The sequence below is a fragment of the Pantoea sp. Mb-10 genome, from assembly GCF_021272205.1.
Classification (GTDB): Bacteria; Pseudomonadota; Gammaproteobacteria; order Enterobacterales; family Enterobacteriaceae; genus Pantoea.
The window spans coordinates 1-54,992 of the sequence record NZ_JAJSDX010000005.1 but is presented as its reverse complement, the minus strand read 5'-3'; the positions used below and the strand labels follow the sequence as shown (position 1 = coordinate 54,992).

Below are 54,992 nucleotides of genomic sequence, written 5' to 3'. Positions count from 1 at the left end.
CGTCATATCAAACGGCGTGGTGGTGGTGCCCTCTTCGTTGAAACCGTGCACGTGAAAATTGCGATGATTGGTACGCGCATAGGTCAGACGATGAATCAGGCTGGGGTAGCCGTGGAAGGCAAAAATCACCGGTTTGTCCGGCGTGAACAGCGCATCAAACGCGTCATCAGATTTGCCATGTGGATGCATCGCCTGGGGCTGCAGGGCCATGAGATCGACCACGTTTACGACGCGCACGCGCACCCCAGGCACAGCGTCACGCAGCAGGTCCACCGCTGCCAGCGTTTCAATGGTTGGCACATCGCCTGCGCAAGCCATCACCACGTCCGGCTCCCCTTCGTCACTGGCCCAGCGCCACTCCCCCATGCCCGCTTCACAGTGGGCGATAGCGCTTTCCATGTCCAGCCACTGCGGCGACGGCTGCTTACCTGCCACAATCACATTGATGCGATCCCACGTGCGTAGACAGTGGTCGCCTACCCACAGCAAGGTATTCGCATCGGGCGGCAAATAGATGCGCACGATATCGGCTTTTTTGTTCGCCACGTGATCCATAAAGCCGGGATCCTGATGGCTGTAGCCATTATGATCCTGTCGCCAGACGTGCGAGGAGAGCAGGTAATTGAGCGAGGAGATAGGCTGGCGCCAGGGCAGCTTACGCGCCACCTTGAGCCATTTCGCATGCTGGTTAAACATCGAGTCGATGATGTGGATAAAGGCTTCGTAGCAGTTGAACAGGCCGTGACGGCCGGTTAACAGATACCCTTCCAGCCACCCCTGACACTGATGCTCGCTCAGGATTTCCATCACCCTTCCTTCACGGCTCAGCTGTTCGTCATACGGTTCACGCGGCGCCATCCAGCGCCGCTCTGTCACGTCAAATACGGCTGACAGCCGGTTCGATGCGGTTTCATCCGGGCCAAATAGCCGAAAATTGTCCTGATTCAGGCGAAAAATTTCGCTGAGGTAGTGGCCAAATTGTGCGGTGGCCTGCCCTTCGGTACTGCCGGGTTGGTCAATTTGCAGGGCAAAGCGCCGGATGTCCGGCACCTTGAGGTCGCGTCGCAGACGACCGCCGTTGGCATAGGGTGACGCGCTCATGCGTTTGTCGCCCTCGGGTGCCTGCGCACGAATGTCGGCGCGCAGACGTCCGTGTTGATCAAACAGTTCTTGCGGTTGATAGCTGCGTAACCACGCTTCCAGAATCTCTCGGTGTGCCGCATTTTCCCGACAGGCGGAAACCGGCACCTGATGGGCGCGCCAAAAGTCCTCCACTTTTTTGCCATCAACCTGCTGCGGTCCGGTCCAGCCTTTGGGGCTGCGCAGAATGATCATCGGCCAGCGTGGAACCTCGCTCTCAGCCTGCCCCGTGCGCGCCTGCCGCTGGTAAAACGCAATACGGTCAAATGCGCGGTCCAGCGCTTGGGCCATCTGCTGGTGCATGTCGCTGGGCTCATGGCCGCTAACAAACAGCGGTTCGTAGCCATAGCCGCTGAACAGCTGCATTAAATCCTCGTCGCGTGTGCGCCCTAGCAGTGTGGGATTGGCAATTTTATAGCCGTTCAAATGCAGAATCGGCAGCACCGCGCCGTCGTGCGCGGCATTAAGAAATTTGCTGCCGTGCCAGCTGGCCGCAAGCGGGCCGGTTTCCGCTTCGCCGTCGCCAATCACGCAGGGTACAATCAAATCAGGATTATCAAAGACGGCACCAAACGCGTGCGCCAGTGAATAGCCCAGCTCGCCTCCTTCGTTGATTGACCCTGGCGTCTCCGGTGCGGCGTGGCTGGGTATACCGCCGGGAAAAGAGAACTGTTTAAACAGTCGCTGCATGCCCGCTTCGTCCTCGCTGACGTGCGGATAAATCTCGCTGTAGCTGCCCTCCAGCCACGCATTCGCCACCATGCCCGGCCCGCCGTGGCCGGGTCCGCACACGTAGAGAAGATCGACCTTCCGCTGTCGAATAATGCGATTCAGGTGCGCGTAAATAAAATTCAGTCCTGGTGTCGTGCCCCAGTGTCCCAGCAAGCGCGGCTTGATGTGCTCCGCTTTGAGCGGCTCGCGCAGCAGTGGATTTTCCATTAAATAAATCTGCCCTACCGACAGATAATTCGCGGCGCGCCAGTAGCGATCCAGTAAGGTGAACTCTTCAATTGCCATCGCATTCGCCATGCCTTCCCCCTTTACATATTTATCGTCTATTAAAGCTAATAGAGATCGGGTGAAGCTGCGAACCTGTGGGGAGTGACGAGCGCGCGTTTACCGTTATAAACGTAACGCGAATGCGACTCGACCGTTCAAATAGGTAATCGATCGAAAACCTTACAAAAATATTGCCCACTCACATGGCATTTCTCTGATCTTCAGCTATTTTACTTTCAGCCTTCGGGCGACGATGTTATGAGAATGTATAAGGATAATAACGTGGAATTTACAAAATTTGAGGCCAGACTCAATCTTTGGCAACACTTGAAATTTAGCGCCATTGAGATTCATCCGCGCAGCGATAAATTTGAATTATATGCCACTGCCAATAATCATCAGACGCTCAGTCAGCTGTTTATTTGTTGTGTTAATAGTGCAGAAGATGCAGGAGTTTTACGTAAACAGTTTCAAAGCTGGCTGCTTAAATGCAATATCTCCCGCCATCGCCGTACGGCTGCAAAAATTACCCGGAACGTTTCGGTTAATGTTCCTGGCCAGCCGACCATTACGCTGAGATAACGCTACAGGGTGTATAAAAAAGGGATAAAAGGCGTTTAGCGGATACTTTGCTCGGATTAGCCGTCGCAGGCGAGACAGAGAAGGGGAACTTGCGACGTGCCGAGACAAAGCAGTTAGCGCCCACAGCCACGAAAAAAGCGGGCCGGAATAATAAACGCGGGCAGCGTCGCGTGCGGTGCAAATACCTAAAGGAGTAAAGCGGTGGGAGTGCGATCAGGCGTCGTCTGGCGTGTATCCCACCACGATCTCCAGCGTACGTCTTAGCGTCGCCGCCTGCGCTTCATCCTCTGTGGCTTCCAACGCCATAATCAGACGTAAAATCACCGACTTGTTACTGACCTTGCCTTCCGTTGCCAGCAAATTACGAATAATAGTGCCCAATACCGTGGCCTCATTGCCCAGTGATTCGCCCGCTTCCCGAAAGTGTTTTGCGAGCGCCGTGTCAGGCAGCGCATCATAAATATTGTAATTATTCGCCATAATTCCCGTACCGTCATGTTAGCGATAAAACGCTTATTATACCCAGAAGAATCAGTGTTTTCTTCCGTCAGTTTGCGGCGAGTGAGTGAATAGCTGGTGAACGTTATCACTGCTCCCCTGCTTCTCTCGCGTTTTTTGACCTGACGACAGACTGTGATGCACTTCTTTTATTGCAGCGCTTATTGCCTCACGCTGCGTTTCATCCGACGCTTGGGTGTGCATCGCATTTAATTGTTCAATTAATGCGCTGGTATTGACTGGCCCCGCGCGCTCTAAGAGCGCGAGCGTCGCCTCACCAATTATTTCGTCGATTAATTTCTGTTTTTCATCTTGATTCATGGCATATCTCTGATTGCCGCTTACCTGAATGACATTACGGCAGAGAAACGGCGTTGCATAATAAGCGTAGCGCGGCGAGCGCGTCACAAGTTATACATAAAAAGCACGTTATCAGAGTAAAGACTTATAGTTGTACAACCTGGACAATGAACAATGTATCAGTTTCTGCGAAAATCTGTATCAGTTTTCGCGCTCAAACAGTAAGCCAATGAGCTGCTGATAATGGTGCTCTTCTTCGGTGTTCTGTGCGCACTCCAGCTTGCGTAATAGCTTTGTGCACAGGGACTTACGATTCAAACTACGGCCTTCACGCAGAATTTCTACCACGATTTTACCCAGCGTTTCCTGCTGTGACGGCAGCGTCGCTTTACTAAAATAGTTCGCAATGGCTTCGACCGAACCTGGTACATATCCGTTCTGACGCATAAGTCACCCCAACAAGTGATCAAAAAAACGGGCGCTACACCCGAATAAAATTGTACAAAACACCTTAAATCTATACAGAAATTCTATAGAAATTCGTAGCAGGCAATTTTTGCAAAAAATGCTATTGGGAAAGATTAGGAAGACAGGATTTTTGCCGTATCGCGTCCGGGCCTGATGCCCGGCACGCTACTTTTTATTTTTTTCGTCGGAAGGCATGCGCACACTGCCGGATTGCGCGCTCAAACCGCGTAATGGGGAAACGGTTCGGTTGTCGGGTTCTGAATGCCCGCGATGCGCCAACAGCCACTGCTGGGCGCCAATAATTTCCTGATGTCGCTCAGGCGAAACGTTATTCTCAGCCATGCGGCCGAGTTCTTTAACAAGGCTGCTGACCGTCACCGCCTCACGTCGCATCAGCAAGGCGTAGGCAGCTTCACCGATGACATTTTGCTCTGCGTTTTCCATTATTACCTCCTGAGAAAGTGGGCTTTCGCTTTGTTCTCACCTGCCAGTATAGCGCAAAAAGGCACCTACCTGTACAGGTTTACAGTAATAACGTACAACTTAGCCAACCTGACTCATTTTGCGATCGGCAGATCGCGGTAGCGCGTCGTATAAGCGGGCGATAGCATCTCGCGCTTCATCGCCCAAGGTTTTTGAATACCCTGCCCGGCAAACCAGAGCGTGCCGTTACCGCGTTGGTTAACGCTGTCCATAACGCGCATCAGCGCCTCGCTATTGGGCCGCGGGGGATGTTCATCGAAAAGGTTCAGCTGAGCCACGCCCTGGCTGTAAAAATCACTCAGTATCACGCCCGCTTTCATATAGCGGCCGCCCTCCTGCCAGATAGTGTCGAGCGCTTGCGTGGCCACCTCGATAATGTCGCGGGTGTCGTTGGTTGGGATGTGCAGCATACCCATGGCCTGATTGCCGTAAAACGCTTCGCCCACGGCGTGCGGACTGGTACGAATAAACACCGCAATTTGTCGGCAGTATTGCCGCTGCACGCGCAGTTTTTCCGCTGCGCGAACGGCGTAGTTACATACCGCCTCGCGCACCTCGCTGTACGCCGTAGTGCGCTCAGCAAATGAGCGAGAACACATAATCTGCTGCTTTATCGGCATAAACTCTTCCATCGCCAGGCAAGGTTCACCGCGCAGTTCCCGCACCGTACGCTCCAGTACCACGTTGAAGTGCTTACGGATCAGTGATGTGCTCTGATTGGCTAAATCGCTGGCGGTCATGATGCCCATGGCATTCAGCCTTTTGCTAATACGCCGCCCCACGCCCCAAACATCTTCCACCGCGATTAGCGGCAGCAGCTTTTTCTGGCGATCAACGTTGGACAGATCCAGCACGCCACGCGTTTGCGGCCATTTTTTTGCCGCAAAATTCGCCAGCTTGGCCAGCGTTTTGGTTTGGGCAATGCCGACCCCCACGGTAAGGTGCGTTTCCCGCTTGAGCCGCGTGCGTATTTCATGTCCAAACGTATCAAGTACACAGCAGTTGCGCACGCCGCTAAGATCGAGAAAGGCTTCGTCAATGGAGTAGATTTCAACACTCGGCGCCATCTCTTCAAGGAGCGTCATCACGCGCTCGCTCATGTCGGCGTACAGCGCGTAGTTCGAGCTGAAAACGGCAACCTGATGATGATGCAGCGCCTCTTTAATCTTGAAGTAGGGGCTGCCCATTGGGATGTCCAGCCTTTTCGCCTCTGCGGAACGGGCAATCACGCAGCCGTCGTTGTTACTGAGAACCACAACCGGCTTTCCTTTGAGGTCCGGGCGGAACACCGTCTCGCAGGAAGCATAAAAACTGTTTACATCCACCAGGGCAAACATCATTTCCCCAGCGTTTTAATCACGTGTTTCACCACGCCAAAAATTTCAAACTGATCGGGATCGGGAACCGGAATGATGCCGTAAGCCGCGTTCATCGGCCGCAGATGAAGCACCGGTTTCACCATCAGCTGCTTCACCGTAAACTCTCCCCCCAGTGCGGCCACCACCACATCTCCGTGCTCGGCGCCGATCGCGCTGTCCACCACCAGCATATCGCCATCGCTGATGCCGCCTTCAATCATGGAGTCGCCACTCACCTTAATGAAGTAGGTCGAGCTCGGATGGCTCACCAGCAAGTGGTTGAGGTCGATGCGCTGCTCAACGTAGTCCTGTGCGGGCGAGGGAAAACCGCAGGGCACCCGACTAATAAAAAGCGGCAAGCTAAGCAGGACGCGCAGTTCCGCTGGCTGATAAAACTCCATGTTCATGGCCTTATAATAATAACTGTATATAAAAACAGTATTACCATTTTTTTCACGCGATCAAGCCAGATTTTTTACCGCTTCGACAAAGTGATTGGTGAGAAAGACATTTTTATTTTTTATACGCTTATGTCGTCGGCGGGCGCCTTTGCCTTAGGGTGCGCTGCCCGTCGCGCACGCAATGAACACTGCGTCCGGTTGAATTCAGTGCCGCACGCCCCTATGTTGAGGGTTTAGTCCTGAAAGGAGCAAAATACATGGCAACCGAATATGCGGTGATCGCGGGCGGCTGTTTCTGGTGCACTGAAGCCGTTTTTAAAGATGTCATTGGCGTAGAGTCCGTTGAAAGTGGCTATACCGGCGGTGAGCGCCCCAACCCCACCTATGAGCAGGTGTGCAGCGGCGCAACCGGGCATGCAGAAGCGATCCGTATCGGTTTCGATCCCGAGAAAGTGCGCTATGGCGATCTGTTGGATATCAGCTTCGCCACACACGATCCCACGCAGTTGAACCGTCAGGGCAACGATGTGGGTACCCAGTACCGCTCGGCCATTTTCCCGGCCACGCCCGAGCAGGAAGCGGAAGCGGTCGCGGCCATCGCCCGCGCGCAAGCGGACCACAGCGATCCCGTGGTCACCACCATTGAGCCGCTAAAAGCCTGGTATCCGGCGGAAGCGTATCATCAGGATTACTGGGACGGCGCGGGCCAGCGCAACGGCTACTGCCTGGCCGTCATTCCGCCTAAGCTACAAAAATTGCGCAAAAGTTTTGCCAACCGGGTGAAATCTGCCTGATGGCGCGCGGTGCATCGCCTGATGCACCGCCGCCGTTCCCTGCCGTGAAATCGCCGTATGCCCTCGCCTGATTCTCCGTCATAATAGCCCCTCTTCTTTTCAGGGAGCGATGATGACTGCGCCACATCCGATTACCGCCGTGCGCAAACGGCCAATGAAACTGAATACGCTGGTCACGCTGATGCTCAGCGCCGTCATCGTGCTCGTGCTGTTCAGCGTGCATATGTTCTATTTTTTCCAGATTGGGGCCGCCACCCGCACCCAGCTGGAGGATAAAGCCATGGCGGTGGCGCGTACGCTGGCACGATCGCCGGAAATTCAGCACGCCCTGACCTTACCGCCCGATCGCGCCGCCATTCAGCCCATCGCCAAAGCCGTTGAAGAGAGCAATAACCTGCTGTTTATCAGCATCACCAACATGGCGGGCATTCGCTATTCGCACCGCAATCCTCAGCTGGTCGGCAAACATTTTATTGGCGAAGATCTGCAGCCCGCGCTGCGCGGACATGAAAATGTCTCGGTTAATCAGGGATCGCTGGCGAAAGCGCTGCGGGTCTTCACGCCGGTGTATGACGCGCAGGATCGGCAGATTGGCGTGGTGGCGATTGGCATTTCGCTGGATGCCGTCGCCGATCAGATCAACGAAAGCCGCTGGAGTATTCTCTGGACAATATTGATCGGCACCGTCGCGGGCGCCATTGGCACCTTTATACTGGTCCGCGTCCTGAAACGCATTCTGTTTGGCCTTGAACCGTATGAAATCTCCACGCTGTTTGAACAGCGTCAGGCCATTCTCAATTCGGTCAAAGAGGGGGTTGTTGCCATGGACGATGGCGGCGACGTGACGCTGATTAATCAGGCTGCCCGCACGCTATTGAACGATGCCGTGCCGCACAGCAGCACACCCACGACGTCTTTGGATGACGCGCCGGTGTTTCACCACCATTTGCAGGATGCCCTGCATCACGGCCGCGCACGGCGCGATGAAGAACTGCACGTAAACGGCCGCGTGCTGGTCAGCAATACGGTGCCGGTACGCAGCCAAGGGCGCATTATCGGCGCGGTGTGCACGTTCAGGGATAAAACCGAGATCAGCCAACTGCTGCAGCGTCTGTCGGGCATGGTAAACTACGTGGATGCGCTGCGTGAGCGCTCGCATGAATTTATGAATAAGCTGCACGTCATCCTCGGCTTACTGCATATGAAAAACTATGCGCAGGTAGAGGCCTATATTTTAAAGACGGCCAATAATTATCAAACAGAGATTGGCTATCTGCTCGACAAGATAAAATCGCCGGTGATTGCCGGTTTCCTGCTGAGTAAAATCAACCGCGCTTCCGACTGCGGCCATCGCCTCACCATTAGCGATGCCAGCTTTCTCCCCGACACGGGCAATGAAGCGCAACTCGCCGCACTGATTACCGTGATCGGTAATCTGATTGAAAACGCGATTGATGCGCTTAGCGGGCAAACCGAGGGTGAAATTCACCTGATGCTGCATTACCAGAACGGCTGGCTGGCGTGCGAAGTCAGCGATGACGGGCCGGGCATTGCGCCTGATATTCTCGCCTCAATTTTTGACAAAGGGTTTTCCACCAAAGGTGAGAACCGCGGCGTAGGGCTGTCGCTGCTCAAGCAGCAAACGGAGAGCTTGGGCGGCGGGGTGAGCGTCGAGTCAGAGCCCGGTGTGTTTACGCAATTTTTAGTTCAATTACCCTGGGATGGAGGAAACCAATCCGCATGATCAACGTGTTAGTGGTCGATGATGACGCCATGGTCGCCGAGCTGAACCGCTCCTTTATCGGACAGGTCGCAGGATTCACCTGCTGCGGCACCGCGTCGACGCTGCAGCAGGCCAAAGAGATCCTCTTTAACAGCGAAACGCCGGTGGATCTGGTGCTGCTCGACATCTACATGCAGCAGGAAAATGGCCTCGATCTGCTGCCCGAACTGCGCAAAGCGCAGAGCCCGGTAGAGGTCATCATTATCTCCTCCGCCGCCGATGCGGAAAACATTAAAACCTCGCTGCACTACGGCGTGGTGGATTACCTGATCAAGCCGTTCCAGTTCCCGCGCTTTGAAGAGGCGCTGACCAGCTGGCGGCAGAAGAAATCGCTGATGGACAATCACCCCTACTACCAGCAATCAGATGTGGATTTACTGATTCACGGCAGCCCGGCCACCCAGCATGATAACAAGCGCCTGCCCAAAGGATTGACGCCGCAAACTCTGCGCACGCTGTGTCAGTGGATTGACGCCCATCCGGGCCAGGAGTTCTCTACCGACGAGCTGGCCACGGAGGTCAACATTTCGCGCGTCTCCTGCCGCAAATACCTGATTTGGCTAGCGCAAATTAATATTCTGTTCACCAGCATTCACTATGGCGCCACCGGCCGGCCGGTGTACCGCTATCGGCTACAGCCCGAATACCACTCGCTGCTGCAGCAGTACTGTCAATAACGCAGCTGCCAGCTGAAATCCTGCTGCTGAAAGCGAAAGTGGCGCGGCGCAGAGCAGACAATCTGCCGATCGCGCGTCACAAATATCACGTCAAGATCGGGGCGGCTGGCCACATATGCCAGTCCGCGTTCCACGCCCATTCCGTACAGAAGCGTGGTATAGATATCGCCGTCCAGCGATCGATCGGCGATCACCGTGACGCTCAGCAGTTCGTTATCCAGCGGATAGCCGGTACGCGGATCGAAAATGTGATGCCAGCAGCGGTCATCCTGCAGAAAGTAACGTTCATAAATTCCCGACGTGACCACGGATTTCTCTTTGACCTGCAGCACGCCCAGCAGCGCATCATCGGTGGCAAACGGGGTTTTCAGCCCGATTTGCCAGCCTGCGGGCTCGTGCGGTGGCGCACCCAGCGTCTGCACGTTACCGCCGAGATTGATCAGCGCCTGCGTGACGCCCTGCTGGCGCAAAAAAGCCTGCACCACGTCGGCGATGTAGCCTTTGGCAATCGCGCCTAAATCGATCTCCATGCCTGGCTGACACAACATCACCGAGCGCGCACGGGCATCCAGTATCACCTGATGCGGATCGGTAAGGCGTAACAGCGCATGAATGTCATCGGCGGGCGGCACCGCGCGTCCCTGAAAGCCAATTTTCCAGCGCTTCACCACCGGGCCGATAGTGAGATTAAAGGCGCTGTCCGGCAGCAGACTGACCGCGTGCGCCACGCGAATCAACTCAAATACCGGCTCGCTCACCACCACCGCATGCTGACCCGCCGCCTGATTGATCGCCATTACGGCAGAATCTGCGCGATTCACGGTGAACAGGTTCTCCTGCTGCTTGATCAGCTGAAACACCTGACGCGCCAAAGTCGGGTTGCTGTCAAACAGCTTCAGCAGGATGGGCGATCCCATTAAAACCGCGGAATAGGCATAAACGCCCGGCTGCGTTGTCATGCGTGCCCTCCTAAAAAAAGCCCGCGCGTGGCGGGCTGTCAGACCGTTTAGCGTTGGGCGGCCAGTTTCGCCGCGTTGTGTCCGGCTTTGATACCAAAAATGATAATATCCGCGATGGCATTGCCGCCGATGCGGTTGGCACCATGGATGCCGCCGACCACCTCGCCTGCGGCCCACGCGCCGGGGATCACCTGTTGCGCCGCATTCAGCACTGCCGTCTCGGTATTGATGGTCACGCCGCCCATGGTGTGGTGCACGCCGGGCGCGATGCGAATCGCATAGTAGGGCCCCTGATTCAGTGGATGGCGCAGCGCAGTGGTGCGGCCAAACTCCTCATCTTTTTGGTTGATCACACATTCGTTGTAACGTCCCAGCGTGGTTTGCAGCTGCTCCTGATCCATGTTGAGCTTGACCGCCAGCTCATGCGGCGTTGGCGCGCTGATCACAAAGCCTTTGGCGATATACTCATCGGCCGCTTTGTTGTTGGCTCGCACCTGATCGTCAAACACAATCCACGCGCTTTTCTCCGGCAGCGCGATAATCTGCGCCGACACTTTGTCGCGGGTTTCCATTTCATTGCAGAAGCGCTGGCCCGCCTGGCTGACCAAAATGGCGCCGCCGCCGCGTATCGCTTCAGAGATCAGATAAGAGGTGGTCTGCTCCACCGTGGGGTGAATTTGTATTTCGCCCATGTCTACGGTCGCCGCGCCGATATGCTGCAGCATCGCGATACCGCTCCCCGTGGCGCCTTTGTGGTTGGTGGTGACGAAGCCGTCCAGCTCAGGACGGTATTTCACCACCATTTCCCGGTTAGCGCTGAAGCCGCCGGTGGCCACAATCACGCTTTTGGCGTTGAGGATGCGGCTCTCGTTGTACTCATCCACCACTTTCACGCCCGCGACCGCGCCGTTCTCCAGCAGAATTTCCTCGACAGAGGTCTCCAGCAGCACCTCAATGTTGCGCTGGTTGATGTTTTTCACCAGGCCGCTGATCAGGAAGCCGCCGACCGCCGAGCGATCTTCCGGGCGGTGGGTACGATCGATGCTCATGCCGCCGGTGATGGTGATATCGCACAGTTCGATACCTTTCGCCGCCAGCCACTCAATGGCTTGCGGGCCTTGCTCAACGAATTCGCGCAGCAGCGTCGGGTTATTTTTGAACTTACCCCCTTTGAGCGTCTCGTCGTAGAACAGATCTTTGCTATCCGCGATGCCTTTCAGCTTCTGATAGCGGGTTTCAGCCGCGTTCATACCCACCGATGCTTTAATGGTGTTACCGCCGATAGTGGGCATTTTTTCAATGATGGCGACGCGTGCGCCGTCATCGTGCGCCTGAATTGCCGCGGCCAGGCCCGCACCGCCGCTGCCGATCACCACCACATCGTAGCTGACCGGCGCATTCGGATTGCCCCCCTCTTCCAGCACGTACTCTTTACTGGAAGTGGTCAACGCGCGTGACACCGCTTTTTTCAGCGCCTCACTCTGCGTGGTCGCGCCGGTAATGGCGTCTACGTGCGGGCTGTTCGCCACCAGGATACGCTCGCGCAAGCTTTCAAACGTGCTGGTGAAATCGACGTCCAGATTGGGGTCCGGCACCAGCGCAATGTCAGTGATACGATCGGTATCAAGCGTTACATTGATTTTCAGCTTCAGCGCTTCTGCTTCCACTTTCGCCTGATACACCCCCGCTTTGTATTTGCGATGACCGTCGCTCACGTCGCGGATCATCGCGTCCACCAGCGAGAAGCGCCACAGCGGTTCAGGAATGGTCAGGGCTTCGCGCCTGGTGCTGTCAATCCACAGCTCCATATGCTGATGATGAATAGCGCGATCGGCCCAGTCGGGATAGGCGATACAGGCTTTGCCGATGGCCACCAAATCAAAGCCGCTCTCCAGCGCCAGCTCGGCATCCTCGCGGTTGACCACACCGCCGACGCCAATGACCGGCACTTTCGCCAAGGTTGGCGAACGCTGCGCGAGGTATTTGGTAATCAGCGGCGTCGGATCCTGGGTATCCACGATAGAAGGACGCAGCAGCTGGCCGACCGAAAAGTGCACGTAGTCCAGACCGCGCGCCGCGAGTTTTTCCAGCAGATACAGCGTGTCATCCCAGCGAATGCCAGGCACTTCCAACTCTTCCGGCGAGAAGCGATAGCCAATAATAAAGTCCGCGGCCGCAAAGCGGTCTGCCATCTGGTGGGTGATATCCAGCACCGCCAGCGGGAAGCGGGCGCGATTTTCACGGCTGCCGCCCCATTTGTCGTCACGCTGATTGGAGTTCGGGGAGTAGAACTGTTGGATCAAATAGGTGTTCGCGCCGTGGATCTCAACGCCGTCAAATCCCGCTTTGATCGCGCGGTTAACCGCATCACCGAACTTGGTGATCATGGTCTCCACGTCTTCACCGCTCATGGCCTGCGGCGTAGTGGCACCTTCACGCGGCGCGGCAATGGCGCTCGGCGCAATCGGGGTTTTTCCGCCAATCAGCGATGGTTCGACCATACGGCCGCCGTGATAGATCTGCAGAATGGCTTTTGAACCCTGGGTTTTAATGGCGTGGGCGATTTTTGCCAGGCCGGCAATCTTGTTGTCGCTGTCGATACCTAACGCACCGGGGAAGGCCGCACCGCGATTATCCACAAAACAGCACTCGACGATGACGGTGCCGATGCTGCCAGCGCGCACGCGATAATACTCGACGAGGTCACTGGTGACACCGCCGTCATAGTAGCCGGTGCAGGTGGTCATGGGCGCCATGACCAGACGGTTTTTCAGTACGGCGCCTTTGGGCAAGGTCAGTGGGTTAAGAATGGGGGTGAGCGTATTCATATGTTCAACTCCAGAATGTTAAATCGCCTATTAATTCTTTTGGCAGCTCGGCGCTAAATTGAATTATTTAAGTGGTCCGACTTCATGCGATTAATATACCACTTTCTTTAGTTAAATAATGCTTTGTTTTAGCTTTATAAGTTTTAGCTGGAAATAAACAAATAATAATGAAAACATAAAAAAACGCACCAGGTTAAATTTTAACCTACTATTAACAAAAATCAAAATCTGCTCACCTCCCAAATAAAATATTTATAAATCAATATAATAAAAAAATCTCCTATCATAAGAAAACGGCTTTATCCCCATTGTAATGGCCCTTACCCCTGTCACGAAAATGAAATCAGCTTTACGCTCACCGAACAAAACTCCGCGTGAGAAAATAAATGTGCTTTTTATTGATCTGGATCAATTCCGGGTTTTTAATTAATCGCATCACGGCAGCAAATAATAGATAATTCGCGTAGAAAATTTAAAAGCCAGTGTGTATTTAAGCGTTTATTCGTCTTGCTACGGTAGCGCGTGAGTTAACGCAAAAGCGAGCCGGGGCAATCCATCGCATTCTTTCTAACTTGCAGATCAAAACTATGAACACACCACTACATCGTGAACCGCCTAAAGCGCCTCCGGTGACGCCGGAGAAAAAACACCGCCTGCTGATGCTCAGCCTGCCCGCTATCGTCGCGGTGCTGCTGCTGCTGGTCCCTACCCCGGCCGGGCTGGAGCCCTACGCCTGGCACTTCTTCGCCATCTTTGTCGGCGTGATCGTCGGACTGATTTTTGAACCGCTGCCGGGTGCAGTGATTGGCCTGACCGGGGTCGTTGTTATCGCCCTGTTCAGTCCGTGGCTGCTGTTTAGCCCGGCGGAGTTGGCTGACCCTGCTTTTAAAACGGCGGCGCAGTCATTCAAATGGGCAGTGAGCGGCTTCGGCAACTCCACCGTATGGCTGATTTTCGGAGCCTTTATGTTTGCCGCCGGTTACGACAAAACCCAGTTTGGTCGCCGTCTGGCGCTGATTCTGGTGAAATATTTGGGGCGGCGCAGCCTGACGCTGGGTTACGCGATTACGTTTGCGGACCTGCTGCTGGCGCCGTTTACGCCTTCGAACACCGCTCGCAGCGGCGGTACCATCTACCCGATTATCGCCAACCTGCCGCCGCTGTATGGCTCAAAACCCAACGACCCGAGCGCGCGCAAGATTGGGTCTTATCTGATGTGGGTAGCCATTACCGCGGCCTGTATCACCAGCTCGATGTTCCTGTCGGCACTGGCGCCGAACCTGCTGGCACTGGCGCTGGTGAAAAGCGTGGTAGGGTTTGATATCAGCTGGGGAATGTGGTTCCTGGCCTTCCTGCCGCTGGGCCTGCTGCTGATCCTGACCATGCCGTTGCTGGCGTACTGGCTCTATCCGCCCGAAGTCAAAATCAATGATGAAGTGCCGCGCTGGGCGAGCGCGGAGCTGGCGAAGCTGGGCCGCTTGTCGCGTAACGAAATCCTGCTGCTGGTGTTTGTGGTGGCGGCGCTGATGATGTGGATCTTCGCCACCGCCTGGATTGAGCCCGCCATGGCTGCGCTGTTGGTGATTGTGCTGATGCTGTGGACCGGCGTGCTGAACTGGAGCGACATCACCAGCAACAAGGCGGCGTGGAATACCTTTGCCTGGTTTGCCACCCTGGTGGCACTGGCCGATGGCTTGGCCCGCGTAGGCTTTATCGCCTGGCTGGGTAAAGAGGGCGCAACGTTACTGCACGGCTACGATCCGCAGATTTCCGCCGTGGTCTTGCTGGTGGCGTTCTACCTGCTGCACTATCTGTTTGCCAGCACCACCGCGCACACCACGGCGCTACTGCCCGCCATGTTGACCATTGCGGCTTCGATTCCTGGCATTAATATGCCGGTGTTCTGCCTGATGATGTGCACCTCGCTGGGTGTCATGGGCATCATTACCCCTTACGGCACCGGCCCAAGCCCCATCTATTACGGTAGCGGCTATTTGCCCACCAAAGATTATTGGCGGCTGGGCACGATTTTTGGCGCGCTGTTCCTGGTGGCGCTGATGGCCATCGCCTATCCGTGGATGGTAATGATGTTCTGATGATGTTGCTTCCATGTTAAAAACGGCGCCGCGCTGCGCTGTGAAAGTGTTATGATGCTCGCCAGTCAGCCCTTGCGGAGGGCTGGCGAGAGAAAACTCGAATACCTGATCGCCTAATTTGACGCCCGCCGATCCGGCGTGCGACACGAAAGCTAAGTGAGCCAACATGTCGAACAAACCCTTCTACTACCAGAATCCCTTTCCTCTCGCCGACGATGACACCGACTACTATCTGCTGAGCCAAGACTATGTCTCTGTGGCCAACTTCGATGGCGAAGAGGTGCTGAAAGTCGATCCCAAAGCCCTGACGCTGCTGGCGAAACAGGCGTTCCATGACGCCTCTTTTATGCTGCGTCCCGCGCACCAGGCGCAGGTCGCGGCCATTCTCGCCGACGACGAAGCCAGTCAAAACGATAAATACGTGGCCCTGCAGTTCCTGCGCAACTCGGAAATCGCCGCTAAAGGCGTACTGCCGACCTGCCAGGACACCGGCACCGCCATCATCATGGGTAAAAAAGGCCAGCGCGTCTGGACCGGCGGCGGCGACGAAGCCGCGCTGTCTGAGGGCGTTTATCAAACCTTTATCGAAGATAACCTGCGCTATTCGCAAAACGCCGCGCTGGATATGTACAAAGAGGTCAACACCGGCACTAACCTGCCCGCGCAAATCGATCTCTACAGCGTGGACGGCGACGAGTACAAATTCCTGTGTATCGCGAAAGGCGGCGGTTCAGCCAACAAAACCTATCTCTATCAGGAAACCAAAGCGCTGATCACCCCGGCCAAGCTCAAGAACTACCTGATCGACAAAATGATGTCGCTGGGTACCGCCGCCTGCCCGCCGTACCACATTGCCTTTGTGATTGGCGGCACCTCCGCTGAAAGCACCCTCAAAACCGTGAAGCTGGCGTCCACGCACTATTACGATTCGCTGCCGACCGAAGGCAACGAGCACGGCCAGGCGTTCCGCGATACCCAGCTGGAGCAAGAGCTGCTGAAAGCCTCGCAAGAGCTGGGCCTGGGCGCGCAGTTTGGCGGCAAATATTTTGCGCACGACATTCGCGTCATCCGCCTGCCGCGTCACGGGGCTTCTTGCCCGGTCGGCATGGGCGTTTCCTGTTCCGCCGACCGCAACATCAAAGCCAAGATTAACCGCGAAGGGATCTGGATCGAGAAGCTGGAAGACAATCCCGGCCGCTACATTCCCGAGGCGCTACGCCAGCAGGGCGAAGGTGAAGTGGTTCACGTTGATCTTAACCGTCCCATGTCGGAGATTCTGGCGCAGCTCTCTTCTTACCCGGTGGCCACGCGTCTGTCGCTGAACGGGACCATTATCGTGGCGCGTGATATTGCACACGCCAAGCTGAAAGAGCGCATCGATAACGGCGAAGGGCTGCCGCAGTACATCAAGGATCATCCGGTCTACTACGCCGGTCCGGCCAAAACCCCGGAAGGTTACGCGTCCGGCTCGTTGGGCCCCACTACCGCAGGCCGCATGGATTCGTATGTTGATCTGCTCCAGGCCAACGGTGGCAGCATGGTGATGCTGGCCAAAGGCAACCGTAGCAAACAGGTGACGGATGCCTGTCAGAAACACGGTGGCTTCTATCTGGGCAGCATTGGCGGCCCTGCAGCGGTGCTGGCGCAGCAGAGCATCAAAAGCCTGGAGTGCGTGGAGTATGCCGAACTGGGCATGGAAGCGATCTGGAAAATTGAAGTAGAGAACTTCCCGGCGTTTATTCTGGTGGACAACAAAGGTAACGACTTCTTCCAGCAGATCCACAATCAGTGTGCTGCTTGCGTAAAATAACCCGTTAGCCTTCTGGCAAAAAAAATCCGCGGCGTCACGGCTGCGGATTTTTTTATGGGAGCGCTAAGCGGCGGACATTACATCCCGTGTCGCGACGCATCAAACCTTGCCTCTGCCGCGTCGTGGTGGTGGCCAACCCGCGAGGCAGGCTGGCGGTCGGGCAGATTCACGGTAATAAGATTCTCTTCAATGGCGTCCAGCACGTCATCCTGCTCTACGCTGTCATATAGCGTGTTCATGTTTTCTCCTTAACAAGGGCACGATATTACCGATTGCTTACGCTTACTATCGACAAGACAAGACTTAAATGTAGCGGAATATTCCGCTTTCGTACCTGCGACACGCTGTCACAAAGGGGTGACAGGATGATGACACCGGGCTGCCGCCTGCGCGACAGCCCGCATTATCAGAAGAAGCCCAGCGGCTGCGTGCTGTAGCTCACCAGCAGGTTCTTGGTTTGCTGATAGTGGTCCAGCATCATTTTGTGAGTTTCACGTCCAATGCCCGACTTCTTGTACCCACCAAACGCAGCGTGCGCTGGATAGAGGTGATAGCAGTTGGTCCAGACGCGGCCCGCCTTAATCGCCCGGCCCACGCGGTAGGCCCGGTTGATGTCACGCGTCCAGACGCCCGCCCCCAGCCCGTAGATCGAGTCATTGGCGATGGCGATGGCTTCCGCTTCGTCTTTAAACGTCAGCACCCCCACCACCGGCCCAAAGATCTCTTCCTGGAACACGCGCATGCTGTTATCCCCTTTTAGCAGCGTAGGCTGAATGTAGTACCCGCTGCTAAAGGCTTCACCGACGTGTTCCACGCTGCCGCCGTGCAGCACTTGCGCGCCCTCCTGCTGGGCAATCTCCAGATAGGAAAGAATTTTATCGAACTGCTGCTGCGACGCTTGGGCACCAATCATGGTGTCGGTATCCAGCGGATCGCCGCGCTTGATGGTTTGAATGCGCTTCATTACCGCTGCCATAAACGGCTCAAAGATCGACTCCTGCACCAGCGCGCGTGAGGGGCACGTGCAGACTTCGCCTTGATTCAAAAAGCCCAGTACCACGCCCTCGGCCGCTTTTTCAATAAAGCTCGCTTCCGCCTGCATAATGTCTTCGAAGAAAATGTTGGGGGATTTGCCGCCCAGCTCCACCGTGGAAGGAATCAGGCTTTTCGCCGCCAGCTCCAAAATATGTCCGCCGGTGGCGGTGGAGCCAGTAAAGGCGATTTTGGCGATGCCGGGGTGCGAGGCCAGCGCCTCACCCGCTTCCTTCCCGTAACCGTGCACTACGTTGATCACGCCCGGCGGCACCAGATCGCCAATCAGTTCCATAAAGAGCGTGATAGAAAGCGGCGTTTGCTCAGCCGGTTTTAACACCACGCAGTTGCCCGCGCCCAACGCCGGGGCCAATTTCCACGCCGCCATCAGCAGCGGAAAGTTCCAGGGAATGATCTGCCCCACTACGCCAAGCGGTTCGTGAAAATGGTAGGCGGCGGTGAACTCATCGATTTCCGCCGCACTGCCTTCCTGCGCACGCACGCAGCCAGCAAAATAGCGGAAGTGGTCCACCGCCAGCGGCAAATCGGCGGCCAGCGTTTCGCGCACCGGCTTACCGTTATCCCAGGTTTCATTCACCGCCATGTATTCGAGATTGGCCTCCAGCCGATCGGCAATTTTTAACAGCACCAGCGAGCGTGCCTGCGGCGATGTTTTTCCCCACGCTTCCGCTGCGGCGTGGGCGGCGGCCACCGCCTTGTCGATATCGCTGCGGTCCGAACGCGGAAATTCGCCGATGGGCGTGCCGTTGACCGGGCTGGTGTTGGTGAAATAATGGCCCTGCGTCGGGGCGACAAATTCGCCGTTGATGTAGTTTCCATAACGTGATTTCAGCGTAATAAGAGAATCCTGTTCTCCGGGGGCAGCGTAACGCATGATCTATCTCCTTGCGGCAGTGGTGTGCGATTAACAAAGTTCAAACGTGTTATTAACACTGAGAGATCATTGCCAGCCTGTCAGATCGCCATGCGGGAAACTGTGACCGCGCCGGAAGAAATCTGGCGCGGGACAGCGCGGCAACGCGGGGAGCGCACCATGGCCCTCGCGGACGAGCTTTTAGCACCTCGCTCCAGAAAATTCCTAATTCTTCCCATAATCCCGAGAAAAAGCGGAACCTGAGCGTGATATGCGGTCAATATCAAGCAGAACCCTAATCAGGAGAGAAAGATGTTGGCTTCAGCTCTGACGTTAATGCGCGAGAAGGCGACTTTTGTGCAGCAGTTCATCCGCAATCCGCGCAAAATGGGCAGCATCACGCCCTCCTCCGCCGCGCTCTGCCGCACCATGTGCCGCGCCGTCGACTGGGATCAGAGTCTGCGCATCGCCGAATTGGGTGCCGGCGACGGTGTGCTCACGCGTCACCTGCTGGCAAATATGGCCCCGCAGGCGCAGTTAGAGGTGTTTGAGATTTGTCCCGAGCTGGTAACGAACCTGCAGGCGCTGCACGATCCGCGCATGCAGATCCGCGCCTGTTCAGCGGAATACCTGTCAGGGCACTACGATGCCGTGTTCTCAGGCTTGCCGCTGCTGTCACTGCCGCCGGAGACGCGCGAGGCGATTCTGCACGCCGTGCATGATGCATTGAGTCCGCAGGGTGTGTTTGTGCAGTTTCAATACACGTCGCTGACGCAGCCGTTGCTGTCGCGCTACTTTACCTGGCAGCGTCAGCGGGTACTAAAAAATGTACCGCCAGCGTGGGTGTACCGCTGCACCCGCCACTATTTGCCCTGATCGCAGCGCGCCCGCGTTTGCTGCCAAAAGCGCTCGAGCAGTTCACGCGGCCAATCTTTACCGGGCATATCGACGGGTTTCTCCTGCTCGTCAGACTGGCAGGCACAGACGATGGCGTGGGTAAATTCCGGATGGAACTGCAGGGATATCGCCTGCGGCGCGTAGCGAATAATCTGGCAGCTTTCCTGCGCTGAGTGCGCCAGTACCTTTGCGTGCGGCGGCGGGATAAGCACCGACTGGCGATGCGACAGCCACGCCGGGAACGTCGCAGGGAGCTGCGTCAGCCAAGGGTCGTCATGCACGTTTTGCGTCACTGTTTTCAATCCCCCTTCCCAACCGTGCGGGTTATCGCCCACTTCACCGCCTAGCGCATGCGCCATCAACTGATGTCCGTAGCAGACGCCCAACAGCGGCAATGACGCACCGACGGCATCGCGTATCCATGCTGCCGTGCGTTCACTCCATTCAGGCCGATCGGTGACCATCGCCCACGAGCCGCTCAGGATCGCGCCGCTGATCTGCTCGAAATCGGGCAGCGGCTCGCCAAGATGGGGCCGGACAATGACATAGTCCGCGGGCTGCAGTTTGAGCGCCGCAATAAACCACGCGGGCTGCTCGCCCACCTGCTTCACCACCTCCGGCGGCGGCACGTCCAGTTGAATCAGCGCAAGGGGTAATGCGTGGGAATGGGTCATGCGAAATCGGTCCTTTTAGCCTCGGTTGGATTTTATTACTCTGGCACCGATTGCGCGCACTGTCGCGAAATTTTGCGTACTAAGTCTCTGCGCATGCTAAAAAAAGGCTGGCATCCATCACAGAAACGTGGCGCTTCGTGCCATCATTAGAGCGTGACATTTCTTTGGCAAGGCAGGGTGATATTGTGGCGTTGCGGCATTTTTTTTTAATTTTGATGGTGGTGTCGATCTGGGCGTTCAATAACGTGGCGGTGAAGTGGGGCTTGCTGGAGCTGCTGACGCTGGCTTTTACCTTTGGCTTTATGCACTTCTCCCTGCTGTTTGTGGGCATGCGCTATACCGACGCGGGTACGGGTGCGATCGTGGTCCAGCTCGGCACCCCAATTGCCATGCTGCTGGCGATGGTGGTACTCAAAGAGAAGCTGCGCCTGATTCAGCTGGTAGGCATTGCGATTTCCCTCAGCGGCGTGGCGGTGCTCTCTGGCAGCCCCACTATTCCCGCGTGGTGGGTGCTGTGCATACTGCTGTGCAGCGCATTCGGCTGGGCGATAAGCAATATGATTGTGAAAAAGTCGCCGCCGATCAAACCGCTGACGCTGACCGGTTGGATCTCCTTCCTTGCGGTGCCCATCGTGGGTACCGCCTCCTGGCTCACCGAGTCACAGCAGTTCTTCGCGTTAAGCCACGCAGGCTGGCGTGGCTGGTTCGGTATTCTCTACAGCGCCATCGCCTCGTCGATTGTGGCTTATACGCTGTGGTACTGGCTGTTGAAGAAGTACAACGTCAATTTGATCATGCCCTATTCGCTGTTGACGCCGGTGCTGGCGGTGCTGATGGGGGTGCTGGTGCTGGGTGACAGCATGAACAGTTTTAAATTGCTGGGCGCGTCGCTGGTGGTCATCGGCACCGCGATCGCGGTGATCAACGTGCGCAGTTTACGCATGCATGCGCGTTTCCCCCGGTTACGGCGGCGCTGACGCGCTCTGCTATGCTTGAGTCTCGCGCTTATTTCGGAGACGCATTATGGATACGCACTGCGCTGCCGCCCTGTGGCAGCAACTTTGGCAAGGATTGCGCGGCGCCGATCCCCTGCCTCACCTTCAGTTTGAACACACGGACACCCTCTCTTCTGCCTTTGCCGTCAGCGAACTGGCGGCCACCAGCATCGGTCTCGCCGCCCAGGCGCTCAGTGATTTATTGGGCAACGCTGCGCCGGTCAGCGTCGATGTGCGTCTGGCCTCGCGCTGGTTTCAGCAGAGCGTAAAACCGGTCAACCGACCCGCAGCAGCAAGCTGGGATGCGCTGGCAGGCGATTACGCCACGCGGGATGGCTGGATTCGTCTGCACACCAATGCACCGCATCACCGCGCCGCACTGCTGCGTACGGTGGGCCACGCGGGCGATCGCCTTGCACTGGCCGATGCGGTAGCCGCGTGGCGCGGCGACGCGCTGGAACAGGCGGTGATCGATGCCGGAGGCTGCGCGGCGGTGATGCGCAGTGAGCAAGAATGGCTGGCGCATCCGCAAGGGATGGCGGTTGAGCGGGAAGCGCTGATTGCCCAGCAGGCCGTGGGCGAAGCGCCCACGCCGGGCTGGCCGCTGCATCCGGCGCGGCCTCTGCGCGGCGTGCGTGTGCTGGATCTGACGCGTATTATCGCCGGGCCCGTGGCCACGCGCTTTTTGGCCAGCCTCGGCGCACAGGTGCTGCGCATCGACCCGCCTGACTGGCAGGAGCCGACGCTGGAAGAAGAGATGACCTGCGGCAAACGCTGCGCCCGACTGGATCTGCACACCCACGATGGACGCCAGCAGCTGCGCACGCTGATCGCCCATAGTGACGTACTGGTGCACGGCTATCGCGCGGATGCGCTGGAGAACCTGGGCTTCGATGCCGAAACGCGCCGTCAGCTGGCGCCAGGATTGGTGGACGTGAGTTTGAATGCCTGGGGATGGCGTGGCCCGTGGCGCAATCGACGCGGTTTTGATAGCCTGGTGCAGATGGGCTGCGGCATTGCTGAGCGCGGGATGGCTTGGCGCGACAGCGCGGTCCCGACACCGCTGCCGGTGCAGGGGCTGGATCACGCCACCGGCTACATGATGGCCGCCGCCGTGCTGGAAGGATTGCGCCAGCGGCGCACCCACCACGTCGGCTGGCAGGCGCACCTTTCGCTCGCGCGCACGGCACGGCTGCTGCAAACCGCCGGGGCCGCACCGCAAGGGGTGCAAAACGGCATTATGCCCCGGCCGCAGGATACGTTGAGTGCGCTGGAGGTCAATCGCTGGGGCATTGCGGAACGGCTGCGCGCCGCCGCTTATCTGCCCGGCACGCCGATGGTGTGCGCGACGCCAGCCGCTGGACTCGGCAGCAGCATCGCGTGCTGGTAATCAGTCCGCCTGATCTTCGTTAAGCTCGTCATACATCGCCTGAATGGCTTCACGGCTCAGCTCGGCCAGGGTGCGATAAAAGGCGGTGGTGGCGTGCGCCTCCACTTTGCCCAGAAACGCACCGCACCACGGCAGCAGGTAGTCATTGAAGAGCGCCAGTTGCGCAGCCGACTCATCGGCGCTGGACTGGTCTTCCAGCCACGACGCCGCCAGTAGCAGCACGCCAAAGTGATCGGCAGGCGCATCGCTCAGCGGCATACCGCGTGAGGTGAGAAAGGCGCGCACCTCAGCTTCCTGCGGGCCGTTGGGCCACTGCGAGGCATACGGCGGCACGCTGCAATCGCTGCCAACAAACAGGGCGTTGTAGTCCGCCGCCAGCGTTTGAGGATCGCTGTGCTGTTGCAGACGCTGCAGCAACGCCTCCTGCTCCAGCGGCCACTGCTCTTTAAGTTTGCCTTCGCGCAGCAGCGTAAACAGCGGCACCAGCAGCGGATCCTGCGGCTGGCGGTTGAACAGCGAGCCAATGACCCGACAGAGAATGGAAAACTCATTCATGCAACAGAAATCCTTGAGGTAAAAGTGGGCAATGTCTGCACTATCTGACCGGCAAGGGCCGAAACGATAGCGCAAGCGGCGTGACATTTAACACGCGATCGGCGGGAAAAGCTACCTTGCGGGTGATGGGGGTGTGTTGGGCCTAAGGCGAGATGGCATGTAGCCACAAAGCGCGAACGGCGATAAGAGAAATGAGCTTGAATAAGCCATTGCGACAGTTGTGTTCACTGCTATTAAGCGTGAGAGCGTAATACACCACACATCATAAAAGCCCCCTTTTCAATTAGTAAAACACTTGCAATGATTAGATAAAATATAGATTATCTAATCCCCCTTGCGGGGTATGTTCTTTGATATTTGGGGGCATAATGGTTGAAGTAGTTTGGTCTAAGCGTGCATTGAAGCATCTTGCGAAGATCGATAGCCGCTACCGGAAAGCCATTAACGAGAAGACGAAGCAGTTAGTCACCTTCCCACTTGTGATGTTAGACATAAAGAAGTTACAAGATAGCGATAACCAGTACCGGTTACGTGTTGGTGATTACAGGATAATCTTTGAATTGATAGAGGGCGAGCCAGTAGTGCTAAGGATCGAAGAAGTGACGCGCAGAACATCGAAGACTTACTGATACAAGGCGGGGCAACCCGCCGATTATGCGCCATGACATGAACCGCGACGCGAAAACACCCGGATAAACTATGTCAAAACAGTACATTTATGACGAAGCAGGCAAGCCACAATTTGTGGTATTGCCTGTTGCGGAGTATGAAAAGCTTCTTTCAGACGCTGAGGGCGAATGGGAGAGTATACCGATTGATGGTGGCCCAGATGATGACGAAACCGTACCTGGAGCCGTAGTAAACATCATGATTGAGCAGGATGTAAGCCTACAAGCTGCCTGGCGTATCCATCGTGGCTTAAGCCAGTATGACGTCGCCGAGAAGTTAGGGATGACGCAGAGCGCCATCTCTCAATTGGAGCGTGTCGAAAGTAAGCCACAGAAGAAAACGCGTGAGCGGCTGGCGAAACTCTATCAGTGCCGTCCAGAACAGCTGGTGCTTTAAAAGATACAAAGCCACCTTCACGGTGGCTTTTATGATAGGGAAGATTTTTAATTTGCGTGTTGAACGCAAAAAAATACCCACGCATTTTGCAGCATCATTCTCTCAGATGAAGTAAGCGTCATCCTCTCCCAACTTATTCATCGAGCACATCCCTCGACGCCGCAATCGGCACGCTTCATCCAGCGTGCCCACTGTTAAAACGCCGCCAACTCCGCGATCTGCTTACCGGTGCGCTGCTCGAGGAAATCCAGCAGGCGACGCGGCGTGACGTTTAATATGCGATCTTCGGGGAAATTCACGTCGCGCGTGATGCGCAGGCAGTGCTGAAAATCGCCCAGCGTAAAGGCGGTGTGCGAGTCGGAACCGAACGCCAGCAGGCCGCCCGCATCCCGCACCGCTTCCGCAATCGCGCGGCAGTTGGGTTCACTGCCCGGGCGCGAGTGGGTAAACGACGAGTTGTTGATCTCCAACGCCACGTTGTATTTGGCCGCTGCGTCGGCAATCGCGCGGATATCAACGGGGAATTTCGGGTTGCCGGGATGGCTGATGATATGCACTATTCCGCCCGCCATGGCGGCAATCATCGCCTCGGTATGGTGTGCCTTGTCGCGCGGGGCGTAGACCGGCTCATGGAAGCCCGCGACGATCAGATCCAGCGCGTCCAGCATCGGCCCGCTGCAGTCAATCTCGCCCTGCTGATTTTTGATATTGGCTTCAATACCGCGCAGCACGCCGACGCCGTCGATCACGCGCGGCCAGATACGCATATTCACGAAGTGCCAGTAGTGCGGCGCATCGGCCATGTCCGGCCCGTGATCGGTGATAGCAAACAGCTTAAGGCCGTTCTGTTTGGCCTGCGCAACATAATCATGCAGCGTACTGTAAGCGTGCGTGCTGGCAACGGTGTGCATATGCAAATCTACGGGATACATCCTCTTCTCCTGTCAACGAGTGAATTAATAACCGCGCTGGCGATCCACCAACCCGTCCGGCATGTTGCCCTGCTCCAGCGTCAGAATGGCTGAAGCAATAAAGTCCATCGCTTCGTCCGGCAGCGTGATGGCCGCAGTATGCGGCGTCATCATGACGTTTGGATGAGACCACAGCGGATGCGCGGCAGGCAGTGGCTCGGTTTGATAAACATCCAGCGCCGCAGCGGCCAGTTGTCCGCTGTCGAGCGCGCGCAGCAGATCGGCCTCAACTACGTGTGCGCCGCGGGCCAAGTTAAGGAAACAGGCACCGCGCGGCAGTTGATGAAGCAGCGGGGCATCAATCAGATTGGTGGTTTCCGGCGTGGCGGGCAGCAGATCGATCAGCACCTGCGTGTCGGACAAAAAAGCGGAAAGCTGCTCGGGGCCATGAAACGTCTCCACGCCATCGATGTTTTTCGGTGAGCGGCTCCAGCTGCGCAGCGGAAATCCCCACTGGCGCAAACTCTCCAGCACGCTGCGGCCCAGCACCCCGGCGCCGAGTACCCCTATCGTGAAGCGTTCACGCGCAGGCGGCGTCAGCGGCTGCCATTGACTCTGCTGTTGCTGCTGGCGATAGTCGGCAAAGCGGCGGTACCAACCCAGCACGCACCAGGTGGCATACTCTTGCATCTGCCGCGCCATGCCGGTGTCTTCCAAACGAAACAGCGGCACCGTCTCGGGCAGCATCGCCGGATTATCACGCAGCTGCTGTAGGATCTCATCCACGCCCGCGCCCATGGCGAAGACGCCGCGTAGCGTGCGATCCGTTAACATCTCAGCGGGCGGCGAACGCACGATCGCATAGTCCGCAGGCGCGTTATCGCCTACCTGCCACTGACGCACCTGCGCCTGCGGCAGGCGCTGCCGCAGGCCGTTAAGCCACGTTTCAGGATCTTGTGAGGGGTGATACCAAATAATCTCCATACCGCACTCCTTTTTTCTTTTCAGCCTCAGGTAAATTGCGGTGCAGGGCAAGCGAAATTCCGCCCAGGATCATAATTTCGCGCGTGATTAAGTGCGCACGCTTCACATTTCCACGGCCGCGCGCGGATAAGCGGCGCGATAGCAGCTAAAGTTGTCAGGGTGGTCAACGCGTTAGCACACCACCTTTTCGGACAAGGAGAAAAACCGATGATAAGAAATGTCGTATTTACGCCAGCACGTCTCGCTTTCCTGCTCAGTGCTGCACTGCTGACCGGCGCTACCGCCGCGCAGGCCGAGGACAGCAGCCGTATGTTGAACAGCCAGCCGCAGCCGCCCGATGTGCGCCTGGGCCCCTTGTTTGAGGCCGTGCAAAAGGCGAAATTTTACCCGGATCAAAAAACCTTTGCTGACGCGGTGCCAAAATACAATCCGTCTTCCATCTTAGCCGACTGGCAGATGCAGAAAGGCCAACGCAATTTCGACTTAAAACGCTTTGTCAACGCCAACTTTACCCTGCCGAAAGCGCAAGATACTTATGTGCCGCCTGCCGGACAAAGCCTGCGCGAGCACATTAACGGCCTGTGGCCGGTGCTGACGCGCTCTACCCCCGAGGTGAACCAGTACGATTCTTTACTGCCGCTGCCCAAACCCTATGTGGTGCCGGGGGGCCGCTTCCGCGAGGTCTATTACTGGGACAGCTATTTCACCATGCTCGGCCTGGCTGAGAGCGGCCATTGGGATCGCGTGCAGGACATGGTGGACAACTTCGCCACCGAACTGGATAAGTATGGCCATATCCCCAACGGCAACCGCAGCTACTATTTGAGCCGTTCTCAGCCGCCTTTCTTTAGCTTGATGGTGGACTTGCTGGCGACCCACGGCGGAGACGATGTCTACCGCCGCTACCTGCCGCAGCTGCAAAAAGAGTACGCCTATTGGATGGCGGGCAGCGATAAGCTTGCCGCCGGCAGCGCCGCGCAGCGCGTGGTCAAATTGCAGGACGGCACGCTGCTTAACCGCTACTGGGACGACCGCGACGCCCCCCGCACCGAGTCGTGGCTGGATGACGTGAACACCGCAAACAAAGCGCCGGAACGCAACAAACAGCAGGTTTATCGCGATCTGCGCGCCGGTGCCGCTTCGGGGTGGGATTTCAGTTCGCGCTGGTTCAGTGACGCACACAACCTTGCCTCCATCCGTACCACGCAGATCGCGCCGGTGGATCTCAACAGCCTGATGTTCCATCTGGAGCAGGTACTGGCAAAAGCTTCTGGCCTCGCCAATCACGCCGATCAGGCCAGACACTATGCGGCGGATGCTGAAAAACGCCAGGCAGCGATCAATCGCTACCTGTGGAATGAAAAACAGGGCTGGTATGCCGACTATAACTGGGAGAAAAAGCAGGTTCAGCCGCAGCTGACCGCCGCCGCGCTCTTCCCGCTTTATGTTCAAGCTGCCGGGGATAAGCCAGCCGCGCGCACCGCGCAAGCGGTTGAAAAACAGCTGCTGAAACCTGGCGGGCTGGTGACAACCACCGTCAACAATGGCCAGCAATGGGATGCGCCTAACGGCTGGGCACCGTTACAGTGGGTAGCCGTGGAAGGGCTCGAGCAGTACCGTCAGCCGAAACTGGCCCAGCAGATTGGCCAGCGCTTCCTGCAAAACGTGCAGGCCACTTATGACAAAGAACATAAGCTGGTGGAAAAATATGTGGTAGAAGGCAAACAGCTGGGCGGCGGTGGCGGTGGCGAATACCCGCTGCAGGATGGCTTTGGCTGGACCAACGGCGTCACGCTGAAACTGCTGGATAAATACTGCCCGAAAGAGAAAACCTGTAACAGCGCGCACGATATTCCCAATCTGCCTGCGATCAACCGCGCGCCATAGCGTCCGTTGGTCTCATCTGCGGGGTCAAGATGGCGTTGACCCCGCGCTTTTTATCCCTGTTTTCTCGCCCCCTCGCTTGCCAATACGTTCAGTACTTGAAACTCACCCGCATTAAAGATAATAATTCTCACTATCAAACTAAATCTTGTTCTCATTTTACTGCAGGCCGAGTGACGGCTGCGTTTGTTTGTGTTCATCATTAAGGAAAAACGATGTTGCCCTTCCCTCTTAATCGCGTTGGCCTGTGCTGCGCGCTGGCGTTGTCGCTGCCCGGCGTCAGCGCGGCTGAAGATGCGCTGATTGTTACAGCACAACCGCAGGAGACCGCCACCTCCCCCACCCAAGGCTATCTGGCGACCCAAAGCAACGGCGCGAGTAAAATTGACCGTCCGCTGATCACCACCCCGCAGTCGGTTTCGGTGATAACGCGTCAGCAAATCGATGACCAAGGCGCGCGCGATCTCAATGAGGCGCTCAATTATACGCCGGGCGTGTTTACCAACTTTGGCGGCGCCGCCACGCGCTACGATACGGTTTCGCTGCGCGGCTTCCACGGCGGCGACGTCGACAACACGTTCCTTGATGGGCTGCGCGTCATGAGCGATGGCGGCAGCTTTAACGTGATGCAGGTAGACAACTGGTTCCTGGAACGGGTGGATGTGATCAAAGGCCCTTCGTCCTCGCTCTATGGTCAAACCGTACCGGGTGGGCTGGTCAACATGGTGAGTAAACGCCCGCAGTACGCCGAAGAGGGCCATTTCCGCCTCTCCACCGGGACCAACGCGACCAACAGCGCCGCCTTTGATTACACCAACGCCATCAATAACCAGTGGGCATTTCGTCTCACCGGTATTACGCGTAACAGCGACACGCAATACGCGCACACGCGCGAGGAAAAGTACGCGATTTCGCCGCAGCTGATGTGGCAGCCGGATGAAGACACCAGCCTGAACCTGCGTGCCTATTTACAAAAAGATCCTTCGGGCGGCTATCACGGTTCCGTGCCCGCCGAAGGCAGCCTGTATGCGCACAATGGCCGCATGCTGCCCAAGGGCTACTACGAAGGCGACAGCGGCTTGGATCAGTTCAAGCGCAACGAGCAAATTTACAGCTACGACTTCTCACATCGCTTCAACGATGTCTGGTCGGTGGCGTCCACCTCCAGCTACAGCCACAGCAACGTCGATCTCGATCAGGTTTATCAACTTGGCTGGGATACGGCCAATTCCGACCTGCTCAACCGCTACTATTCCGGGGAGCGCTCGTCGCTTAGCGCCTGGGCCACGGACAACCGCGTGCAGGCTGACTTTGCCACCGGTGCGGTGCAGCATCAGTTGGTGATCGGCGCAGAGTATCACCGCTATAAAAATGAACTGAGCAATGCGAGCGGCTACGCCAATCAGCTAAATCCGTGGACGGGAGAAGCGGTGGGTGCGATGCCGGACTTTAGCTGGACCGCATCCACCCGCCGCTACGCGCAAACCGGCCTTTATCTGCAAGATGCGCTGCAGCTTGACCGCTGGCACCTGGATCTCTCGGGTCGCTACGATCGCATCGTGTCCGACAATGGCACCCGTCGCCGCCAGGACGATCACGTCAGCGGGCGCGCCGCGCTGCTGTATGCGTTCGACAGCGGCATTTCACCTTACGTGAGCTGGAGCCAGGCGATTACGCCAGCGTCTCTGACCGATCCCGACGGCAATCAGCTTAAACCCACCACTGCCGAACAGTATGAAGCGGGTGTGAAATACCAGCCGCCGGGCACGCGCGATATGTATTCGGTTGCGCTATACGACCTGACGCAGAAAGACGTCGCCAACCGTAATGTTATCGACAGCAGCTATTCCCCGTCGGGCAAAGTGCATGCGCAGGGTATTGAGTTCGAAGCCAAGAGCCAGATCACGCAGCGCCTCAGCGTGCTGGCGGGCTATTCGCTGAATCACGTGCGCTTCAAAGACTCGGTGGACGGCAACAGCGGCCATACCCCTTACGTGACGCCAAACAGCATGGCATCGCTGTGGGGACGCTATCAGTTTGATTACGGCCTGAGCGCGGGCGCGGGCGTGCGTTACATCGGCAAACAGTGGGCAGACAATGAAAACACCACCCGTCTGCCGTCTGCCACGCTGTTTGACGTCAGCGTCCGTGCGGATTTGGGCGCATGGAATCCCCAGCTGAAAGGGGCATGGGTGCAGCTTGCGGCGAATAACCTTACGGATAAGGATTATCTTGCTGCCTGCTACGGCACGGGTTACTGCTACCGCGGCGCAGAGCGCACCGTCACGGCGACCGTGGGCTACGACTTCTAATAACGAAAAAAAACCGCAGCGTAAGCTGCGGTTTTTCTAAAGGGGTTGTACGCTGGCTAGCTGCGCACTTTACGGTAGATCCACAGCACCACAATGGCACCGACTACCGCGACGGCAAAGCTGCCGAGGTTGAAGCCGTCCACTTTCCCAAAGCCAAACAGGGTACTGATCCAGCCACCCACCACCGCACCGACAATCCCCAGTACCACGGTGAGAATAAATCCGCCGCCATCTTTACCGGGCATGATCCATTTAGCGATAATACCGGCGATCAGACCAAAAATAATCCATGAAAGAATACCCATTTACTGCTCCTTACGTTATTTATCAAGGTGTTCACCGCGTAAGTATAGTCAGGGATTTTCGCTCTGCCTGATTAACGTCACTGGAAAGTGCCGCAGGTCGATTAAAGCTTTACACGCCGCCGTCGATAATCGTTCAAGCGCGTGTATTCATATTAGACCCATCCCGAAGTGGAGCAGGACGTGAAAGAAGCGGACAACGAACAATATTTAAAACGCGGCACGCTGGCCGTGCTTAACGTCATGAAAGATTTACTGCGGATCCAGGCACCGCTGATGGCCAGCTTTGCGCGCGGTCAGTTTATCAGCCGTATGCTATTTGCCGACGAAGATCGCCTCATTTTCGACCTCGGCAGTAATCAACTGGATAACCAGCTGGCGCTGGAAAGCGGCGAGGTCAACATCACCGCGGAAACGTACGGCGCGAAAGTCGAATTTAGCCTGTCTAACCTCGAACAGACAGAATATGAGGGGTTGCCCGCCTTTGCCGCGCCGCTGCCCGAGCTGCTGTGGCAGATTCAACGCCGCGAGTTCTTCCGCATCGGTGTCCCTATCGAGCCAACGTTTTACTGTCACGCGCAGTGGCCGAATGGCAATCCAGTGCGCTTCCGCCTGCAGGACTTATCGGTGGGTGGCGCCGGCGTGCTGGTTGACGAAGCCCTGCCGGACGATCTGCATAACGGCGATCGCTTCGATAATTTACGCGTTGATTTGGGCGAATACGGCCACTTTGCCGTGACCGCCCAACTGCTGCAGATTGGCGAACGCAGCGTCATTACCAGCAAAAACGAAACCCGCGTGACGCCGCGTCTCAGCTTCCGCTTTATTGCTATCGATCCGGTACAGGAGCGCCAGCTGCAGCAGGTAATCTTCGCGCTGGAGCGCCAGGCGCGCGATAAGGCCACCCGCTTTCAGTAATCACGCCGTCGCGGTCGCAGTCAGGTCGCGATAAGCTATGCTTTCTCCTTGCTTCTTTTACCGTCCCCAGCAAGGAGAATATCCCCAATGGAAAACTGGCTTTCCGCCGAACGCTTACACTTTCTGTTTTTTAATCACACTTTCTGGATTAACAGCCTCGTGGTTGTCTTGGGCACGCTGGTTATCTGGTGGCTGCTGCGCAACATTATCCGCTTTGTCTCCAACCGCATCGCCCGCTACAGCGAACAGCGCCATCTGCGCATCACCGGTATTGTGGTGGAAATTCTGCGCAGCACCAGCCAACTGCTGCTGCTGATCTTCTCGCTGCTTATCACGCTAAAATTTATTGATCTTCCCCCCAGCTGGAGCGTGACGATTGCGCACGGCTGGTTTTTGGCGCTGATTCTGCAGCTGACCCTGTGGCTGGATTGCGGCATCCGCCTGTGGCTGCACAGCCTACTGCGCGATCCGCTGCACGTGCGTAATCCGGTGACCACGGTAATTCTGGGCATTTTGCTGCGCATGGTGGTGTGGGTGATGATGCTGCTGGCCATCCTCTCCAATATGGGCATCGACATCACGGCGCTGGTTGCCAGCTTGGGCGTGGGCGGGATCGCGATCGCGTTAGCGATTCAAACGGTCTTAAGCGATGTGTTTGCCTCGCTGGCCATCGGCTTCGACAAGCCGTTTGAACACGGTGATTTTATCGTGTTTGGCGATATCGCCGGATCGATTGAGCACATTGGCCTAAAAACCACGCGGCTGCGCAGCCTTGGCGGGGAGCAGATTGTCTGTTCGAACACCATTTTGTTGCAGCAGACCATCCACAACTATAAGCGCATGCAGCAGCGCCGCATCGTGTTCAAATTTGGCGTTCATTACGATACGCCTGCGGAGAAAGTGCGCCAGATTGGCGATCGGGTGAAGGGCATTATCGAGGGGGTGCCCAATACGCGCTTTGACCGCGCCCATTTTCTGGCGTTTGATGAATCGCAACTTACGTTTGAGGTCGTGTACTTTGTGCTAAGCGCCGACTACAACACGTACATGGATGTCCAGCAGGAGATCAATCTGCAGATCATGGCGACGCTAGAGGAGCAGCAGATCCGCTTTGGTTTCCCTATGCGACACGTGGCGTTCACCGGCGGCGTCCTGCCGCGCATCAATATCGCCGAGGAGCCCTCCACCGCAGCAACGGCACAGCAGTAGTTAATTGGCAGGCGGCAGACGTCGCCTGCCGAGCATTAGCCGATGGTGCGATACGCCGTGGTGACTTTCCACAAGTAGCGCGGTGCCTGCGCGGCCGGGTGTTTGTTTTGCACGTGCTGATAAAACTCGTCTGGCGTCATGGCGTTGATCATCGCAATGGCGCGATCGCGGTCGCGTGAGAAGGTGCGCAGCAGCGCCCCCGCACCGTTGGCATAAGACACGATCGTGGCGTAACGCAGGGTTAAAGGATCGCGGATCCCTGCCAGGGCGGAGTCTTGTAAAATCTTGAGATAGGCCGCGCCAATATCGATGTTGCGCGCCGGATCGCGCAGCTCTGAGGCGCTCGGCTGCCCCCGACGGCCCTGCGCGCGATACACTTCACGCCCGGCGGTTGCCGCTTTAATCTGCATCAGGCCGACGGCGTTGGAGCGGCTTATCACACGCGGATTTCCACCGGATTCGACACTGATAATGGCGCTAATCAATTTTTGATCAACGCCATAATGACTGGCGGCATCTTCGGCAAACAGGGACCAGGCATCATTGACTTTAGACGGCGGTGCCTGCGTTAAAGGGGTATTTTTTTGCGGGACCACGATATTTTTTTCCGGCTCGCTTGCACAGCCCGCGAGTAACAGCGCTGATAGCATAAGTAGTCGAATTTTCACTTATTTTGGGTTCCGTAATGAGGTTAGCGCAGGCTATCATACTGACACGACCGCAATACAACATTGCCGTTAATCCTAATTCACGCCAACGGGGCCGCTTTCGTGACGTCGCTGACGCATTTTGTCCTCACGCCAGGCCCTTTTCAGCAGGATGCCCGCTATGCTCACCGCTCGCTCCATTCGTCTTATCGCCCCTTCTGGCTACTGCCACAATCAAGACGCCGCCGCGTGCGCCGTGGCGCGCCTGCAGGCTGAAGGTCATACCGTCGAGAACCAAGCGGCTATCACGCGTCGTTTTCAACGCTTCGCGGGTGACGATAGAGAACGGCTGGCAGACATCAATCAGCTGGCCCAGCTCCCCACGCTGCCGGATATTGTGCTCGCGGTGCGCGGCGGCTATGGCGCCTCGCGCCTGCTGGACCAGCTGGATTATGTGGGGTTGCAGCGTCGGCTGCTGAATCAGCCTGTGGCGCTCTGCGGGCACAGCGATTTTACCGTTATTCAGCTGGCGCTGCTGGCGCAAACCGGCCTCATGACCTTTAGCGGACCGATGCTGGCGGGCAATTTTGGTGCGCCGACATTGTCTGAATTTACCCATTCCCACTTTTGGCAGGCGCTGACATCGCCTACAGTCAAGGTAAACTGGCATAGCGAAAGCCCGAATAACGGACGCTGGCAAGGCACGCTGTGGGGCGGTAATTTGGCCATGATCACGACGCTAATCGGCACACCGTGGATGCCGCAGATTGACGGCGGCATTCTGGTGATCGAGGATGTGAACGAGCACCCGTTCCGCATTGAACGCATGCTGATTCAACTGCACCAGAGCGGTATTCTTGCCCGTCAACGGGCGATCGTTACCGGCAGCTTTACCAGCACCGCGCTATCGGCGTATGACAACGGCTTTGACTTTGCCACCGTTTGGCAGCGCATTCGTGATGAGTATCAGATCCCGGTGGTGAGCGAGTTGGCGTTTGGTCATGATACCGACACGGTGACGTTAGCGCTGGGTGCCAGCGCCACGCTAACCTGTCAAGACGGTGCCGCGCAGCTCGCGTTTACCGGCCACCCCACGCTGCGCTGAACCGCTGTCGCAGGAGACCGACATTGAAGCCACTGTACGAAGACTTGTGGATCTCCACGCCGGAATTTCCTGCCGTAGAGAAAGCGAATGACATCATGATGCACGGCTTTATGCTCAAGCATCCACGCGGTAATTTGCTGATTGGCCGGGTTGAAAACCCGCTCGACCACGAAGTCATTGCCGATGCCGGTGGCGTGATCCGGCATTACCTCACCCATTGGCATGAGGCCGCGCCCGGCGCACGCCTGATCCAACAGCGTTTTAGCAGCGCGCTGTATTGTCATAGCCGCTCATTAGGGCCGGTCAGCCTGATGGTGGAGCCGGATGAAACCTTTAGCCAGCAGGAGACGCATTTCGGCGATGTTCACCTGCTGCCCACGCCTGGCCATACGCCCGGCAGCGCCAGCTATCTGTATCAATCGCCGCTCGGTCACACCTACTTGTTCGTGGGCGACACGCTTACCCGCGATTACGATCGCTGGATCAGCGTGTTAGTGCCGGAGAGCAGCCCGGCGGAACTGCGCGATTCGCTGGAGTTTTACCGAGGCCTGCGCCCGGATGTGGTGTTAATGAGCACCACGCGCGGGCACCTTTCCTGGATGCAGGTTGATCTGCAAACCTGGCTGGCGGCCATTGATGAAGCGGAGCAGTCGCCGCTGGATGTGCGCCAGCACTCTCTCCTGCGCTGATTAAAGCGGTTTGGTCAAGTAATGGCGCTGATGATGGCGCGGATAGTGGCTGAGGCTGAAACGCAGCGTGTAGCCCAGCTTTTCATAGAAGGGCCGCGCCTGAAAGCTTGCGGTATCCACCTGCGCATAGCAGCACCCTCGGGCGCGCGCCTCAGCTTCCGCCGCGCGTATGAGCGCGCTCCCCTTGCCCTGCCCGCGCAGCCCGTCGCTGACCCACAGCATATCAATCCGCAACCAGTTACCGCAGGTGGTGCCCGTTAATCCGGCTAACTTATGCCCGTTAGCGTCGGTAATAAAAACGCCCAGCGGGCTGATCTCATTAATGTCGATGTGACGGCTGTTAAACGCGGTGAGAGCTAACCGCATGTCGTCTAAATCTTGCTGACTTACGGCAGCGGTGACGTGCATTTCCATGGCGATCTCCAGAAGCAATCAGGCATTAGGACGCTGGCTATTGTCGTTGCGCTCCAGAGAGAGCACTTCAACGTCACGCTTTTCACTGCGCATACATTCCAGCAGTTTGTTGCTGTTGGCGAACACAAAAAAAGTCTCATCGGTGTCTTGGTTCACGATGAGCTGGTCGCCGTTGCGAAAGCGGGTGATGGCGACCTTGTCGCCCTGTTTTAATCGCGTACGCTGCTGCCCGGCCGCCACCTGAAAGTGGTGTTTCGGCCACATCAGCGTGCTTAAGCCGTACTCGGCGCGTCCTACCGTCATGGTGGGTCGGCCTGGACAGGTAATTTGGAATTCGGTTTCACCCCATGCGGGCGCGCTGAGACAGGCCAGTAGGCCAAGAACGGGTAGGATCGCCTTCACAAGAGTCTCCCTGCAAGTGACGTGATGATTTTATTGAGGTTTTGAGCAGGAAGCGTAACACACTTAGGCGGCGGGATTGAATGAGCCACCCGCATGCGGCAGGCGGCGGTTAAAAGCGAGGGAACTGAGCAGATCAGTTAACCGAGTTCATCTCTTTGATTTGATTCCGGTTTATCTGCTGTTCTTTGCCATCGATATCTTTGTAAGTAATCATGCCGGTGTCTTCATCCACCACAGGCTTACCTTGCGCCACGATGGTTTTACCGTCGGTGGTTTGCAACACGTGATCTGAAGCACAGCCTGCTAACGCCAGGCCAAGGCTAAACGTCGCGATAAAACAGAGCGTTTTTTTCATCGGTTCCTCCTTCTACATTTCGTCTCCACGTTAACAAAGCGCTGCGGAATGTGAACCAGGATAAAGATGAATGCGCTATGATCGCGCCCGGAGGAGAGTATGCAAAACGAAAATCATCTGTTTGCCCGGCTGGCGCGGTCACCCTTCCGTCGCCGTTTTCATTTGGGTGCCAAAGAGCGGCAATACTGCATTGAGAAAGGACCCGAGATCATTGATCGTCACGCCGGCGACTTTGTACAGCAGCGACTGGCGGCCGCAGAGCCGAAAAATGACGGCAAGCAAACGCCAATGCGCGGACATCCGGTATTTATCGCCCAGCATGCCACCGCGACCTGCTGTCGGGGCTGCCTGGCAAAATGGCATGGCATCGCTGCACATCAGCCGTTGTCGGCGGAACAACAGCACTATGTGGTGCGCATCATTCACCGCTGGTTGGTAACAGAATTAACCCGCGCGTGATGGTTATTCAGCAGCGGTTTGGGCGGCCACCAGCATTAAAGCCAGCCCGGCAGCTTCGGCATTGAATGGACTCATCGCCTCACGAATGGCGGCGACGCAGTGCAACACTTGCTGCTTTTTGTCGGCCTCGAGATTGTCGATAGCGTGTTGAAGAATCATTAAATTGGCTTCTTCTTCTTTCATAAATCTACCCTTGCTTTGCTTAATTGTGCGCAATGCTGGCAAGAATACCGTTTACCTGCTAGCAAAGTCACCCTTTTACATTCTTACCGCTTAACAATTGTGCAAAGGCAAATGAGCCACGGCAGCAAAACTGCTATTATCCTTACTCAGGGCGAAGTGCGAGCCATGGCAAACCAGGGAACGAATCAGGACCACATCATGTTGCGACTCAGCACCCTCATGGCGCTTTTCTTGTTGGCAGGCTGCAGCTCCACGCCAAAAGGCGTTGACTGCCCCGGCGAAGTCGCCAGTCTCTCCGGTCAATCGATGGGATATACTCAGGCACGCATTTTTGATCTGGTTAACGCCTTTACCGTGACGCGTGATGACGTGACGGTAAACAGCGGCGCGTTGCACTCTACCGATCGCTTTCTCTATGTGCCCTCTGCGGTTACGCCCGAGGGCTTTACCGCCCAACGTTTATCAGACAAGCAGTTTCGTCTGATTAATCCTTATCAGGATGCGTTGATCACCTGGACGTGCCCATAAGCCGTGCGTCCTTGCCGAAGAAGGCGTATGGTCAGACTTCGTTGATTTGTGGAATGGCATATGGAAAAGCGTCTCGACAATAACGGCTACATCGACTTCCCCTTTCCCGCGATTACCCAGCCCGATGGCTCGGTCAACCCCTGCGGGTTTGATCTAACGCGCGAAACGGAACGCATCGAGGAGATCGTGCCAGGCCATCACTCCGAAAATCTGCGGCGTTTGCTGGAAGAGGTGAATTTGCAGGACGGTCTGTTTATGACGCTGGCCTGCGATTGGCAGCAGCGTGAAAACGGCGTGTGCGGATTTATTGATGTCGCGTTTCGTCCGACCTACTGCGCAGAGAGCGCGCAGGCCGGACCACTGCTCGATGTGGCGTTTGAAACGTATCTTGGCCAGCAGGAGGCGCAGCACGGTTTGGCGTCAGGTGCGCTCATCAATTATGCCCGAGCGGTACTGGACTGGGGATGGTCGCCGCTCAATCTGCGGCAGCAGCATTATGAAAAGATCACCGTGCGCTACTATTGCCAGCAGGCTGAGGACGCCGAATGGTGCTTTGATCATCTGCGCCACTTCCTGGTCACATGGTATTCGGCGCAGCGCACCCCCTCCGGCATGGCTTAAGGCTTGACCAGCCGGATGGCGTGCTCGAGCATCCGCTGCTCATCGCGCTCATCATGGGCGCGCTGCTGGCGCGTGCGCGTGAGCAGACGCGTGATGTCCGTCCTATGCGTGTCGTGGCCGCTCTCGGCCAGCACAATCACCGCATCACCCACCACCCGGCACACCTCATCGTAATCGTCATCGCTAAGCACATCGCGTTTCATCTCTCCCCCCTTTCCTGTTTTTTATGTAGCCCACTTCAATTTTGGTGCATAAATGTCCTTCTGCAAACCGCTGTTACATTCTAACCGGTGACCGGGTTGCCGCCTGCCGGTTCTCTTACTACGCTGAAACATAACATTCACAACCAGCAGGGAGTCACTATGACTGATAGAGCGGAAGCAAAATTGAATGAAGCGGCAGGCGCAATTCAGGAGAAATTTGGCGAGGCGATTGGCTCGCATAAGCATCAGGCACGCGGTGCTGCGCGCCGCTATCCGGCGCAGGCCAGCTACGCGGTGCAGGATGCAGCAGCCTGCATGGTGAAATCCGTGCGCGACAATCCCACCACCGGTTTGGCCGTCGCGGCCAGCGTCGGTGTGATCATCGGCTTCCTGTTAGGCCGTAAATAATGCGAAAGGGGCCACGATGGCCCCTTTTACTGTTTATAGAGCGTTACTGCTGCGCGCGCCGCGCTTTATAACGGCCCACCATGGTTATCAACGCTTGATAAATTAATCCCGCATATAAACTGGTCACAATGGCTAATCCGGGCGCCTTACCTTCGGCTTTCCACGATACAAACCACATGAATATGCCCCAGAGCACCGAAAACAGCAGCCAGCCTTTGGCAAATTTGATCACACCTTGCATACCACCTCCTGACAAAATCTCCCTGACCATAGCGGTTTGTGACGCAAATTACACGCGCGGCGATCGCGGGGTGTTAACCGTTTCAAATATTGCGCATTTGTCGCATATCTCGCGTGATACAACTGTGGTTGAATGCACGCCAATCTTGTCAGGCATGTGGTTGAAATGAGTTATCTACACGAAATCCAGACCTTCATAGAAGGTAATTCCACCCTCTCCGCGACGTTCAGCCTGCTGCTGCTGGTTGTGGTCGCCATGGTGGCGCACCTGCTGTGTAAATTCCTGTTGGTCAAAGTGGTGCGAAAGGTTTTCTTTAGCGCGCACAAAAAAGAGGTGCCGCTGGATAAAGATGTGCGCCTTTCGGAGAAGCTCTCTAATTTTGTGCCGGTGATTACGGTTTATTTCCTGCTGCAGTTTATGACCGGCTTGCCTGAGCACCTGGAAATTGCGGTCAAAACCATCTGCGGCATTTTGTTCTTTGTCTATTTATCGCTGTTCTTCACCGAAGTGCTGGAGATCGTTAACAATTCGTATTCGCGAAAATCGCGGCGTAAGAATCATTCGATCAAAGGCTATATCCAGGTGGGGAAAATTCTGGTTCATATCCTCTCTGCGATCATGATTTTGGCGATCATGTCGAACAAATCACCGGTGATTATTATCTCCAGCTTGGGTGCGGTGGCGGCCGTGCTGATGTTGGTATTTCAGCATACGCTGCTGTCACTGGTGGCGAATATTCAGGTCTCTTCCAACGATGTCTTGCAGCTGGGCGATTGGATTGAAATGCCAGATAACGGCATCAGCGGCGAAGTGATTGACATTGCCCTGCATACCATCACCATTCGCAACTGGGATAACACCCTATCGCGCATTCCCACCAAGAACTTTCTCACCGAAACCTATACCAACTGGCAGGCGATGTTCTCGTCTGGCGCACGCCGTATTATGCGCAGTTTCGTGCTGGATCAAACCTCTATCCGCTTTCTTGACCAGAATATGGTGCAGCAAATGACGCAACTCCGCGGCGTTAGCGAACAGCTATCGGTACTGATGGATGGACGCGACAGCAGCGTGGTGGGCGACCGCTGGTTTGCGGAGAATGGCATTACAAATCTGACGGTGTTTCGTCATTTTCTCACCGCCTGGCTGACCCAGCGCGACGACATCAAAAAAGACATGTACATCGTGGTGCGCGCCATGAAACCGTCACCCGAGGGCCTGCCGGTCGAGGTGTATTGCTTTACCTCCTCGGTGCTGTGGGCGGATTACGAAAACTCCCAGTCGGCAATATTCGAGTACATTTACGCCATTCTCAGCCAGTTTTCGCTACGGATTTATCAGCATCCCGCCGGCCATGATTTTTGGCGGCTTTCGCAGGCGCGCGAGGACGAGTTCGCCACCCGGAACAGCGCCGAATAGCGCATAAAAAAACGGGAGCCACTGGCTCCCGCTTTGGTTTCACCCGCAAGCGGATTACATGTTAGCGATGATCGCGTCACCAAACTCTGAACATTTCAGCAGTTTAGCGCCATCCATCAGACGCTCGAAGTCATAGGTCACGGTCTTAGCAGCGATTGCGCCTTCCATGCCTTTAACAATCAGGTCAGCCGCTTCGAACCACTCCATATGACGCAGCATTACATGAAACAAATTACTGTATGGCAATGATTTATATAGAAAATAACAGGTTTGCAAAGATACTATTAGTCCTTAGTGAGGCTTTTGCTTAAGTCATATAAATCAACGATTTGATTATAGTTTTGCAGAATGGTTTTACCGCTTCGCTAGTGCTTAACCGATGCTCACCCTTCATAAAAGCTTGTTGGGAGTATCTGATGTAGCGGCTGCATTCAAACCTCACTTCGCAACGATAAGGGACGAATAACTTATTGTTTATGCCGATGACAGTATGTTTCTCTTCATGGCCCACGCTTTTTTTCTTTCTGAGAGTCGCCTCAAGCGGATTAAAGCAATCGGACGGAAAGCCCGCTCTGTGCCAACAGCAGAAGTTGGAGTGCTAGCGTGGCTTTTGCACCCTTTGCGAAAGGCATGACAGCATGATTGATTTGTATGGGGAAATTTGCTAGGTGATATTTTCTAAACTTGATCACGGTCTTGCTATGCCAGTTGCTTTAGATAATAGGTCTGCGTAGCCTTCTATTGAATGTGCCTTTATGCTTGATAACAGCTTTGGAACATGGCCCGCCAGCCCGAATGTATCGGTGCGCTCAGTCAAAGCAATCAATCCGCTATCAGTGATCTCGTACTCCTTACTACTGTCAGTGAAGCCCATTTTTCTAAACGGCACGGTTGGTACGAGGTCTTTCTTTCTATAAATATGGTGGGGACTCGGAAAAGTACATACGCTACCAAGTCCACAATAGCGAGGCATGCCAAATGTGTACGCACAAACGGCATGGCCTGGAATATTCTCAGTATGATGCGCAGTGTGAATCGCGTAGCCTACAGCGGCCATTGCTCCACCTAATGAGTGGCCAGTCCAAATAATCTTGAGGTTCTTTCCCGAACTATTTCGTTGGTTAATGTGGTTAGAAATAGATGCGAACTGAGGAATGATGGACTCAAAGAACCCTCGGTGAAAGAACTGGTCGTCAAATTCAACATGACCATCATAATGAAAAGGATGAAAGGGTTGGCACTCCCGAACATTGTACTTTTCGGCATCTATATTTGCTTTCCAGTCCCAAAGCCTACGGAACACGGTGCCTCTTATAGCAAGAATCACGACGTCATCAAAAATTGTACCTAGCACTAGCGCATATCGACCACGAACCGCGAAAAACCTAGCATCCAGATTTGCTTCACTCAGGTCATCAAGAATTGAGTTGGTAGTGCGATTTTCAATCAAGCGCCTATAAGTGTCGCTTGCAAAGAGATGAATTCGACTTGCCTTCTCCAATTCATACTCTTGAACATCTTCATATACTATAGAGGATAATTCGACGCACACTTGGGCTTTATTGAGAGAAAAAGATTCGTCTTCCCACTCTTGCTGATTCGCCAAACTAAGAATTCCATTTAAGCGATTTATAAGCTTTGCATCCATGTTTTTCCTCCGCAGCATTGTCGCCTAACAGCCAATTTTACCGACCATGCAAGGTCAGCTACCTTAAAAGTTAATCTACCCTGCAAGGTTTTAAATTCCAATGTCCGTTTTTCGCTCATAGCGGACATTACCATAGCTAAAAAGTTTATCTGGTTCATGTTTTGAGACCTGAGCCGTTTAGCGCAATAAGACTTGGCCGACTTGCGTCCCTTCCACTCAGCCAGGTAACACGTCTGACTGGTAGGAAGTATCTGCTGCAGCGGCTTAAGTATAAAAATCACTTCGCAACGGGAAGGTCCGAATACCTTGTTGTGTATGCCGGTGACAACATCTCTCGCTTCATGGCCCACGCTTTCTGGATGCCCTGCCCCGCAAACCATAGTTTCCCCTTACCGCTCTGGTTTATGCCGTCTACAACGCGCATGAGCGCCTCGCTGTTGGCCTGTGGTTTAAATTCATCAAAAAGGTTGAGCTGTGCAACGCCCTGGCTGAAAAAATCACCCAGCATGACGCCAGCTTTCATATAGCGATGACCGCTCAGCCAGATATGATCCAGTGCCTCCATAGCGACACGGATAATGTCTCTGGTGTCGTTGGTCGGGGTGCTCAGCTTTCTCATGGCCTGATTGCCATAAAAAACCTCACCTACGGCGTGAGGGCTGGTTCTGACGAATACGGCGACATGGCGGCAATACTGTTTTTCGCCCCGTAGCTTTTCGGCAGCGCGCTCAGCGAAAGCACACACCGCCTGCCTCATCTCCATGTAATCGGTGATGCGGTGTCCAAAGGACCTGGAGCAGACAATCTGCTGCTTGGTTGGCGCAAACTCTTCCAGCTCAAGGCATGGCTCGCCGCGCAGTTCTCTGACCGTTCTCTCGAGAACCACATTGAAGTGTTTGCGTATGATGTACGTGCTCTGCTCTGACAGGTCTTTAGCCGTGACGATGCCCATGGCGTTGAGCTTTTTGCTGATGCGGCGCCCCACGCCCCACACATCCTCAACCGCCACCAGCGCCATGAGTTTTTTCTGCCGTTCAACGTCAGATAAATCCACGACGCCACCCGTCTGGCTCCACTTCTTGGCTGCATGATTTGCCAGCTTTGCCAGCGTCTTGGTTTGCGCTATCCCGATGCCCACGGTCAAATGCGTTTCGCTTTTTACCCGTTCCCGTATATCGCGCCCGTAATTCTCAAGCGGCTTAAGCCGGCGCATGCCTGAAAGGTTCAGGAAAGCTTCGTCAATCGAATAAATTTCTACGTTGGGCGCCATATCTTCCAGCGTCGTCATCACGCGGCTGCTCATGTCGGCATTTATGTGGAATGCAATTTAAACAAAAAAAATCAGTTACCATTCCTCTGAAGTTTATTTTCTGAACAGGAATTATTCAGCCTTGAACTACCTCAGTATGCTTACTGACAGGGGGGAAGGTTGAGGGTGGTAAGACATAGTCGGAAAATCGATTTCCCCGCCAGGATTTAATCTGCCATGCTTACTCTGAAGCCCTCAATCGGGCAATGAGTCTTATCCCTTACCCACCCCAATGCAGGAAAAATGATGATAAAAAAATACAGGATCCCGGGACTGACCGCGGTGGCGTTTCTTCTTATCAGCACCCTCGCCGGTGCCGCAGAGGAACGCTGGACGTTTGACGGCGATATCCACAACAATTCCCTTGCTGTCAGTCCCGATGAGAAAACGGCGGTGGCGTCCTACAGTGAGCGCTCTGAGGTGGTGGTCTACGACCTGGCTGCCGGGAAAGTCAGAAAGGTGCTTAAGGGATACGTCACGCCCCGCAATGCGCTTTTCTCCCCCGACGGGAAGGCCGTATATCTTTCAGACAGCAGCCTCGGCGTGGTCAGAAAAATCAGCACCGGGACGCTTGACGTGGAGACCTCGCTGCCGCTGGGGCCCGGGGCATTCGGCACAGCTATCAGCCGTGACGGTCAGCGCCTGTATGTGAATAACGAGGCCGCCAGCACGCTCTCGGTGTATGACCTGACGCACAACCGGCCCGTTGCGGTCGTGACGGGTTTTGCCCAGCCCCGTCAGGGCATAAAAATCAGCCCGGACGGCAAAACCGTCTACGTCACTAACTTTAAGGGCGATAAAATTACCCTGGTTGACGCCGTAACGGGCGAGATTCGCGGCGAGATAACAGGCTTCAGCAAGCTGCGCGCCATTTCAGTCAGCGCCGACGGCCGCACACTGTACGCGGCTAACAGCGGCAGCAACACCATCGCCGTGGTTGACACGCAGAAGCTCGCCATTACGGCAACCATTCCCGTGGGGCAGGATCCTTACGGTGCCGCCCTGACGCCGGATAACCGCTATGTTTACAGCGGCAACCTGGGCGACAACAGCCTCTCCGTTATTGATACCGCCGCCGGTAAGGTGGTCTCCACCGTTACCGGACTGGATGCGCCCCGTCAGGCCATCGTTTTCAGCAAAGACGGTGCCCGCGCGTGGGTGCTGAATAAAGACCTCAGCATTGCGGTCGTTGACCTGAAACAGAACCGCGTCACGGCCACGATTAAAAGCCCGCCGCAGGCCTGATTCAGTCCTTCCCTCACTCCGGCGGTGTGACGGTCCTTCCCGGAGTGGGAGAGTCTAACCACTTTTACTGGTTTATTTTAACTGAATAACCTGTTTTAAAGATTTAACCCGACGTGCCTATACTCTTTCTGTCTACTCAGGAGATTACGGCATGAACGATAAAATATTTACCCTGCATAACGGAGCGCGCCCGCTGAGCGCGCTGAGCAGCCCGAAAGAGGCTATACGTCAGTTCACGCCTAACTGGTTCGCCGCGACCATGGGGACCGGTATCCTGTCTCTGTCTCTGGCGCAGTTCCCCTGGCCGGTTCCGGGATTACGCCTCGTCGCCGAGGGACTCTGGATGTTTAACATCTTCCTGTTCAGCGTCTTTGCCGTGATGTATCTGGCCCGCTGGGTGATGTACTTCGGTGAGGCAAAGCGCATCTTTGGCCATTCAACGGTGTCCATGTTCTTCGGCACCATCCCGATGGGCATGGCCACCATCATCAACGGGCTGCTGGCGTTTGGCCTCCCCCGGTGGGGGGCTGACGTCATTCCCGTAGCGCACGCCCTGTGGTGGCTGGACGTGGCGATGTCGCTGCTGTGTGGCGTGTGTATTCCCTACATGATGTTTACCCGGCAGCAGCACAGCATTGACCAGATGACCGCCGTCTGGTTACTGCCGGTCGTGGCCGCCGAGGTTGCGGCAGTCAGTGGCGGCCTGCTGGCACCGCACATTGCCGACCCCCACGCGCAGCTCGGCATCATTATTACCAGCTACGTGCTGTGGGCGTACTCGGTGCCGGTGGCGCTGAGCATCCTCGCCATCCTGCTGCTGCGTATGGCGCTGCACAAGCTACCACACGAAAGCATGGCGGCCTCAAGCTGGCTGGCACTGGGGCCGATTGGTACCGGCTCGCTGGGGATGCTGGTCATCGGCGGAGATGCGCCCGGGGTGTTTGCCGCGGCGGGCATGCCGGAAATCGGTCATATCGCGCAAGGCGTGGGGTTCGTTGCCGGCATTCTCTTCTGGGGCTGCGGCCTGTGGTGGATGCTGCTGGCCACGCTGATAACCGTGCGATACTTCCGTGAAGGCATTCCGTTCAATCTGGGATGGTGGGGCTTTACCTTCCCGCTGGGCGTGTACACGGTCGCCACGCTGAAGCTGTCCACCCTCGTTGACCTGGCGTTCTTTAAAGGCTTCGGTGCGCTTCTTGTCGTCATGCTGGCCGCCATGTGGCTGCTGGTCGCGGTGAAGACGGTGCGCGGGGCATGGAGCGGGAAACTGTTTGTTTCCCCCTGTCTGGCAGGCCTGGACCGGAAGCCGTGAGTGAAACCTGCACGTCGCTGCTGGACCCGTTTTTACGCGAGGAACGCCTCGCGGCAGTCACCGCGCCGCACGTGGCCGCGCTGAATCGCTGGGTCAGCGGGCTGCGTCAGCACGGCGTGGAGCTGCCGTGGTTTGATCCGGCCGACGGCGGGACCGGGGCCGGACTGCTCGTCCTGCTGCAGTCGCCGGCGCGCAGCAGCCCGTCACCCCGGTTTGTGTCGCGGGATAACCCGGGGCCGGCCCAGCAGAACCTGGGGCGGTTTCTGGCGGAAGCCGGTATTGCGCGCCGGGACAGCGTGCTGTGGAATACGGTGCCCTGGGTCAGCGACGGGCCGCAGAAACGGCCCTCAGCGGCGGACATCCGCAGCGGCTGCGCCTGGCTTGAGGACGTGCTGGCGTATCTGCCCGCGCTGCGCGTGGTGGTGCTGGCCGGTGCCGTAGCGGCTCAGGCCCGCGGGACGGTCAGTCATCAGTGCCCCGGCGTCACGGTGCTGAAGATGCCTCACCCCAGTCCGCTTTCACTTTGCACAAGCCCGGCGGTGCCGGAAAACATCCGCCGGGTGCTCCGCGAGGCACGCGCTGCGCTGGCGGGCTGAGGGTGCCAGCAGAATAATACTGACAGGCTTTCCGTCTGGCTCTATACTCAGAGTACAGGGTGATGGCGTTCCACCTTTCCCAACCGCTCCGTTCCGGAGCTGATGACGCCTGATGTGACTCTTGATTTTCAGGAGGTACGTCAGGCCGTCCTTACTTTCCTCCCGGCCTGCGTACTTCCCTTTACGGGGAGAGACCCTTGATACACGTTTTTGGCCACATCAATCCTGACAGCGACGCCATCTGCACGGCGGTCGTCACCGCTCACTGGCTGACCGGGCGCGGCATGGACGCCCGCGCATGGCGTCTCGGCGAGGCTAACCGGGAAACCCGCTTTATCTTTGACACCGCCGGTCTTACGCTGCCGCCGCTGCTCGCTATTCCGCTGCAGGATGAACGGGTGTGGCTGGTCGATTTCACCGAGCCGGCGCAGGGGCCTGACGACCTGCTCCGGAGCAACGTCGTGGGCATCACTGACCACCACCGGCTGGGCGGGCTGATAACGCAACTGCCGCCGGAGGTGCATATCCGCCCGGTTGGCAGCAGCGCCACGCTGCTCTGGCTGCTGATGGACGCTGAAGCGCGCCGCACGCTGCCCCCGACGCTCGCCGTGCTTCTGCTGGGCGCACTCCTGAGTGACACCGTGAATCTTCGCTCGCCGACCACCACCGAAGACGATATCCGTTCGGCGACCGAACTGGGCGTGCTGTCCGGCGTAAACCGCAGAGCCTTCGCCCGTGACCTCCTCACCGCCAAAACGGACGTCAGCGGCCTCAGCGCCCAGCAGCTGCTGGGCAGGGATCTCAAGGCCTTCGTCATTGCCGGCACCGACGTGCGCATTGCCCAGATTGAGGTCAGCTCACCGACACAGGTTGCCCCCGTGATGGACGACCTGCTCGCTGCCCTGGCGTATCTGGCGGACCAGTCGGGTGCCGGGCTGACGGTGCTGATGTTGACCGACATTCGCGCCGGGTTTTCAACGCTTTACTTCGCCGGGCGGGAGAGCGTTAACGCGGCCTCCTGCTCCGTACCGGGCATGCTCAGCCGCAAAAAACAGCTTCTGCCGTGGCTTGAGTCCCGCCTTAACCAGAACGGGAGTTCATTATGACCTGCTACACCCACGCACTGATACTTGTGAACGACAAAGACGACGGCACCCTCCTGCTGAAACGGGCGGTCGCGCTGGCGCAGCCGCTCGGCATGAAAATCACCCTGGCCCACATCAGCGACGACTACCGGGAAATGAACTACGTGTCCGACAGCCTGATGGACGACGTCGTGTCGGAAGAGGTGCTGAAAGCCAAAGCGTTTATGAGCGAGCTGGCGGCCTCCGTGCCTGAGGCGGTAGACACGCGGGAGCTGGTGACCATGCGCCGCTTTGAGGACGTGGAGAAGTGCATCAATGAGCTGGGCGTGGACCTCGTGCTTGCCGGGCACCGCAACCGCTTTATGGGAATGCTGACGTCCCGCTCGGCGGAATACATCAACCACCTCACGGTGGATGTGCTTATTACTCACCTGAATGACTAAACCGGGAGAAACGCTATGCACTTTACACTGGATAACGTGACCGCCCGGGAAATTCTTGACTCTCGCGGCAACCCCACCGTTGAAGTTGAGGCCCGGACCCCGGACGGGATGATGGCACGCGCCTCGGTGCCTTCCGGGGCCAGCACCGGGTCGCGCGAGGCCGCAGAGCGCCGCGACGGTGACGCACAACGTTTTGGCGGCAAAGGCGTGCTGGATGCCGTCAGGGCGGTTAATACGGAAATCTGCGAAGCCGTGCGCGGCCTGGACGTGCGCGAGCAGCGGCAGCTGGACAACATCATGCTGATGCTGGACGGCACGGAGAACAAGAGTCGCCTGGGTGCCAATGCCATTCTGGGCGTATCGCTGGCGGTGGCCCGGCTGGCGGCACAGGCCTCGCACGAGCCGCTGTGGCGCTACCTGGGGGGCCTGCAGGCGAATCTGCTGCCCGTGCCGTGCATGAACATCATCAACGGCGGCGTGCACGCCCGCGGTCAGGGCGCGGACTTCCAGGAGTTCATGATAGCGCCACACGGGGCACCCACGCTGCGCGAGGCCGTGCGTCAGGGCAGCGAGGTCTACCAGGCGCTGCGCCAGATCCTGCTGGACAAAAAACTCTCAGCGGCAGTGGGCGACGAAGGCGGTTTTGCGCCCGCCGTGTCGTCGAACCGTGACCCGCTGGCGTTTATCGTACAGGCGATTGAGAAGGCGGGATACAGGCCCGGAGAGGACATCAGCATCTGCATGGACCCTGCCTCAAGTGAGTTTTTCGCTGACGGTCAGTATCATCTGCGCACCGAGGGCAGCGCGCTGAGCGCGGCGGAAATGACGGCATACTACGGCGAGCTGATGGACCAGTTTCCGGTCATCCTGCTGGAAGACGGCCTGGCCGAGGACGACTGGGCGGGCTGGAAGCATCTGCACCAGCAGCTTGCGGGCAGGGCCGAGCTGGTTGGTGACGACCTGTTTGTAACCAACGTGAAGTACATCCAGCGCGGCATTGACGAAAACCTCGCCAGCGCCGCGCTGATCAAGCTCAATCAGATAGGCTCGCTCAGCGAAACGCTGGACGCCGTGGCTCTCTGCCAGCGGCACGGCTGGGGTGCGTTCATGTCTCACCGCAGCGGGGAAACCACGGACACGTTCCTTGCCGATCTGACGGTGGCCCTGCGCGCGGGACACCTGAAAACCGGCGCGCCGTGCCGCGGCGAACGCGTGGAAAAGTACAACCAGCTGATGCGCATTGAGCAGGCGCTGGGTGAGGACGCGCACTACGCGGGGCTTCATGCGTTTGTGCGCCGCACGTAACACATCCGCCGGACGGTCCCCGTCCGGCAAAGAAGGAATGCCTGTGGCCCCTGCAACGCTGATCCTCCTGCGGCACGGCGAAAGCCAGTGGAACCGGGAAAACCGTTTTACCGGCTGGACGGACGTGCCGCTGACGGTCAGGGGGCGGCAGGAGGCCGACCGAGCCGGTGACGCGCTGCGGGCAGTGGGCCTTATGCCCGACCGTGTCTTCACCTCGGTGATGACACGCTGCGTTCACACGGTCTGGCGGGTGCTGGACCGTCTTGACCGAAGCTGGACGCCCGTGGAAAAGAGCTGGCGACTGAACGAGCGCCACTACGGTGCGCTGCAGGGGCTGAACAAGGACGACGCTGCCCGGATGATGGGGGAAGAGACCGTCCGGCTATGGCGCAAAAGCTTCAGCGGCATTCCGCCCGCAGACGCGGAGGCTCCGGCGCAGCTGCGTCGGGATCTGCGCTATCGCCGCGTTGCGCTGGCCGACCTGCCTGCAACGGAAAGCCTGGAAATGACCCTGCGTCGCGTCATGCCATACTGGCACCACGTTGTGGTGCCACAGCTGCGCTGCGGAAGTACCGTTCTGATTGTGGCGCACGGCAACACGCTGCGCGCCCTGACCGCCTTTCTGAACGGCATGCCCCACGACAGCGTGGCACAGCTGCACATCCCGACCGGCGTGCCGGTTGTATATGAAATGGATACGGCCGCACAGGTCGTGTGCCGTTATGTTCTGAATATTAAAAAAAAGGAATGAACGTGAATCAGCTTTTTGCCGTCATCACCGGCGGTGCTTTAGGGTGTGTTATCCGCTGGCAACTGGGCGCGCGCCTGAACGCGCTTTTTCCGGACCTGCCGCCGGGGACGCTGCTGGTCAACCTGCTGGGTGGATTTATCATCGGGGCGGCGCTGGCGTATTTTCTGCGCCATCCCGGCCTCGATCCGGCCTGGCGGCTGCTCATTACCACCGGGCTGTGTGGCGGAATGACGACCTTCTCCACATTCTCAACTGAGGTTTTTGCCCTGCTGCAGTCAGGCAGCTATGCCTGGGCAGCCGCCTCGGTGCTGATACACGTGCTGGGTTCGCTGGCCATGACGGCGGCCGGATTTTATATCATGACGCTGTGTGGTTAACCCGGACCGTACGGCCTCTATCCAGGGGAGACCTCAGTGCAGCGACCGCTGCACTGAGGTCAGACAGTTCAGTATATTGTTCAGAAGCGCTCTCTGCGGGCCTGATCCGACAGGGTTTACGCCTGTAAGGCTTCCCCTAAATCCGGGACACTGTCGTGACAGAGTTTCAGGTCTGCCTGTTCTGGTAAAGGTCCCAGCGATTGCCATAGATGTCCTCAAACACGACAACCATTCCGTATTCTTCCTCGCGCGGCTCCTGACAGAAGTGGACGCCTTTTGCCTTCATAGCATTGTAGTCGCGCCAGAAGTCGTCGGTCTGCAGGAACAGAAAAACCCGTCCGCCGCACTGGTTGCCGATAAAGCCTTCCTGCCGGTCGTTCGACGCGCGGGCAAGAAGAATAGCACAGTCGCTGTCAGGGTCCGGCGTCACCACGACCCAGCGCTTACCCGGCTGCGGCGTGTCCTCAATCAGGGTAAAGCCCAGCTTATCGGTGTAATACTCAATTGCACGATCGTAGTCATCGACCACGACAGCCACATACCCCATACATCGCTTCTGTTTTCTCATCTGCTGTTCCATCAGTTACGTCATAACGCCCGCTATAATCAGATTCATATCAAATACGACGTTCGGTCGTCTGTACTGACTCTGAACTGACACCCTCAGACCGGACATTGAAAGCATTTGAGCACTCAGGATTTTGGGCCCAATTTTGTAAGAGCCTGCTCAACCTTTTCAGCATCCTGCTCCAGTACGGCTTTCTCATCGGGAGTGAGCGGGACCTCTTCGAGATAACGCCGGATGGATGCTTTACTCTCCAGAATAAGCCCGCGCGCGCTGTCCTTCAGCAGGTTAAAATCGCAGCCGATGCAGGCCATCCGGTGCGGGCAGCTGCTCCAGAACGGATTTGTGCAGTATGAATCACCTAAATCATAATACGTTGCAGGTCCGGTCAGGCTGGCGGCGTCAGGGTCGCGATCAATCAGTACGCTGATCATGTGCGCGACTCTGTCTGCTTTTACAAACGAGGCGGCCAGCTGTGTCGGGCGGATACGGAGATAATGCATGGTGGACTGGGGCGTTGAGTGACCAGCCCACTGCATCAGTTCATACAGTGACATGCCCTGCGGTACGCTGGCCAGTGCGGTCACGGCTGAGGCGCGTCCCCGATGGCTGGTTATCACTCCGCCGCTGTCTTCAGAAGGAACGCCCGCTCTTGCGCAGAGCATCGGTATCACCGTGCGGTTGAGGATAGCGCTGCCGGCAGGCTTCCCCCGGTACTGAAACAGCAGCCGGACCTTCTCACCGGTCCGCTCATCAGCCAGCATGGCCTGTTCTGCCGGGCGTTCGGCCAGCCAGATGTCGACATATTTTTTTACCACTGTCGCCACGGGTTTAACAAAGGCTTTTGATGTTTTTCCGGCGGGGACATGCAGGTAACAAAGGGTTCCGGCCGGGATGACGCTGCCGTCATCTTTCGTTATTTCATCTGCCTGCGGCGCGATGCAACCGGTAGTCAGGCGGAGCAGCTCATTTTTCCTCAGCCCCGCATGGGTCCAGATGACGGCCATCGCCTGCAGCATGGCCAGCGGATAATGTATTTCAGTAAGCAGGTCTTCCTGACGCAGATTGAGGCTGGCCCAGATGAGCTTGAGCCAGACCGGATCGTCGATAACACGGGGATTGACGTCGCGCCGAAACAGGGTGGTATCCGGTGTGGAAAGATGACGGGCAGGGCTGAAGCGCAGGCGACCCCAGCCCCAGTTTTCGTAGTCGACCATAAAACGGCGCAGTGAGTAGATAAAATGCGCCCTTGAATGCGGCATCATAGGCTCACCGGATCGCACCGATTTTCGGGTGCCCCTTTCCGTGCCCAACTGTAGCTCATCCACGTTCATCCGGCCGACCGCAGCGATAAAGCTGGCGCAGATTTCCATGCTCCAGTCTGACGGTTCACGCACCTCCGGATGCGCCTTTGCCAGCCAGAGGCCGCAGCGCAGTATAAAACTGTACTGGCCTTCACGGGTGCGAGGCCTCAGCACAGACGTTTCCCGCCAGCGCCGGCACCACCTGACCCAGGCCGGATCGATCCCGTCTACGGGTTTTTCATACCATCGGGTATAATTACGCATCCTCATCGGGGCGCTGAAGATGCCCAGCGCAGCAAGGCCGTGTGAAATCCGGCCAATGTACCGGGATGTCCCGCTATCTGTGTTGTTCTGGGCTTCCCACAGCAGTTCAGGCGTAAAGGTTTCAAGACGGGGATCTCTGTTCATGACCATCAGCGTGGCCAGTATGCCCGACAGATGCGTGACCTGACTACCCGCAGCATAGCCCAGCGATTTCAGGGTTTCAGTCAGGCGGTGAAGCTCCCGGAAGTAAATAGCCTGACCAAAAATGGCACAGGTATACAGGGCAGGTTTTCTGATGTCTGGCAGGCTGAGGGGATCATACCGTCCGGCGAAATGCCATGCAAAGGCGGCCATCAGCGGCCGTCCTTTTCCGTCCGTCCGGCTGAATGTCTGCCAGCGTTCCTGCGGCCATCGCCAGTACGGTATACCCGAAAGGTGCATCTCACGCAGGAGGTCCAGTATTATCAGGTCAGCAACCTCGCGGCTGCATCCGCTTTCTGCTGCGATGTCTTTCAGCGGCCTGATAAACTCAGGAGCAGGTTTCATCCGCAGCAGCCTGCCCCGGCTGTGAGAGGTGGCCAGTGCGGCCTTTTCAGGCTCAGTCAGTAAAGCATCAAGCCTGTAAGCGGAGAGGTCGAAGGGAAGCCACACATTCTCAGGCTGTTCAGACGCTGCCATATTATTCCTCCGTGCCGAAAATGAGGTTCGCCATCCTGATATCTGCCGTTTCAATTGCTCCTGCCATCCGGGCGGCAAGATCCCTGCCGGAAAGGTGAATATAAATCTGAGTGGTGCGCGGATCACGGTGACCTGCGTAGGTGGCAAGTTCGTGCAGTTTCCAGCCCGCACGGGCCAGATGCGTCAACCGCAGGTGGCGGAAAGTATGGGTTGAAATGTCGGGCAGCCCTGACTCAAGCGCCCATTTCCGTACCGTTTTGCTCCAGCTCCAGTAAGAGAGCGGTGCCCCCTGATTACGATCGGACTCAGAGCGGAACAGGGCTCCTTTTACCATCCCCGACAGCTTCATCTGTAAAAGATGAGCCGCCAGCACCGGCGTCAGGGCGGGACTGTAACAGACGATCCGTTCATGACGGTTCTTGGTGGTTTCAGCCCGGACGCGGATGAGGCGGTGGGCAAAGTCAAGGTCATCAGTACTCAGCGCGGTGACTTCCGATCGTCGCAGCGCACCGCAGTAGGTTAACGCCAGCATCAGCCGGTCACGAAGCGGAGAATCCGCGGCATGAGCCTGAAAAAGCTGCCACTGTGCATCGTCAGGAATACGCGGCAGCTTTACGATACGGGGAACCAGCCCCCGTGCGGAACACAGCATGCCCGGCGTGCCGGAACGGGGCAGCGGATTTACCTTACACAGGTCAAGATACATCAGGAAGTCGTACCAGAGACGGACAGCCGACAGGCGCAGCTGGAGCGTGGCGCTTGCGGCCGGGAAAGGCATACCGGGTAACTGAGGACGGATGTAGGCAGCCATGTCATCAAACCTGACCTTTTCAGGTTCAATCCTGTTCCGGCTGCAGAACGCAAAATAATGACAGAGGGCTGCGCGGTAGGCGGTCAGGGTGGCGGGTGCCCGCCCCAGGTCGGACAGCAGCTTCAGCCAGCGTTCCGCCAGTAAAATGGCACTGTTGTTTAGTGGAGTCGTCATTGCGTTTACCTCTGAGGTCAGCGTTGCTGTTCAAAGTCTATACGATCAATGTTGCATTCCACTTAACTTACTAAAGCGCGTAGTTTGAACTGAAAACCTGCACCCTGTGGCGGCGCAGGTCATCTTTCATTTTGAAGAACGGATCGCCCATTTTTATGCCGAGCTTCTTCGCTTCAGCAGACCGGGCAATTACGCAGCCGTCATTGTTACTGAGAACGACGACGGGTAGCCCCCGCAGGTCTGGACGAAATACCGTTTCGCACGAGGCATAAA

At 56.8% G+C, this 54,992-nt stretch carries 57 protein-coding genes, 3 pseudogenes and 1 riboswitch (1 of these 61 running past the window's edge); of the genes and pseudogenes, 30 read left to right on the top strand and 30 right to left on the bottom strand.

Going from position 1 to position 54,992, the window contains the following annotated elements; genetic code table 11:
* Positions 1-2,169: the 5' portion of a phosphoketolase gene (locus LU196_RS11660; RefSeq protein ID WP_232757657.1), read on the bottom strand. The gene continues 186 nt to the left of window position 1, outside the view; only the first 2,169 of its 2,355 coding nucleotides appear in the window; the start codon lies at positions 2,167-2,169; the stop codon falls past the left edge of the window.
* A gap of 252 nt (positions 2,170-2,421) precedes the next feature.
* Here LU196_RS11660 and LU196_RS11655 point away from each other — a divergent pair, with 252 nt between their 5' ends.
* Positions 2,422-2,721: a hypothetical protein gene (locus LU196_RS11655; protein WP_232757658.1), complete on the top strand. Its 300-nt coding sequence runs from the start codon at positions 2,422-2,424 to the stop codon at positions 2,719-2,721.
* A 213-nt stretch (positions 2,722-2,934) separates the two neighbouring features.
* Here LU196_RS11655 and LU196_RS11650 read toward each other — a convergent pair whose 3' ends face one another.
* The 6 genes from LU196_RS11650 to umuD all read right to left on the bottom strand — a co-directional run bounded on the left by LU196_RS11650 (position 2,935) and on the right by umuD (position 6,229).
* Positions 2,935-3,201 carry a biofilm development regulator YmgB/AriR family protein gene (locus LU196_RS11650; RefSeq protein WP_232757659.1) on the bottom strand — a complete coding sequence of 89 codons (267 nt, stop codon included), beginning with the start codon at positions 3,199-3,201 and terminating at the stop codon, positions 2,935-2,937.
* Positions 3,202-3,252: 51 nt separating this feature from the next.
* Positions 3,253-3,540: a hypothetical protein gene (locus LU196_RS11645; protein ID WP_232757660.1), complete on the bottom strand. Its 288-nt coding sequence runs from the start codon at positions 3,538-3,540 to the stop codon at positions 3,253-3,255.
* A gap of 180 nt (positions 3,541-3,720) precedes the next feature.
* Complete coding sequence (gene ycgZ, locus LU196_RS11640) at positions 3,721-3,966, bottom strand: regulatory protein YcgZ (protein ID WP_232757661.1); 246 nt, start codon at positions 3,964-3,966, stop codon at positions 3,721-3,723.
* A gap of 186 nt (positions 3,967-4,152) precedes the next feature.
* Positions 4,153-4,431 carry a hypothetical protein gene (locus tag LU196_RS11635; protein WP_232757662.1) on the bottom strand — a complete coding sequence of 93 codons (279 nt, stop codon included), beginning with the start codon at positions 4,429-4,431 and terminating at the stop codon, positions 4,153-4,155.
* A gap of 113 nt (positions 4,432-4,544) precedes the next feature.
* The gene (gene umuC, locus LU196_RS11630; protein WP_232758235.1) at positions 4,545-5,807 is read right to left on the bottom strand and encodes a translesion error-prone DNA polymerase V subunit UmuC; all 1,263 of its coding nucleotides are present in this window, start codon (positions 5,805-5,807) and stop codon (positions 4,545-4,547) included.
* Positions 5,807-6,229, bottom strand: a complete 423-nt coding sequence (umuD, locus tag LU196_RS11625) for a translesion error-prone DNA polymerase V autoproteolytic subunit (RefSeq protein WP_232757663.1) — start codon at positions 6,227-6,229, stop codon at positions 5,807-5,809. Before umuD ends, umuC (LU196_RS11630) begins: the two co-directional genes overlap by 1 nt.
* A gap of 257 nt (positions 6,230-6,486) precedes the next feature.
* On the opposite strand from umuD, the gene msrA reads away from it, so the two are divergent.
* The 3 genes from msrA to dcuR all read left to right on the top strand — a co-directional run bounded on the left by msrA (position 6,487) and on the right by dcuR (position 9,483).
* Positions 6,487-7,023, top strand: a complete 537-nt coding sequence (msrA, locus tag LU196_RS11620) for a peptide-methionine (S)-S-oxide reductase MsrA (RefSeq protein ID WP_232757664.1) — start codon at positions 6,487-6,489, stop codon at positions 7,021-7,023.
* Positions 7,024-7,135: 112 nt separating this feature from the next.
* A complete protein-coding gene (locus LU196_RS11615) occupies positions 7,136-8,767 on the top strand; it encodes a sensor histidine kinase (RefSeq protein ID WP_232757665.1) in 1,632 nt (543 codons plus the stop codon).
* Positions 8,764-9,483, top strand: coding sequence for a two-component system response regulator DcuR (gene dcuR, locus LU196_RS11610; RefSeq protein WP_232757666.1), 720 nt, complete (start codon positions 8,764-8,766; stop codon positions 9,481-9,483). The genes LU196_RS11615 and dcuR overlap by 4 nt, the downstream gene beginning before the upstream one ends.
* Here the strand turns inward: dcuR and LU196_RS11605 are convergent.
* Together LU196_RS11605 and LU196_RS11600 are read right to left on the bottom strand one after the other, a co-directional pair.
* Positions 9,477-10,442 (bottom strand): FAD:protein FMN transferase, encoded by a 966-nt coding sequence (locus tag LU196_RS11605; protein WP_232757667.1) that lies wholly within the window; start codon positions 10,440-10,442, stop codon positions 9,477-9,479. The genes dcuR and LU196_RS11605 overlap by 7 nt on opposite strands.
* A 47-nt stretch (positions 10,443-10,489) precedes the next feature.
* Positions 10,490-13,270: a flavocytochrome c gene (locus LU196_RS11600; protein ID WP_232757668.1), complete on the bottom strand. Its 2,781-nt coding sequence runs from the start codon at positions 13,268-13,270 to the stop codon at positions 10,490-10,492.
* A 587-nt stretch (positions 13,271-13,857) separates the two neighbouring features.
* Between LU196_RS11600 and LU196_RS11595 the strand changes: the two genes are divergently transcribed.
* Positions 13,858-15,366, top strand: coding sequence for an anion permease (locus tag LU196_RS11595; protein WP_304622734.1), 1,509 nt, complete (start codon positions 13,858-13,860; stop codon positions 15,364-15,366).
* Positions 15,367-15,532: 166 nt separating this feature from the next.
* Positions 15,533-17,176: a class I fumarate hydratase FumA gene (fumA, locus tag LU196_RS11590; protein WP_232757669.1), complete on the top strand. Its 1,644-nt coding sequence runs from the start codon at positions 15,533-15,535 to the stop codon at positions 17,174-17,176.
* Positions 17,177-17,253: 77 nt separating this feature from the next.
* On the opposite strand, the gene LU196_RS11585 is transcribed toward fumA, so the two are convergent.
* The gene (locus LU196_RS11585; RefSeq protein WP_232757670.1) at positions 17,254-17,415 is read right to left on the bottom strand and encodes a hypothetical protein; all 162 of its coding nucleotides are present in this window, start codon (positions 17,413-17,415) and stop codon (positions 17,254-17,256) included.
* Positions 17,416-17,582: 167 nt separating this feature from the next.
* Complete coding sequence (locus LU196_RS11580; RefSeq protein WP_232757671.1) at positions 17,583-19,103, bottom strand: aldehyde dehydrogenase family protein; 1,521 nt, start codon at positions 19,101-19,103, stop codon at positions 17,583-17,585.
* 291 nt (positions 19,104-19,394) lie between these two features.
* On the opposite strand from LU196_RS11580, the gene LU196_RS11575 reads away from it, so the two are divergent.
* Complete coding sequence (locus LU196_RS11575; RefSeq protein ID WP_232757672.1) at positions 19,395-19,958, top strand: class I SAM-dependent methyltransferase; 564 nt, start codon at positions 19,395-19,397, stop codon at positions 19,956-19,958.
* On the opposite strand, the gene LU196_RS11570 is transcribed toward LU196_RS11575, so the two are convergent.
* Positions 19,946-20,653, bottom strand: a complete 708-nt coding sequence (locus tag LU196_RS11570) for a glutamine amidotransferase (protein WP_232757673.1) — start codon at positions 20,651-20,653, stop codon at positions 19,946-19,948. The genes LU196_RS11575 and LU196_RS11570 overlap by 13 nt on opposite strands.
* Positions 20,654-20,838: 185 nt before the next feature.
* Between LU196_RS11570 and LU196_RS11565 the strand changes: the two genes are divergently transcribed.
* Both LU196_RS11565 and LU196_RS11560 read left to right on the top strand, forming a co-directional pair.
* Positions 20,839-21,630, top strand: coding sequence for a DMT family transporter (locus LU196_RS11565; protein WP_232758237.1), 792 nt, complete (start codon positions 20,839-20,841; stop codon positions 21,628-21,630).
* A 46-nt stretch (positions 21,631-21,676) separates the two neighbouring features.
* Positions 21,677-23,038 carry a CoA transferase gene (locus LU196_RS11560; protein WP_232757674.1) on the top strand — a complete coding sequence of 454 codons (1,362 nt, stop codon included), beginning with the start codon at positions 21,677-21,679 and terminating at the stop codon, positions 23,036-23,038.
* Here the strand turns inward: LU196_RS11560 and LU196_RS11555 are convergent, their stop codons facing one another.
* Entirely contained in the window at positions 23,039-23,593 is a 555-nt protein-coding gene (locus LU196_RS11555; protein ID WP_232757675.1) for a molecular chaperone, read from the bottom strand.
* A 368-nt stretch (positions 23,594-23,961) separates the two neighbouring features.
* Between LU196_RS11555 and LU196_RS11550 the strand changes: the two genes are divergently transcribed.
* A complete protein-coding gene (locus LU196_RS11550) occupies positions 23,962-24,222 on the top strand; it encodes a type II toxin-antitoxin system RelE/ParE family toxin (RefSeq protein ID WP_232757676.1) in 261 nt (86 codons plus the stop codon).
* A 70-nt stretch (positions 24,223-24,292) separates the two neighbouring features.
* On the top strand, positions 24,293-24,658 hold the full coding sequence (locus LU196_RS11545; protein ID WP_232757677.1) for a helix-turn-helix domain-containing protein: 366 nt from the start codon (positions 24,293-24,295) through the stop codon (positions 24,656-24,658).
* Positions 24,659-24,852: 194 nt separating this feature from the next.
* Here LU196_RS11545 and LU196_RS11540 read toward each other — a convergent pair whose 3' ends face one another.
* On the bottom strand, positions 24,853-25,590 hold the full coding sequence (locus tag LU196_RS11540; protein WP_232757678.1) for a phosphatase: 738 nt from the start codon (positions 25,588-25,590) through the stop codon (positions 24,853-24,855).
* A 24-nt stretch (positions 25,591-25,614) separates the two neighbouring features.
* Positions 25,615-26,553: a glyoxylate/hydroxypyruvate reductase GhrA gene (gene ghrA, locus LU196_RS11535; protein ID WP_232757679.1), complete on the bottom strand. Its 939-nt coding sequence runs from the start codon at positions 26,551-26,553 to the stop codon at positions 25,615-25,617.
* Positions 26,554-26,760: 207 nt separating this feature from the next.
* On the opposite strand from ghrA, the gene treA reads away from it, so the two are divergent.
* Positions 26,761-28,440 carry an alpha,alpha-trehalase TreA gene (treA, locus tag LU196_RS11530; protein WP_232757680.1) on the top strand — a complete coding sequence of 560 codons (1,680 nt, stop codon included), beginning with the start codon at positions 26,761-26,763 and terminating at the stop codon, positions 28,438-28,440.
* 212 nt (positions 28,441-28,652) lie between these two features.
* A complete protein-coding gene (locus LU196_RS11525) occupies positions 28,653-30,749 on the top strand; it encodes a TonB-dependent siderophore receptor (protein WP_232757681.1) in 2,097 nt (698 codons plus the stop codon).
* Positions 30,750-30,805: 56 nt separating this feature from the next.
* Here LU196_RS11525 and LU196_RS11520 read toward each other — a convergent pair whose 3' ends face one another.
* Positions 30,806-31,054, bottom strand: coding sequence for a GlsB/YeaQ/YmgE family stress response membrane protein (locus LU196_RS11520; RefSeq protein WP_232757682.1), 249 nt, complete (start codon positions 31,052-31,054; stop codon positions 30,806-30,808).
* A 180-nt stretch (positions 31,055-31,234) separates the two neighbouring features.
* Between LU196_RS11520 and LU196_RS11515 the strand changes: the two genes are divergently transcribed.
* A complete protein-coding gene (locus tag LU196_RS11515; protein WP_232757683.1) occupies positions 31,235-31,969 on the top strand; it encodes a flagellar brake protein in 735 nt (244 codons plus the stop codon).
* An 87-nt stretch (positions 31,970-32,056) separates the two neighbouring features.
* Positions 32,057-33,178, top strand: a complete 1,122-nt coding sequence (locus LU196_RS11510) for a mechanosensitive ion channel family protein (protein WP_232757684.1) — start codon at positions 32,057-32,059, stop codon at positions 33,176-33,178.
* 35 nt (positions 33,179-33,213) lie between these two features.
* Here LU196_RS11510 and emtA read toward each other — a convergent pair whose 3' ends face one another.
* The gene (gene emtA, locus LU196_RS11505; RefSeq protein ID WP_322542648.1) at positions 33,214-33,846 is read right to left on the bottom strand and encodes a membrane-bound lytic murein transglycosylase EmtA; all 633 of its coding nucleotides are present in this window, start codon (positions 33,844-33,846) and stop codon (positions 33,214-33,216) included.
* A 160-nt stretch (positions 33,847-34,006) separates the two neighbouring features.
* Here emtA and ldcA point away from each other — a divergent pair, with 160 nt between their 5' ends.
* Together ldcA and LU196_RS11495 are read left to right on the top strand one after the other, a co-directional pair.
* Entirely contained in the window at positions 34,007-34,930 is a 924-nt protein-coding gene (ldcA, locus tag LU196_RS11500) for a muramoyltetrapeptide carboxypeptidase (protein WP_232757685.1), read from the top strand.
* 23 nt (positions 34,931-34,953) lie between these two features.
* Positions 34,954-35,619, top strand: a complete 666-nt coding sequence (locus LU196_RS11495) for an MBL fold metallo-hydrolase (RefSeq protein WP_232757686.1) — start codon at positions 34,954-34,956, stop codon at positions 35,617-35,619.
* Here LU196_RS11495 and LU196_RS11490 read toward each other — a convergent pair whose 3' ends face one another.
* From LU196_RS11490 to LU196_RS11480, 3 genes are all read right to left on the bottom strand, one after another.
* Positions 35,620-36,033 carry an N-acetyltransferase gene (locus LU196_RS11490; protein ID WP_232757687.1) on the bottom strand — a complete coding sequence of 138 codons (414 nt, stop codon included), beginning with the start codon at positions 36,031-36,033 and terminating at the stop codon, positions 35,620-35,622.
* Between the two features lie 18 nt (positions 36,034-36,051).
* Positions 36,052-36,435: a hypothetical protein gene (locus LU196_RS11485; protein ID WP_232757688.1), complete on the bottom strand. Its 384-nt coding sequence runs from the start codon at positions 36,433-36,435 to the stop codon at positions 36,052-36,054.
* Between the two features lie 133 nt (positions 36,436-36,568).
* Positions 36,569-36,790, bottom strand: a complete 222-nt coding sequence (locus LU196_RS11480; RefSeq protein ID WP_232757689.1) for a YgdI/YgdR family lipoprotein — start codon at positions 36,788-36,790, stop codon at positions 36,569-36,571.
* Between the two features lie 99 nt (positions 36,791-36,889).
* Here LU196_RS11480 and LU196_RS11475 point away from each other — a divergent pair, with 99 nt between their 5' ends.
* Entirely contained in the window at positions 36,890-37,249 is a 360-nt protein-coding gene (locus tag LU196_RS11475) for a DUF4186 domain-containing protein (protein WP_232757690.1), read from the top strand.
* 3 nt (positions 37,250-37,252) lie between these two features.
* Here LU196_RS11475 and LU196_RS11470 read toward each other — a convergent pair whose 3' ends face one another.
* Positions 37,253-37,432, bottom strand: coding sequence for a hypothetical protein (locus LU196_RS11470; protein ID WP_232757691.1), 180 nt, complete (start codon positions 37,430-37,432; stop codon positions 37,253-37,255).
* A gap of 198 nt (positions 37,433-37,630) precedes the next feature.
* Between LU196_RS11470 and LU196_RS11465 the strand changes: the two genes are divergently transcribed.
* The gene (locus LU196_RS11465) at positions 37,631-37,960 is read left to right on the top strand and encodes a hypothetical protein (protein ID WP_232757692.1); all 330 of its coding nucleotides are present in this window, start codon (positions 37,631-37,633) and stop codon (positions 37,958-37,960) included.
* Between the two features lie 60 nt (positions 37,961-38,020).
* The gene (locus LU196_RS11460; protein ID WP_232757693.1) at positions 38,021-38,581 is read left to right on the top strand and encodes a hypothetical protein; all 561 of its coding nucleotides are present in this window, start codon (positions 38,021-38,023) and stop codon (positions 38,579-38,581) included.
* Here LU196_RS11460 and LU196_RS11455 read toward each other — a convergent pair.
* Positions 38,578-38,784, bottom strand: coding sequence for a DUF2767 family protein (locus tag LU196_RS11455; protein WP_232757694.1), 207 nt, complete (start codon positions 38,782-38,784; stop codon positions 38,578-38,580). The two genes, LU196_RS11460 and LU196_RS11455, sit on opposite strands and share 4 nt — an antisense overlap.
* Before the next feature lie 159 nt (positions 38,785-38,943).
* Between LU196_RS11455 and LU196_RS11450 the strand changes: the two genes are divergently transcribed.
* Positions 38,944-39,192, top strand: a complete 249-nt coding sequence (locus LU196_RS11450) for a CsbD family protein (RefSeq protein ID WP_232757695.1) — start codon at positions 38,944-38,946, stop codon at positions 39,190-39,192.
* A gap of 43 nt (positions 39,193-39,235) precedes the next feature.
* Here LU196_RS11450 and LU196_RS11445 read toward each other — a convergent pair whose 3' ends face one another.
* Positions 39,236-39,433 (bottom strand): DUF6404 family protein, encoded by a 198-nt coding sequence (locus LU196_RS11445; protein ID WP_232757696.1) that lies wholly within the window; start codon positions 39,431-39,433, stop codon positions 39,236-39,238.
* 165 nt (positions 39,434-39,598) lie between these two features.
* Here LU196_RS11445 and LU196_RS11440 point away from each other — a divergent pair, with 165 nt between their 5' ends.
* The gene (locus tag LU196_RS11440; RefSeq protein ID WP_232757697.1) at positions 39,599-40,852 is read left to right on the top strand and encodes a mechanosensitive ion channel family protein; all 1,254 of its coding nucleotides are present in this window, start codon (positions 39,599-39,601) and stop codon (positions 40,850-40,852) included.
* Between the two features lie 54 nt (positions 40,853-40,906).
* Here LU196_RS11440 and LU196_RS11435 read toward each other — a convergent pair.
* From LU196_RS11435 to umuC (LU196_RS11425), 3 genes and pseudogenes are all read right to left on the bottom strand, one after another.
* A pseudogene (locus LU196_RS11435) lies at positions 40,907-41,074 on the bottom strand (isocitrate/isopropylmalate family dehydrogenase); the annotation flags it as partial.
* A gap of 466 nt (positions 41,075-41,540) precedes the next feature.
* On the bottom strand, positions 41,541-42,500 hold the full coding sequence (locus tag LU196_RS11430; protein ID WP_232757698.1) for a lipase family protein: 960 nt from the start codon (positions 42,498-42,500) through the stop codon (positions 41,541-41,543).
* 277 nt (positions 42,501-42,777) lie between these two features.
* A pseudogene (gene umuC, locus LU196_RS11425) lies at positions 42,778-43,809 on the bottom strand (translesion error-prone DNA polymerase V subunit UmuC); the annotation flags it as partial.
* Positions 43,810-44,055: 246 nt separating this feature from the next.
* Here umuC (LU196_RS11425) and LU196_RS11420 point away from each other — a divergent pair.
* The 8 genes from LU196_RS11420 to crcB all read left to right on the top strand — a co-directional run bounded on the left by LU196_RS11420 (position 44,056) and on the right by crcB (position 50,923).
* On the top strand, positions 44,056-45,054 hold the full coding sequence (locus tag LU196_RS11420) for a YncE family protein (protein ID WP_014606787.1): 999 nt from the start codon (positions 44,056-44,058) through the stop codon (positions 45,052-45,054).
* A gap of 151 nt (positions 45,055-45,205) precedes the next feature.
* The gene (locus LU196_RS11415) at positions 45,206-46,366 is read left to right on the top strand and encodes a TDT family transporter (RefSeq protein WP_014606788.1); all 1,161 of its coding nucleotides are present in this window, start codon (positions 45,206-45,208) and stop codon (positions 46,364-46,366) included.
* On the top strand, positions 46,363-46,962 hold the full coding sequence (locus tag LU196_RS11410) for a uracil-DNA glycosylase family protein (RefSeq protein ID WP_014606789.1): 600 nt from the start codon (positions 46,363-46,365) through the stop codon (positions 46,960-46,962). Before LU196_RS11415 ends, LU196_RS11410 begins: the two co-directional genes overlap by 4 nt.
* Before the next feature lie 49 nt (positions 46,963-47,011).
* Positions 47,012-47,081, top strand: a riboswitch (Fluoride riboswitch).
* 78 nt (positions 47,082-47,159) lie between these two features.
* On the top strand, positions 47,160-48,068 hold the full coding sequence (locus LU196_RS11405; RefSeq protein ID WP_014606790.1) for a DHHA2 domain-containing protein: 909 nt from the start codon (positions 47,160-47,162) through the stop codon (positions 48,066-48,068).
* Complete coding sequence (locus LU196_RS11400; protein ID WP_014606791.1) at positions 48,065-48,490, top strand: universal stress protein; 426 nt, start codon at positions 48,065-48,067, stop codon at positions 48,488-48,490. The genes LU196_RS11405 and LU196_RS11400 overlap by 4 nt, the downstream gene beginning before the upstream one ends.
* A 15-nt stretch (positions 48,491-48,505) precedes the next feature.
* Positions 48,506-49,795 carry a phosphopyruvate hydratase gene (gene eno, locus LU196_RS11395; protein WP_014606792.1) on the top strand — a complete coding sequence of 430 codons (1,290 nt, stop codon included), beginning with the start codon at positions 48,506-48,508 and terminating at the stop codon, positions 49,793-49,795.
* Positions 49,796-49,838: 43 nt separating this feature from the next.
* Positions 49,839-50,546 (top strand): 2,3-diphosphoglycerate-dependent phosphoglycerate mutase, encoded by a 708-nt coding sequence (locus LU196_RS11390; protein ID WP_019105545.1) that lies wholly within the window; start codon positions 49,839-49,841, stop codon positions 50,544-50,546.
* On the top strand, positions 50,543-50,923 hold the full coding sequence (gene crcB / locus LU196_RS11385; RefSeq protein WP_014606794.1) for a fluoride efflux transporter CrcB: 381 nt from the start codon (positions 50,543-50,545) through the stop codon (positions 50,921-50,923). The genes LU196_RS11390 and crcB overlap by 4 nt, the downstream gene beginning before the upstream one ends.
* A 166-nt stretch (positions 50,924-51,089) precedes the next feature.
* On the opposite strand, the gene LU196_RS11380 is transcribed toward crcB, so the two are convergent.
* From LU196_RS11380 to LU196_RS11365, 4 genes and pseudogenes are all read right to left on the bottom strand, one after another.
* Entirely contained in the window at positions 51,090-51,491 is a 402-nt protein-coding gene (locus LU196_RS11380) for a VOC family protein (RefSeq protein WP_014606795.1), read from the bottom strand.
* Between the two features lie 125 nt (positions 51,492-51,616).
* Positions 51,617-53,734, bottom strand: coding sequence for a tyrosine-type recombinase/integrase (locus LU196_RS11375; protein WP_014606796.1), 2,118 nt, complete (start codon positions 53,732-53,734; stop codon positions 51,617-51,619).
* A gap of 1 nt (position 53,735) precedes the next feature.
* On the bottom strand, positions 53,736-54,719 hold the full coding sequence (locus LU196_RS11370) for a tyrosine-type recombinase/integrase (RefSeq protein WP_014594566.1): 984 nt from the start codon (positions 54,717-54,719) through the stop codon (positions 53,736-53,738).
* Positions 54,720-54,792: 73 nt separating this feature from the next.
* A pseudogene (locus LU196_RS11365) lies at positions 54,793-54,992 on the bottom strand (DNA polymerase V subunit UmuC); the annotation flags it as partial.

What these genes read in the sequence shown, in the direction of transcription:
- LU196_RS11510 (WP_232757684.1), top strand. Translation starts at nt 32,057, where the DNA reads ATGGAAAACTGGCTTTCCGCCGAACGCTTACACTTTCTGTTTTTTAAT.
- eno (WP_014606792.1), top strand. Translation starts at nt 48,506, where the DNA reads ATGCACTTTACACTGGATAACGTGACCGCCCGGGAAATTCTTGACTCT.
- ycgZ (WP_232757661.1), bottom strand. Translation starts at nt 3,966, where the DNA reads ATGCGTCAGAACGGATATGTACCAGGTTCGGTCGAAGCCATTGCGAAC.
- LU196_RS11550 (WP_232757676.1), top strand. Translation starts at nt 23,962, where the DNA reads ATGGTTGAAGTAGTTTGGTCTAAGCGTGCATTGAAGCATCTTGCGAAG.
- LU196_RS11415 (WP_014606788.1), top strand. Translation starts at nt 45,206, where the DNA reads ATGAACGATAAAATATTTACCCTGCATAACGGAGCGCGCCCGCTGAGC.
- LU196_RS11595 (WP_304622734.1), top strand. Translation starts at nt 13,858, where the DNA reads ATGAACACACCACTACATCGTGAACCGCCTAAAGCGCCTCCGGTGACG.
- LU196_RS11605 (WP_232757667.1), bottom strand. Translation starts at nt 10,442, where the DNA reads ATGACAACGCAGCCGGGCGTTTATGCCTATTCCGCGGTTTTAATGGGA.
- LU196_RS11375 (WP_014606796.1), bottom strand. Translation starts at nt 53,734, where the DNA reads ATGGCAGCGTCTGAACAGCCTGAGAATGTGTGGCTTCCCTTCGACCTC.
- LU196_RS11475 (WP_232757690.1), top strand. Translation starts at nt 36,890, where the DNA reads ATGCAAAACGAAAATCATCTGTTTGCCCGGCTGGCGCGGTCACCCTTC.
- dcuR (WP_232757666.1), top strand. Translation starts at nt 8,764, where the DNA reads ATGATCAACGTGTTAGTGGTCGATGATGACGCCATGGTCGCCGAGCTG.
- LU196_RS11600 (WP_232757668.1), bottom strand. Translation starts at nt 13,270, where the DNA reads ATGAATACGCTCACCCCCATTCTTAACCCACTGACCTTGCCCAAAGGC.
- ldcA (WP_232757685.1), top strand. Translation starts at nt 34,007, where the DNA reads ATGCTCACCGCTCGCTCCATTCGTCTTATCGCCCCTTCTGGCTACTGC.
- LU196_RS11540 (WP_232757678.1), bottom strand. Translation starts at nt 25,590, where the DNA reads ATGTATCCCGTAGATTTGCATATGCACACCGTTGCCAGCACGCACGCT.
- fumA (WP_232757669.1), top strand. Translation starts at nt 15,533, where the DNA reads ATGTCGAACAAACCCTTCTACTACCAGAATCCCTTTCCTCTCGCCGAC.
- LU196_RS11585 (WP_232757670.1), bottom strand. Translation starts at nt 17,415, where the DNA reads ATGAACACGCTATATGACAGCGTAGAGCAGGATGACGTGCTGGACGCC.
- LU196_RS11645 (WP_232757660.1), bottom strand. Translation starts at nt 3,540, where the DNA reads ATGAATCAAGATGAAAAACAGAAATTAATCGACGAAATAATTGGTGAG.
- LU196_RS11635 (WP_232757662.1), bottom strand. Translation starts at nt 4,431, where the DNA reads ATGGAAAACGCAGAGCAAAATGTCATCGGTGAAGCTGCCTACGCCTTG.
- LU196_RS11650 (WP_232757659.1), bottom strand. Translation starts at nt 3,201, where the DNA reads ATGGCGAATAATTACAATATTTATGATGCGCTGCCTGACACGGCGCTC.
- LU196_RS11430 (WP_232757698.1), bottom strand. Translation starts at nt 42,500, where the DNA reads ATGGATGCAAAGCTTATAAATCGCTTAAATGGAATTCTTAGTTTGGCG.
- LU196_RS11420 (WP_014606787.1), top strand. Translation starts at nt 44,056, where the DNA reads ATGATAAAAAAATACAGGATCCCGGGACTGACCGCGGTGGCGTTTCTT.
- umuD (WP_232757663.1), bottom strand. Translation starts at nt 6,229, where the DNA reads ATGGAGTTTTATCAGCCAGCGGAACTGCGCGTCCTGCTTAGCTTGCCG.
- LU196_RS11525 (WP_232757681.1), top strand. Translation starts at nt 28,653, where the DNA reads ATGTTGCCCTTCCCTCTTAATCGCGTTGGCCTGTGCTGCGCGCTGGCG.
- LU196_RS11455 (WP_232757694.1), bottom strand. Translation starts at nt 38,784, where the DNA reads ATGAAACGCGATGTGCTTAGCGATGACGATTACGATGAGGTGTGCCGG.
- LU196_RS11400 (WP_014606791.1), top strand. Translation starts at nt 48,065, where the DNA reads ATGACCTGCTACACCCACGCACTGATACTTGTGAACGACAAAGACGAC.
- LU196_RS11520 (WP_232757682.1), bottom strand. Translation starts at nt 31,054, where the DNA reads ATGGGTATTCTTTCATGGATTATTTTTGGTCTGATCGCCGGTATTATC.
- ghrA (WP_232757679.1), bottom strand. Translation starts at nt 26,553, where the DNA reads ATGGAGATTATTTGGTATCACCCCTCACAAGATCCTGAAACGTGGCTT.
- LU196_RS11570 (WP_232757673.1), bottom strand. Translation starts at nt 20,653, where the DNA reads ATGACCCATTCCCACGCATTACCCCTTGCGCTGATTCAACTGGACGTG.
- msrA (WP_232757664.1), top strand. Translation starts at nt 6,487, where the DNA reads ATGGCAACCGAATATGCGGTGATCGCGGGCGGCTGTTTCTGGTGCACT.
- LU196_RS11450 (WP_232757695.1), top strand. Translation starts at nt 38,944, where the DNA reads ATGACTGATAGAGCGGAAGCAAAATTGAATGAAGCGGCAGGCGCAATT.
- LU196_RS11465 (WP_232757692.1), top strand. Translation starts at nt 37,631, where the DNA reads ATGTTGCGACTCAGCACCCTCATGGCGCTTTTCTTGTTGGCAGGCTGC.
- LU196_RS11470 (WP_232757691.1), bottom strand. Translation starts at nt 37,432, where the DNA reads ATGAAAGAAGAAGAAGCCAATTTAATGATTCTTCAACACGCTATCGAC.
- LU196_RS11445 (WP_232757696.1), bottom strand. Translation starts at nt 39,433, where the DNA reads ATGCAAGGTGTGATCAAATTTGCCAAAGGCTGGCTGCTGTTTTCGGTG.
- umuC (WP_232758235.1), bottom strand. Translation starts at nt 5,807, where the DNA reads ATGTTTGCCCTGGTGGATGTAAACAGTTTTTATGCTTCCTGCGAGACG.
- crcB (WP_014606794.1), top strand. Translation starts at nt 50,543, where the DNA reads ATGAACGTGAATCAGCTTTTTGCCGTCATCACCGGCGGTGCTTTAGGG.
- LU196_RS11555 (WP_232757675.1), bottom strand. Translation starts at nt 23,593, where the DNA reads ATGAATGAGTTTTCCATTCTCTGTCGGGTCATTGGCTCGCTGTTCAAC.
- LU196_RS11545 (WP_232757677.1), top strand. Translation starts at nt 24,293, where the DNA reads ATGTCAAAACAGTACATTTATGACGAAGCAGGCAAGCCACAATTTGTG.
- LU196_RS11615 (WP_232757665.1), top strand. Translation starts at nt 7,136, where the DNA reads ATGACTGCGCCACATCCGATTACCGCCGTGCGCAAACGGCCAATGAAA.
- LU196_RS11580 (WP_232757671.1), bottom strand. Translation starts at nt 19,103, where the DNA reads ATGCGTTACGCTGCCCCCGGAGAACAGGATTCTCTTATTACGCTGAAA.
- LU196_RS11440 (WP_232757697.1), top strand. Translation starts at nt 39,599, where the DNA reads ATGAGTTATCTACACGAAATCCAGACCTTCATAGAAGGTAATTCCACC.
- LU196_RS11460 (WP_232757693.1), top strand. Translation starts at nt 38,021, where the DNA reads ATGGAAAAGCGTCTCGACAATAACGGCTACATCGACTTCCCCTTTCCC.
- treA (WP_232757680.1), top strand. Translation starts at nt 26,761, where the DNA reads ATGATAAGAAATGTCGTATTTACGCCAGCACGTCTCGCTTTCCTGCTC.
- LU196_RS11490 (WP_232757687.1), bottom strand. Translation starts at nt 36,033, where the DNA reads ATGGAAATGCACGTCACCGCTGCCGTAAGTCAGCAAGATTTAGACGAC.
- LU196_RS11480 (WP_232757689.1), bottom strand. Translation starts at nt 36,790, where the DNA reads ATGAAAAAAACGCTCTGTTTTATCGCGACGTTTAGCCTTGGCCTGGCG.
- LU196_RS11380 (WP_014606795.1), bottom strand. Translation starts at nt 51,491, where the DNA reads ATGAGAAAACAGAAGCGATGTATGGGGTATGTGGCTGTCGTGGTCGAT.
- LU196_RS11370 (WP_014594566.1), bottom strand. Translation starts at nt 54,719, where the DNA reads ATGACGACTCCACTAAACAACAGTGCCATTTTACTGGCGGAACGCTGG.
- LU196_RS11575 (WP_232757672.1), top strand. Translation starts at nt 19,395, where the DNA reads ATGTTGGCTTCAGCTCTGACGTTAATGCGCGAGAAGGCGACTTTTGTG.
- LU196_RS11560 (WP_232757674.1), top strand. Translation starts at nt 21,677, where the DNA reads ATGGATACGCACTGCGCTGCCGCCCTGTGGCAGCAACTTTGGCAAGGA.